50 protein-coding genes and 3 pseudogenes are annotated in these 57671 nt (G+C 67.3%); 30 read left to right on the top strand and 23 right to left on the bottom strand.

Translation table 11 applies throughout. From position 1 onward, the window contains the following. The first annotated feature begins 212 nt into the window (after positions 1-212). The 3 genes and pseudogenes from HF577_RS09715 to HF577_RS39650 all read left to right on the top strand — a co-directional run. Entirely contained in the window at positions 213-650 is a 438-nt protein-coding gene (locus HF577_RS09715) for an FAD-binding oxidoreductase (RefSeq protein WP_312859036.1), read from the top strand. A gap of 771 nt (positions 651-1421) precedes the next feature. After that, positions 1422-1916: a peptide-methionine (R)-S-oxide reductase MsrB gene (gene msrB / locus HF577_RS09710; protein WP_169395430.1), complete on the top strand. Its 495-nt coding sequence runs from the start codon at positions 1422-1424 to the stop codon at positions 1914-1916. A 55-nt stretch (positions 1917-1971) separates the two neighbouring features. After that, positions 1972-2378: pseudogene (locus tag HF577_RS39650) on the top strand (NADP-dependent oxidoreductase); the annotation flags it as partial. 817 nt (positions 2379-3195) lie between these two features. On the opposite strand, the gene ctaD reads toward HF577_RS39650, so the two are convergent. Then, positions 3196-4950, bottom strand: coding sequence for an aa3-type cytochrome oxidase subunit I (gene ctaD / locus HF577_RS09700; RefSeq protein ID WP_169395429.1), 1755 nt, complete (start codon positions 4948-4950; stop codon positions 3196-3198). 572 nt (positions 4951-5522) lie between these two features. Between ctaD and HF577_RS09695 the strand changes: the two genes are divergently transcribed. From HF577_RS09695 to HF577_RS09685, 3 genes are all read left to right on the top strand, one after another. Continuing rightward, positions 5523-6131, top strand: coding sequence for a sulfite oxidase-like oxidoreductase (locus HF577_RS09695; protein WP_211174022.1), 609 nt, complete (start codon positions 5523-5525; stop codon positions 6129-6131). Position 6132: 1 nt separating this feature from the next. Continuing rightward, the gene (locus HF577_RS09690; protein WP_169395428.1) at positions 6133-6582 is read left to right on the top strand and encodes a DUF5709 domain-containing protein; all 450 of its coding nucleotides are present in this window, start codon (positions 6133-6135) and stop codon (positions 6580-6582) included. Positions 6583-6829: 247 nt separating this feature from the next. Further along, the gene (locus HF577_RS09685) at positions 6830-7156 is read left to right on the top strand and encodes a hypothetical protein (protein WP_169395427.1); all 327 of its coding nucleotides are present in this window, start codon (positions 6830-6832) and stop codon (positions 7154-7156) included. Positions 7157-7539: 383 nt separating this feature from the next. Here HF577_RS09685 and HF577_RS09680 read toward each other — a convergent pair whose 3' ends face one another. The 4 genes from HF577_RS09680 to HF577_RS40135 form a co-directional block, all read right to left on the bottom strand. Next, the gene (locus HF577_RS09680; RefSeq protein ID WP_169395426.1) at positions 7540-8253 is read right to left on the bottom strand and encodes a flavodoxin family protein; all 714 of its coding nucleotides are present in this window, start codon (positions 8251-8253) and stop codon (positions 7540-7542) included. A 126-nt stretch (positions 8254-8379) separates the two neighbouring features. After that, positions 8380-9045, bottom strand: a complete 666-nt coding sequence (locus HF577_RS09675) for an RraA family protein (RefSeq protein ID WP_169395425.1) — start codon at positions 9043-9045, stop codon at positions 8380-8382. A 374-nt stretch (positions 9046-9419) separates the two neighbouring features. Then, the gene (locus HF577_RS09670) at positions 9420-9752 is read right to left on the bottom strand and encodes a hypothetical protein (RefSeq protein WP_169395388.1); all 333 of its coding nucleotides are present in this window, start codon (positions 9750-9752) and stop codon (positions 9420-9422) included. Then, positions 9659-10192 carry a GPR1/FUN34/YaaH family transporter gene (locus tag HF577_RS40135; protein ID WP_407692195.1) on the bottom strand — a complete coding sequence of 178 codons (534 nt, stop codon included), beginning with the start codon at positions 10190-10192 and terminating at the stop codon, positions 9659-9661. The genes HF577_RS09670 and HF577_RS40135 overlap by 94 nt, the downstream gene beginning before the upstream one ends. A gap of 653 nt (positions 10193-10845) precedes the next feature. Here HF577_RS40135 and HF577_RS09660 point away from each other — a divergent pair. Then, positions 10846-11250, top strand: coding sequence for a YybH family protein (locus tag HF577_RS09660; protein WP_169395423.1), 405 nt, complete (start codon positions 10846-10848; stop codon positions 11248-11250). Positions 11251-11906: 656 nt separating this feature from the next. Beyond that, positions 11907-13481, top strand: a complete 1575-nt coding sequence (locus tag HF577_RS09655) for a GMC family oxidoreductase (RefSeq protein WP_169395422.1) — start codon at positions 11907-11909, stop codon at positions 13479-13481. Positions 13482-13586: 105 nt separating this feature from the next. Here HF577_RS09655 and HF577_RS09650 read toward each other — a convergent pair whose 3' ends face one another. The 3 genes from HF577_RS09650 to HF577_RS09640 form a co-directional block, all read right to left on the bottom strand. Continuing rightward, complete coding sequence (locus HF577_RS09650) at positions 13587-14432, bottom strand: FAD-dependent oxidoreductase (protein WP_169395421.1); 846 nt, start codon at positions 14430-14432, stop codon at positions 13587-13589. A gap of 643 nt (positions 14433-15075) precedes the next feature. Next, positions 15076-15297: a hypothetical protein gene (locus HF577_RS09645; RefSeq protein ID WP_169395420.1), complete on the bottom strand. Its 222-nt coding sequence runs from the start codon at positions 15295-15297 to the stop codon at positions 15076-15078. A 95-nt stretch (positions 15298-15392) separates the two neighbouring features. Further along, entirely contained in the window at positions 15393-15539 is a 147-nt protein-coding gene (locus tag HF577_RS09640) for a hypothetical protein (RefSeq protein ID WP_169395419.1), read from the bottom strand. A 638-nt stretch (positions 15540-16177) separates the two neighbouring features. Between HF577_RS09640 and HF577_RS09635 the strand changes: the two genes are divergently transcribed. The 4 genes from HF577_RS09635 to HF577_RS09620 all read left to right on the top strand — a co-directional run bounded on the left by HF577_RS09635 (position 16178) and on the right by HF577_RS09620 (position 20070). Continuing rightward, positions 16178-16582, top strand: a complete 405-nt coding sequence (locus tag HF577_RS09635; RefSeq protein WP_169395418.1) for a YybH family protein — start codon at positions 16178-16180, stop codon at positions 16580-16582. Between the two features lie 324 nt (positions 16583-16906). After that, on the top strand, positions 16907-17338 hold the full coding sequence (locus HF577_RS09630) for a cupin domain-containing protein (protein WP_246266155.1): 432 nt from the start codon (positions 16907-16909) through the stop codon (positions 17336-17338). Positions 17339-17858: 520 nt separating this feature from the next. Next, on the top strand, positions 17859-18023 hold the full coding sequence (locus tag HF577_RS40325) for an SDR family oxidoreductase (RefSeq protein WP_211174028.1): 165 nt from the start codon (positions 17859-17861) through the stop codon (positions 18021-18023). A 379-nt stretch (positions 18024-18402) separates the two neighbouring features. Continuing rightward, positions 18403-20070 (top strand): AMP-binding protein, encoded by a 1668-nt coding sequence (locus HF577_RS09620; RefSeq protein ID WP_211174020.1) that lies wholly within the window; start codon positions 18403-18405, stop codon positions 20068-20070. Between the two features lie 383 nt (positions 20071-20453). Here HF577_RS09620 and HF577_RS09615 read toward each other — a convergent pair whose 3' ends face one another. From HF577_RS09615 to HF577_RS09600, 4 genes are all read right to left on the bottom strand, one after another. After that, complete coding sequence (locus HF577_RS09615; protein ID WP_169395416.1) at positions 20454-20732, bottom strand: hypothetical protein; 279 nt, start codon at positions 20730-20732, stop codon at positions 20454-20456. Between the two features lie 158 nt (positions 20733-20890). After that, positions 20891-21625 (bottom strand): SDR family oxidoreductase, encoded by a 735-nt coding sequence (locus HF577_RS09610; protein ID WP_169395415.1) that lies wholly within the window; start codon positions 21623-21625, stop codon positions 20891-20893. 393 nt (positions 21626-22018) lie between these two features. After that, complete coding sequence (locus HF577_RS09605) at positions 22019-22954, bottom strand: zinc-binding dehydrogenase (RefSeq protein ID WP_169395414.1); 936 nt, start codon at positions 22952-22954, stop codon at positions 22019-22021. A 273-nt stretch (positions 22955-23227) separates the two neighbouring features. Further along, a complete protein-coding gene (locus HF577_RS09600; protein WP_169395413.1) occupies positions 23228-24142 on the bottom strand; it encodes an NADP-dependent oxidoreductase in 915 nt (304 codons plus the stop codon). A 1098-nt stretch (positions 24143-25240) separates the two neighbouring features. Here HF577_RS09600 and HF577_RS09595 point away from each other — a divergent pair. From HF577_RS09595 to HF577_RS09580, 4 genes are all read left to right on the top strand, one after another. Further along, positions 25241-25690, top strand: a complete 450-nt coding sequence (locus HF577_RS09595) for an OsmC family protein (RefSeq protein WP_169395412.1) — start codon at positions 25241-25243, stop codon at positions 25688-25690. Positions 25691-25893: 203 nt separating this feature from the next. Continuing rightward, positions 25894-27189 carry an MFS transporter gene (locus tag HF577_RS09590; protein WP_169395411.1) on the top strand — a complete coding sequence of 432 codons (1296 nt, stop codon included), beginning with the start codon at positions 25894-25896 and terminating at the stop codon, positions 27187-27189. A 106-nt stretch (positions 27190-27295) separates the two neighbouring features. Next, positions 27296-28513: an MFS transporter gene (locus HF577_RS09585; protein ID WP_211174018.1), complete on the top strand. Its 1218-nt coding sequence runs from the start codon at positions 27296-27298 to the stop codon at positions 28511-28513. A gap of 182 nt (positions 28514-28695) precedes the next feature. Further along, on the top strand, positions 28696-29517 hold the full coding sequence (locus HF577_RS09580) for an isocitrate lyase/PEP mutase family protein (RefSeq protein WP_169395409.1): 822 nt from the start codon (positions 28696-28698) through the stop codon (positions 29515-29517). A gap of 216 nt (positions 29518-29733) precedes the next feature. Here HF577_RS09580 and HF577_RS09575 read toward each other — a convergent pair whose 3' ends face one another. After that, positions 29734-30636, bottom strand: coding sequence for an alpha/beta fold hydrolase (locus HF577_RS09575; RefSeq protein ID WP_211174017.1), 903 nt, complete (start codon positions 30634-30636; stop codon positions 29734-29736). Between the two features lie 728 nt (positions 30637-31364). Here HF577_RS09575 and HF577_RS09570 point away from each other — a divergent pair. The 6 genes from HF577_RS09570 (at position 31365) to HF577_RS09545 (ending at position 39869) form a co-directional block, all read left to right on the top strand. Beyond that, positions 31365-31820, top strand: coding sequence for a PHP domain-containing protein (locus HF577_RS09570; protein ID WP_169395438.1), 456 nt, complete (start codon positions 31365-31367; stop codon positions 31818-31820). Between the two features lie 271 nt (positions 31821-32091). Further along, a complete protein-coding gene (locus HF577_RS09565; protein ID WP_169395408.1) occupies positions 32092-32751 on the top strand; it encodes a response regulator in 660 nt (219 codons plus the stop codon). A 317-nt stretch (positions 32752-33068) separates the two neighbouring features. Beyond that, positions 33069-33506, top strand: coding sequence for a DUF6197 family protein (locus tag HF577_RS09560; protein ID WP_169395407.1), 438 nt, complete (start codon positions 33069-33071; stop codon positions 33504-33506). Further along, complete coding sequence (locus HF577_RS09555; RefSeq protein WP_169395406.1) at positions 33503-34015, top strand: hypothetical protein; 513 nt, start codon at positions 33503-33505, stop codon at positions 34013-34015. Before HF577_RS09560 ends, HF577_RS09555 begins: the two co-directional genes overlap by 4 nt. Continuing rightward, positions 34012-34260 carry a hypothetical protein gene (locus HF577_RS09550; RefSeq protein WP_169395405.1) on the top strand — a complete coding sequence of 83 codons (249 nt, stop codon included), beginning with the start codon at positions 34012-34014 and terminating at the stop codon, positions 34258-34260. Before HF577_RS09555 ends, HF577_RS09550 begins: the two co-directional genes overlap by 4 nt. Positions 34261-34988: 728 nt before the next feature. Then, positions 34989-39869, top strand: a complete 4881-nt coding sequence (locus HF577_RS09545) for an AAA family ATPase (protein ID WP_169395404.1) — start codon at positions 34989-34991, stop codon at positions 39867-39869. 12 nt (positions 39870-39881) lie between these two features. Here the strand turns inward: HF577_RS09545 and HF577_RS09540 are convergent, their stop codons facing one another. Then, positions 39882-40259: a response regulator gene (locus HF577_RS09540; protein ID WP_169395403.1), complete on the bottom strand. Its 378-nt coding sequence runs from the start codon at positions 40257-40259 to the stop codon at positions 39882-39884. Positions 40260-40646: 387 nt separating this feature from the next. Here HF577_RS09540 and HF577_RS09535 point away from each other — a divergent pair, with 387 nt between their 5' ends. Together HF577_RS09535 and HF577_RS09530 are read left to right on the top strand one after the other, a co-directional pair. After that, a complete protein-coding gene (locus HF577_RS09535; protein ID WP_169395402.1) occupies positions 40647-41498 on the top strand; it encodes a serine/threonine-protein kinase in 852 nt (283 codons plus the stop codon). 174 nt (positions 41499-41672) lie between these two features. Continuing rightward, complete coding sequence (locus HF577_RS09530; protein ID WP_169395401.1) at positions 41673-41846, top strand: hypothetical protein; 174 nt, start codon at positions 41673-41675, stop codon at positions 41844-41846. Positions 41847-42160: 314 nt separating this feature from the next. Here the strand turns inward: HF577_RS09530 and HF577_RS09525 are convergent, their stop codons facing one another. Continuing rightward, entirely contained in the window at positions 42161-43501 is a 1341-nt protein-coding gene (locus HF577_RS09525; protein WP_169395400.1) for an NAD(P)/FAD-dependent oxidoreductase, read from the bottom strand. 1341 nt (positions 43502-44842) lie between these two features. Between HF577_RS09525 and HF577_RS09515 the strand changes: the two genes are divergently transcribed. The 4 genes from HF577_RS09515 to HF577_RS09500 are packed head-to-tail and all read left to right on the top strand — an operon-like array spanning position 44843 to position 47400. After that, the gene (locus HF577_RS09515; protein WP_169395399.1) at positions 44843-45451 is read left to right on the top strand and encodes a sulfite oxidase-like oxidoreductase; all 609 of its coding nucleotides are present in this window, start codon (positions 44843-44845) and stop codon (positions 45449-45451) included. Continuing rightward, a complete protein-coding gene (locus HF577_RS09510) occupies positions 45421-46170 on the top strand; it encodes an FAD-binding oxidoreductase (protein ID WP_312859035.1) in 750 nt (249 codons plus the stop codon). Before HF577_RS09515 ends, HF577_RS09510 begins: the two co-directional genes overlap by 31 nt. Before the next feature lie 37 nt (positions 46171-46207). Further along, the gene (gene msrA / locus HF577_RS09505) at positions 46208-46747 is read left to right on the top strand and encodes a peptide-methionine (S)-S-oxide reductase MsrA (RefSeq protein WP_169395397.1); all 540 of its coding nucleotides are present in this window, start codon (positions 46208-46210) and stop codon (positions 46745-46747) included. A gap of 11 nt (positions 46748-46758) precedes the next feature. Continuing rightward, a complete protein-coding gene (locus tag HF577_RS09500; protein ID WP_169395396.1) occupies positions 46759-47400 on the top strand; it encodes a uracil-DNA glycosylase family protein in 642 nt (213 codons plus the stop codon). A 585-nt stretch (positions 47401-47985) separates the two neighbouring features. Here HF577_RS09500 and HF577_RS09495 read toward each other — a convergent pair. Next, positions 47986-48642 carry a TetR/AcrR family transcriptional regulator gene (locus tag HF577_RS09495; protein ID WP_169395395.1) on the bottom strand — a complete coding sequence of 219 codons (657 nt, stop codon included), beginning with the start codon at positions 48640-48642 and terminating at the stop codon, positions 47986-47988. Positions 48643-49376: 734 nt separating this feature from the next. Continuing rightward, a complete protein-coding gene (locus HF577_RS09490; RefSeq protein WP_169395394.1) occupies positions 49377-50219 on the bottom strand; it encodes an alpha/beta fold hydrolase in 843 nt (280 codons plus the stop codon). Here HF577_RS09490 and HF577_RS40130 point away from each other — a divergent pair. Both HF577_RS40130 and HF577_RS40125 read left to right on the top strand, forming a co-directional pair. Continuing rightward, positions 50213-50521: pseudogene (locus tag HF577_RS40130) on the top strand (hypothetical protein); the annotation flags it as partial. The gene HF577_RS09490 and the pseudogene HF577_RS40130 sit on opposite strands and share 7 nt — an antisense overlap. A 43-nt stretch (positions 50522-50564) precedes the next feature. Continuing rightward, positions 50565-50681 (top strand): annotated as a pseudogene (locus tag HF577_RS40125) (hypothetical protein); the annotation flags it as partial. A gap of 8 nt (positions 50682-50689) precedes the next feature. Here HF577_RS40125 and HF577_RS09480 read toward each other — a convergent pair. From HF577_RS09480 to HF577_RS38080, 6 genes are all read right to left on the bottom strand, one after another. Beyond that, complete coding sequence (locus tag HF577_RS09480; protein WP_169395393.1) at positions 50690-51598, bottom strand: aldo/keto reductase; 909 nt, start codon at positions 51596-51598, stop codon at positions 50690-50692. 1141 nt (positions 51599-52739) lie between these two features. Then, positions 52740-53657, bottom strand: coding sequence for an NADP-dependent oxidoreductase (locus HF577_RS09475; protein ID WP_169395392.1), 918 nt, complete (start codon positions 53655-53657; stop codon positions 52740-52742). 329 nt (positions 53658-53986) lie between these two features. Beyond that, positions 53987-54913 carry an NADP-dependent oxidoreductase gene (locus tag HF577_RS09470; RefSeq protein ID WP_169395391.1) on the bottom strand — a complete coding sequence of 309 codons (927 nt, stop codon included), beginning with the start codon at positions 54911-54913 and terminating at the stop codon, positions 53987-53989. Next, positions 54913-55383, bottom strand: coding sequence for a pyridoxamine 5'-phosphate oxidase family protein (locus tag HF577_RS09465; protein ID WP_169395390.1), 471 nt, complete (start codon positions 55381-55383; stop codon positions 54913-54915). Before HF577_RS09465 ends, HF577_RS09470 begins: the two co-directional genes overlap by 1 nt. A 1012-nt stretch (positions 55384-56395) precedes the next feature. Next, on the bottom strand, positions 56396-57529 hold the full coding sequence (locus HF577_RS09460) for an AMP-binding protein (protein WP_312859034.1): 1134 nt from the start codon (positions 57527-57529) through the stop codon (positions 56396-56398). Continuing rightward, the coding region (locus tag HF577_RS38080) for a transposase (protein ID WP_169396646.1) at positions 57520-57671 on the bottom strand (152 nt) is incomplete at its 5' end. The genes HF577_RS38080 and HF577_RS09460, both read right to left, overlap by 10 nt.

The following is a 57671-nucleotide window of genomic DNA, read 5'->3' as shown; positions in this document are numbered from 1 at the left end:
CGACTCACGACGGCCTCCCGCGCACGACGACGCGAGTACGGACATCTCGGTCCAACATGGCGAAGCGTTCACGCCAGCGAGGCACACCGACCAGACCCTCGAGATCGCACTTCAGGGTCCTTCCGGAGTGAAGGCCTGGGCCGCGTGTGACGTCAACGGCGCGCCCTCGAACGACATCCACGGCGGTCCCCCGCGCCGCCACCAGGGGGTTGGTGACCACCGCAGCCGTCGAGCCGCCCGGGCCGTGGCAGACGGCCACGGTCGTCCAGGTCCGTCAGGAGACCCCCACCGCCAAGACCTTCAATCTGAAGGTATTTGCATCCCGGGCCGGGCAGCACTTCATCGTCCGCCTGACCGCACCCGGCGGGTACCGGGCGCAGCGGACGTACTCGATTGCCACCGCGCCGTCGGGTTCGCCGGAGATCGAGATCACCGTCGAGATCCTCCCGGGCGGTGAGGTCTCGGGCTTCCTCCGCGAGGCTGTCGAAGTGGGAGACGTGCTCAAGGTGCGGGGGCCGATCGGCGGCCACTTCGCCTGGTACCGACAACCCGCCCTCGGGGTGGCCGCTGAATCCGGGATCGTGCCCGTGATGTCGATGCTGCGCCACGCCCGCGTGCTCGGGCAGCCCGACCTGTTTCACCTGCTGTAGATCGTGGCGGTGGTCATCAACATGAACATTTCATCCCGCCTGAAGCTCACCGAGGGGGCGATGCCCTCCATCAGCTGAGCCACGGCCACGGCACGGCGGAGCCTTTCAGCCGGTCAAACTCTCGGAACGGGTCGGTACGCATTAGCATCGCGATCACTCCTTTCACCGAACAATGGGAGTAGCGCGAGTTCCCGCCTGTCGAGCGATCAGGGGGCGTGGCAAACATCGGACCGTGCCGTCCGATACCGAGGGTCGGGCGACGCTCGGTGAAGGCGACGAGCTGAGTGATACGGCCTTGCTCGGCGCGCGTCGAAAGCCAGCCTCAACTCCTGCGGCCGGGGGGAGGCGGCTCGCACGTCCCGCTCGATGCCGAGCTGGGGCCTCGTCCAGACCCTTTGGGTCCTGCCAGCGGCCCGTTCGGGAACCCGGGCCTGGACACGGCGACGAGGCCACCGGCGCCAACATCGTCAAGGTGGCCCTCGAGACCCCCGCTCAAGCAGATCGCGGTCGACGCCGGCCTCGCGGGCGGCGTTGCGGCGGAGGAGGTCGGCGGGGTCACCGCGGGCGAGGGCCTCGACGCCCGCTACATGCCCGCTCTATAGTCAGACTAGACGGTCCAGTCGAGCTGGCCGGCCGCCTGCCACCTAGCAGGCAGCGGTTGCGATCAGGAGGGGGGTGAGGTCTATCTAACCTGTTTGGGCAGCCGATCTCTGGTTGGCCAGGTGCATCCATCATCGCGGTGCCAGCTATAGCGAAAACGGAGGAGATGACTTGGAGTCGAAGTACGGTAAATCGCCAGAGGCCATCGCGCGATTGACCTCTGAGCAGTTCCGTGTCACCCAAGAGGGCGCAACCGAACGCGCCTTCAGTAATGATTATTGGGACAACAAGGAGCCGGGCATCTACGTGGACATCGTGTCCGGGGAGCCGCTCTTTGCTTCTATCGACAAGTACGATAGCCATACGGGCTGGCCGAGCTTCACAAAGCCGATCGTCCAGCGCAATGTGGCGGAGCGCGACGACCGGAGCTACGGGATGAGCAGGGTCGAGGTTCGATCCGCTCATGGAGACAGTCATTTGGGACACGTCTTCGATGATGGTCCGCGCGACAGGGGTGGGCGCCGTTACTGCCTCAACTCCGCCGCACTGCGGTTCGTGCCCCTAGCTGACCTAGTGCGCGAAGGGTACGGTGAGTACCGCGAGCTATTCGGCGCCGATAAAGAGGTTGACACCGAGGACCCGCCGGCCAGCGTAAGTGAATCTTAGAGTCGCAGCGCTGCGACTCTAAGATTCACACAGAGCCGCAGCGCTGCGAGACCGCTATGGCACGACGGTGCTGTCGGTGGGTCAGCGGGTGTTCGGGCTCACGGATTGGACTCGCGACGGCACGCTGGCGGAGTATGTTGCCGTCGAGGCGCGTAACCTCGCGCCGCTGCCGGGCGACGTTGATTTCAGGGTGGGCGCGAGCCTGCCGATCTCGGGTCTGGCCGCGTGGCAGGGTTGTTCGTGCACGGCCGCGTCCAGGTGGGGCAGAGCGTTCTCGTGCACGGTGCGGCCGGTGGAGTCGGATCGATGGTGACGCAGCTCGCGCGTGAGGCGGGTGCCTACGTCATCGGTACCGGACGTGCTGCCGACCGGCGGACGGCGCTCGACTTCGGCGCGCAGGAGTTCGTCCACATTCAGAACGACTCGCTGGAGGACGTCGGCCGGGTCGATCTGGTTTTCGAGGGGAAGACGATCATCCGCGTTCGCCCGTAAGGACCGGCGACGCGATCGCCGGGCGGTAGATCGGCATAGCGAGCTTGGCGTCCCGTAATTAACTGGTGGAGGTCAAGCTCGTCGCCGAGATACAGCCGCTAGTCGAGTCACGCGGGCAGTGACGCGGCCGTTCGACAACGACATCGATGGGAACAGTCGGCGAGACCGAGATAGAACCTGATCACGTTGCCGTCGGTACCCGGCGCGACAGCTCCGTGATGGCAGGGAACCTTGCTCACGTCGCCGGCATCTCGATAGAAAGGTTCGGGCGGTCAACCGTGCGCATGTTGTGATCGAGCTCATTGGACGTTCGGTCGCTCCGATCGGACTTCAGGTCTTCTGCGGCGAGATGCCAACCTCTTACACCTTCTCGAGCAGCAGTCCTGACCGATCGCGCAGCCCCTGGCCGCGACGTCCTTCTCCCGTAGTCATCAGGGTGCTTCCACGTGAGAAGCATGTTCCATAGCTCCAAGAGGTGCGCGAGGTCGGCGCGTAGTCCGCAGCGGTGTCGTCGGTGGACAAGAAAGCTCCTCCACTCGCGGGGTGATGTCGCCGTGACGCGCAGGTGTTCGGCAACGGGACGGGGATGGAGTCAACGATAACGGGGGCTGCCGAACATGCCATCGATCGCGATGCAGTGTTTGGCACATCCGCCGGACCGAGTTAGGCAGCCGGATCCCCGCTGGCGCGCTCTGAGGATCAGACTTGCCGCTCCCTCCAGAAGCGTCGGGGCCGGATCGCACTACGCCGAGCCTCCAGTGATTCCGCGGCGCACACCGCGTTTCCGTCAGCGTGAACGCGGGTCCGAGTTGGGTTGCGTTTCCCGCGCCCTGGCCTGAGCCGCTACTTCGGAGGGCGAGGCCCGGCGGCCGGCGTGTGCCTCGCGGCGGTAGCGCTCCACCATGTGCGGGTAGTGCAGCTCGAACGCCGGCCGCTCCGAGCGGATGCGCGGGAGCTCGGTGAAGTTGTGCCGCGGCGGCGGGCAGCTCGTGGCCCACTCCAGCGAGTTGCCGAAGCCCCACGGGTCGTCAACGGTGACCACGCGGCCGTAGCGGTAGCTGCGGAAGAAGTTCCAGATGAAGGGCAGCGTGGATGCCCCGAGCACGAACGCCCCGATCGAGGAGATCGTGTTGAGCGTGGTGAACCCGTCGGTGGGCAGGTAGTCGACGTAGCGGCGGGGCATGCCCTCGGCGCCCAGCCAGTGGTGCACCAGGAAGGTCAGGTGGAAGCCGATGAAGGTGAGCCAGAAGTGGACCTTGCCGAGGGTGTCGTCCATCATCCGGCCGGTCATCTTCGGGAACCAGAAGTAGATGCCGGAGTAGGTGGCGAACACGATCGTGCCGAACAGCACGTAGTGGAAGTGCGCCACCACGAAGTAGGTGTCCGAGACGTGGAAGTCGAGCGGCGGCGAGGCCAGCAGAACTCCGGTGAGGCCACCGAGCAGGAACGTGACCAGGAAGCCCAGCGCGAACAGCATCGGGGGCTCGAAGGTCATGTTCCCCTTCCACAGCGTGCCGATCCAGTTGACGAACTTGACGCCCGTCGGCACCGCGATCAGGAACGTGGTGAAGGAGAAGAAGGCCAGCAGCACAGCTCCGGTGGCGTACAGATGGTGGGCCCATACCGCCACCGACAGCGCGGCGATCGCGATCGTGGCGTAGACCAGGCCCTTGTAGCCGAAGATCGGTTTGCGGGCGAACACCGGGAAAACCTCGGAGACGATGCCGAAGAACGGCAACGCGATGATGTAGACCTCGGGATGGCCGAAAAACCAGAACAGGTGCTGCCACAGGATCGCCCCGCCGTTGGCCGGGTCGAACACGTGGGCTCCGAGGTGGCGGTCGGCCAGCAGACCGAGCAACGCCGCTGTGAGCTCCGGGAACGCGATGAGGATCAGGATCGCGGTGATGAGGATGTTCCAGGTGAAGATCGGCATCCGGAACATCGTCATGCCCGGGGCGCGCATGCAGACGATGGTGGTGATGAAGTTGACGGCCCCGAGGATCGTGCCCAGTCCTCCGACGACCAAGCCGATAATCCACAGGTCTGACCCGCTGCCGGGTGAGTGGACCACGCCGGACAGGGGCGCGTAGGCGGTCCAGCCGAAATCGGCGGCCCCACCCGGCGTCAAGAAGCCGGAGAGCACGATCAACCCACCGAACAGGAACAGCCAGTACGAGAACGCGTTGAGCCGCGGGAACGCCACGTCCGGGGCGCCGATCTGCAGCGGCACGATGTAGTTGGCGAAACCGAACACGATCGGCGTCGCATACAGCAGCAGCATGATCGTGCCGTGCATGGTGAACAGCTGGTTGTACTGCTCGTTCGATAGAAACTGCAGACCGGGCCGGGCGAGCTCGGCGCGTATCAACAGCGCCATGGCCCCGCCGGCCAGGAAGAACACGAAGGCCGTCACCAGATACAGGACCGCGATGTCCTTGGCGTCCGTCGTCCGCAGCATCCTGACGAGTGCTGACCCCACGGCCGCACGGCGCACCGGTGCTGCACGAGCACGGACCGGTGCCGGAACAAGCTGTGTCATATCGCCTCCTGCGCTAACCAGCCCGCCAGATTCACACCGCTTCGCTCGACCGCTCGGCGAGCGCCTGCGCGGACGCGTAGACCGCTTCGCGTTGCGAAAGCCAGTAGCTACGCTGGGTCATCGTTGATCTTGAGGAGCACCTCGGACGGCGGAGAGCGAGGCTCGATGTCCTCCGATGGCCACACGTCGTCGACTCTCTGGACTATCGAGTCCGACTATCAGGTCTTGGCGTCGAACTGTCAAGTTCACTGAGACCCGACTCCAGCCGTCTTCGGATGGAACCGGCGCCCCGACCGTGGGGGCGCAACTTGCACCTTATGTCATATTCACCCAGCTAGATGGTCGCGAGCGCCCGCACCGAAGAGGATCTAACCCGCGCATGAACTGGACTTGACAGTACCGGATTTGACGGGTAACTAGATGTCGCACGGTATGCGAGCACCGTGCCAAGTCGCCCTGCGGTCGCTCGCGCTGGTCGGATGACCGGCAGATTCGAACACCGACAGTGACGTCGTGTCGATCCTGAGACCGGCCAGCCCAAATCGCACGGCCAAACGCAGACGAGAGGAAGCATGATGCCGGTCACCAGAGGATTCACGCGTCGCGCGGCCGAGCGCGATCCGCGCCTGCCGCCCGGTCAGTACGACGCCGGCGACGGGTGGCCTGTCCTGCACGCCGAAGCCACACCGTCCATCCGCACCGATGGCTGGACCTTCACCGTCGACGGCCTGGTCATGACGCCTACCACGTGGAGCTGGGAGGAGATCCAAGCCCTGCCGGGATCTCGTTACGAGGGCGCCATTCACTGCGTCACCACCTGGTCGAAGTTCGGCATGACGTTCGACGGGGTCTCGGTTGACACCCTTCTGAAGGCAGCGGGTCCGTTCGACGACGCGGCGTTCGTGCTCGCCCGTTCGCACACCGGCTACACCACCAACCTGCCGATCGAAGATGTGACCGACGGCAAGGCGTGGGTGGTCTGGAACGTGAACGGCACGCCGCTGGAAGCGATCCACGGAGGACCGGCCCGGCTGCTCGTGCCCCACCTGTACTTCTGGAAAAGCGCGAAGTGGGTGTCCGGGCTCAAGCTACTGCCCCAGGACCAGCCCGGCTTCTGGGAGCGCAACGGATACCACGACCGGGGAGACCCCTGGCTCGAGCAGCGCTACCAGGGAGACTGACATGTCCACAGACGACAGCGACGAGACCGACGGCGTCGACATCGACTCCGGGCTCCTTCAGCCTGAGGACAGCCTTGACAACCGCGGGGTCCTCGACGTACTGGACGAGGGCTACTCCCCTCCAGACCGTCCGTGGGAGCTCAACGACTACGGCCTCACCGCGAGGGAAGCGGCCGAACACGAAAGCCTCAACGGCCGCTTGGCACGCGAGCTGCCCGACATCATGATCCCCGACGGGGATGGGCTGGGAGACGCCTCGGACACCGACGGCGAGTTGTACGACAACGAAGCCGGCACGGCGCGCTCAGGGAGGTTGATCGACGTTGAAGCCACGGGCGAGATCGACGATTACACCTACCTCTACGCGGTGGACATCGGTCGCGATGGTGGAGCGGCCTCCGCCGAAGAGGCCGCGGTACACATCGTCGCCGATGAAGACGAACAAGAATAAGCCTGAGGCCACCAACGCGCCGGAAACGACGGTGTTGTTACCCGATTGATCAGTGTGTGAGACCGGTGGACCAGTGTGCACCCCCATCAGGCGGCCGCGGACGAGGGGTCGGAAGCGACACCCATCTGAGAGACACGGTTAGTCCTATCGAACGAGTTCTCGCCGACCAGCACGGCGCTCGCGCCGCCTCGCACATCGACGGTGCATTCCGTCCCACCAGGCTGAATACCCTCCGAAGGAGAAACTGATGGTCGACACGCTCAAGAACATCCATGCCGTGGATGGCGACTCTGTCATCGAGGGACACATCCCCACCGCGGTTACGGCGGAGGCCTTCGTCTACAACGACGGTTCCACCCAGGTCTTCGAATCCAGCGGCGCTACCACCTACGTCGAGCAGGGCCGGCCGACACAGGGCAAGTGGTACATCGATGACGGCCGCTTCTGCTCCTTCTGGCCTCCCAGCTATCGCGCCTGCTACGACTTGCATTGGATCGTGGAGGAAGGCCGGATCGTGGGCGTGCGGTTCACCGAGCTCGACCGGGGATCAAGCTTCGACGGCCGTTATCGGTGAGCCCGGCGTCCCCGGCTGCAAGGGAGGCGGCCGGTCAGGGCCCTGCATCCCTCCGCCGACCGATCCGCTCCCTCCGCCGACCGAGCCGAATCCGTTGGCGGCGACAACTCCGACCGCCATGGTCGACCAACCAATGGAAGCAATCGGCATCTACTCAGCACGGACGTGGTAGACGGTGGGCCTTGGTAAAGATCGGCGCAGACGGAAGCGGCACGGTGGTGTATCGATTGGGTAGCTCCGGCAGGGGATGTACACATGCATTATGGTCAGCGCGTAGCGGCTACAGGGTGGTGGGCGGGGTGGCAGCAAGGCTTGGACCGCTGACCTCCCGTACGCCGTCGACCTAGTTCGGCGGACAGCAGCAGGCGCTGGTCGGCGGCTTGTCATCGGTACTCGGGGTTGGGATTTTCGAAGTCGAATCGGCGACCTCGGTCCCACTCCGAACGCCCGTTGCCATGTGCAGGGATGCCCTCAGCGCTCTTGATCATCTGCGCGAGGTGCATGAGGTTCCACGTCATGAACGCGGTGTTGCGATTGGTGAAGTCGTTCTGCGGCCCACCCGACCCCGGATCGAGATAAGACGGGCCAGGGCCGATGGCCCCGATCCAGCCTGCATCGGCCTGCGGTGGGATTGTGTACCCTATGTGCTGCAGGCTGTAAAGCACGTTCATCGCACAGTGCTTGACGCCGTCCTCGTTGCCCGTAATGAGACAGCCGCCTACTCGACCGTAGTAGGCGTACTGTCCGGCGTCGTTCAGCAGGTGTGAGCACGCATAGAGCCGCTCGATGATCTTCTTCATTTCGGAAGAGTTGTCGCCAAGCCAGATCGGACCGCACAACACAAGAATCTCGGCAGCAAGGACCTTGTCGTAGAGGGCAGGCCACTCGTCGGTCGTCCAACCGTGTTCAGTCATGTCGGGATAGACCCCGACGGCGATGTCGTGGTCGATGGTCCGTATGACTTCCACCTCCACGCCCTCCCGCTTCATCAGGTCGGCGCTGAGCCGGATCAGGCCCTCTGTATTGCTCGATTCTGGAGACCGCTTGAGGGTTCCGTTGAAGAACAAGGCTCGGAGGCCATCGAAACGAAGATCCATCTGAATTCCTTCGAAGCGAGTGAGGCCGTTCGTTCGACCTCGCTGGACAGGTGCTTTATAGCGATCGCCGAGACGGTGAACACGCGGATGACCCAGTAAGGCGGTAGACGCCTGGCTCCAACGATCTCACCGCTCCGAGGCACTCCCGTCCCTCCCCCGGTCGCCTTCGAGCAATGCTTTGACTGTCGCAGCGTCGTCGGAGACCACGCTGACGGCCCCATGAAGCACCGTCCTCACTTGGGCATGCGGGATGACCGCGGCGCCTGACGCGTCCGCGAACACGTAGTCGCCAGGCCGAACGGCAACACCGTTCACCACTACGGGCCGATTCGCCTCGAACGGAGTGATGACGGCACCACCCCAGTGGATCGCCTCACCTCGGCAGTACGCAGCAAAACTGTACGTCGAGAGTTCCGCGAAGTCGCGTAGCCGCGCGTCGGTCAGCACGCCGGCCAAGTTGTGGCGGGCCAGCCGGCTCAGCTTGGTACCCCCCGCGATTGAGACATCGGGATGACCGTTGCTCGCCAACACCAGCACGCTGCCCATGCCACCATCGGACACCGCTTCGTCGAACAGCTTGCCGAAGTTGTAGCGATCAGATGGCAGCGCTACTTCGCAGGACGGAAAGTACGAGATCGTGACCGCCGGGCCGAAGAGCAATCTGCCCGGCGTCGGGCTCACCAGGTCAAGAAGGTGGCATCGGTGCCGGTGCAGCCGTCCCATGGCGTCCACGATGTCAGCGGTACTGACCTGTTGGGCCAAGACGCCCAACTCCGGATCTTCGGTCGTCATCGGACCTCCTGGCGCGCGAGAGCCCCACCTCGTCGCACGACCTGGGAAGCGGCCCGGGCTCAGGCGGTGCGCGGTCCGTTGCTCATATCGTCGACCTGAATCTCATCGGGATCGACGGGCTGGAGTCGCGTCGTCATGATCTAGGTGTGGGTTCGCCCTCGCGGCGAACGATCAACACTTCCCATTGGTGGCCGGCGGTGTTGCCGGTCGGCCTATCCCGATTGTAGATGGATCGCCAACCTGATCGCATACGTACTCATCCTAGCCCGGCACGCCACGTCGGATGAAGGCCTGAGGGGATCTCATTCGGTCCGTGCCGCGAAGAGGTCGCTACCACCGATGACCCTCAGCCGTGATGCTGGCCAGGTTGAGCTCTACGAGATGTCGGGTACTCGCGCCCGGGTCCGGATACCGGCCACGCGAGCCGAGTCCTGGTCGTCACCGGTCGAGCAGATGTGCTTGCCCCACGCGGTGCGCGGCGAGGTCATCGATGTCGGCCATGAGCGAGGTTGCTGGCCCGGCGGTACCAAGCTCGCCAGGGAAGGACGTGGCCCGAAGGCGGCTTGCGACACCATGGCGCTGGTCAGGTACCAGGCGAGCAGGCCGCTGGTGATCAGCTGGCAGGCGCCGATGACCAGGACAGTGGCGTGGGCGCCGAGCAATCCAATGGCCAGGAGTGTGCAGCCAGCGGCGAGCATCGTGAGCACGCCGGCGAGAGCGACGTTCTCGGTGGTCGCGGCGGCGGCCCCGATCTAGGTGATGGCGCCGGGCACGACGAACCAGAAGCCGTAGGCGGAGGCGGCGCTGTCTGCGGCGAGGATCGGGGGAAGAGGACACCGAGGCCGACGAGCAGAGTGTAAAGACCGTAGGCGATCCAGAAGAATCCCCAGAATCCGTGCATGGCGGTGGCGAAGGCGTCGCGGACGTTGTAGGCCCACATACCGGCCAGGAACTGCACAATGCCGCCAGCCGTCCGAGCGAAGGGGAATAGCACCAGAAGGTGGTCGACGCTGTCCTGCCAGCCAGCGAGGTCGATCGTGACCATGAAAGTGGCCGCGACAATACCGAAGAGTCCAATAACGGAGCTTGCGAAGGCAGAAGAGGCCAGCGTTGTCACGTTCTCCGTGCGGCCGCGGATCTCATGCATGCCGCAGGCGTCGCCGGCACCCACTATGGGCCAGGTGGTCGACGCGTCAAAGGCGACGTGCGCCCGGCTCGCGTCCATCTGCGACCCATATCGATCGCCGCCAGCGGTGGGCGGTAGCAGGCGGGATGGGTGTCTGGGCAGGCAGCGAGGCGGAGCGACGCGCTGCAGCGCCCTCCCAGCGGCTCCGATGGCGGGTCGGTTACCTACGCGCACTCCGGCGAACCCAGGCGCCAACCGCACCTCCGGCCGCTTCATTGGTGCTAGATGGTCCATCGTCGTATCGCTCTCCGACATGGATGGGAGAGCGCGGACAGCGCGGCGGACGATCGGATCGGAGCATCGCCGGTCCCATGGGTGCATGCGCGGTCCTCGCCGTTGCTGGGAGGCCGGGCGCTGGGTCCCCTGGTCGTGCAGGTGAGTGAGTTGGGTGCGCGGCCACCGGGATGTGTCACGCGCTGGCTGGAGGCCGCCTGGGCGATGTGGTGTGCGCCACTTGTCGCATCCTGTGGGCCGCCTGCCTGATGCCATAGTCTGGAACAAGCAGTCTAGTTTTTGTGCTCGCTGCTCTACGAGGGCCTCCGCCCTGGGCAGATCGACGGAGCGCTGAGTCGTCATCGCCGCACCACAGGTCAACCAATGAACAGGAGACCGCTATGTCCGATTCCTATTCACTGCCCACTGAACCCGAAGGCATGGCCGCGTCGCTGGTTGAGCGGTTCAACTCCGGCAAGGTCAGCGCAATGATGATCCACTACGAGCCGGGGGCCGTGTTCGTCGCGAGAGACGGGCGAACCGTCACTGATCCCACCGAGATCGCTGCCGAACTCGAGCGCGACCTCAGTCTCGGCCTGCCGCTGCAGGCCAAGGCGCGCCATGTGTCCGTTGCCGGCGATATCGCCCAGATCGTGCTGGACTGGTCAATTGATGGCACAGGTCCCGGCGGCGAGCACGTGCACCTCGAAGGCTCGGCAAGCGATGTCGTGCGCCGCGGCGCGGATGGACGCTGGCGCTACGTGATCGACAATGCTCTTGGGACGGCAGTGCGACAGCCCGCCTGACACGTGTGCGCCACGGCAGCTCTCGGCGATGGACCCTCTCTTCAGCGTGGCGTCGACGATCACCGCCACGTGGTGAAACTGCCGTATCACGACGATTAGCTTCCACGCTCAACCCTCACGTGAACGGCTGCCGGTTGGGTAATGCCACCGCGCTTTACGTGGTCGGGATTTAGACCTATTTGCTCGAATTCTCCGGGCGACGACGGAAGCCATGTGGTGCTGGCGGCTCCGGCGGTTCGCGCACGACGGCAGTACCAACATGGTGGCGTGCAGGGCGCCCACCCAATCCGCGGAGTATGAGATTCTCTGTTTTACAATGTAGTATTACGCGGCAACGATTCTCCGGCGTATCCGCGGGGAGTCATGAACAAGCGACCTCAACGATCAGGTCATCACCGAGCCTGAGCGAACGCCAGGGACGTTCAGCAGGCGATGGGCGGGCACTCAAGACCGTCGAACTGCCCCTTCTGCACGACGTCGGCCGGAAGAGTGAACCGGGCTTCGCCCATCCGTTGCTGTACCCATTCGCCACGCATGTGACGTTCTCGTTCCCATTCCGTTCAGGATGACGTTTTGGGATCACGCGACAAAAAATGAATCGGGCTCGCGAATCGACTCCTAGTGAAACCGACATTCACGCACCATTATAGTGCTCTATGATAAACGGCGCCGCCATCGCGCTTCGATCTTGTGAGGATGAGGCTGTGAGAACAGTAAAAGCGGGTTCCAGATATGATTTCGTTGTCGTGGGCGGCGGGAGCGCCGGTTGCGTGATCGGTTCTCGATTATCGGAGAACGACGACGTCCGCGTGCTTCTTGTCGAAGCCGGAGGACGTGATCAGCTGTCGGCCATGGCGAGCCCGGCTGGTTGGCTCGCCCTGCTGGGCAGCTCCGCCGACTGGTGCACCCCGTCCACCGAGCAGGCCTTCCTGGGCTCATCGATCGTCCTGCCGCGCGGACGCGCCCTGGGGGGTTCGTCGGCCATCAACGGGCTGAACTTCCTGCGCGGCCATCGCTCGAGCTACGACCGGTGGGCGGCGATGGGGGCAAAGGGGTGGGAGTTCGACGACCTCCTGCCCTACTTCCGGCGCAGCGAACGCGCGGTGGGGCGGGATCCCGCCGTTCGCGGCACGGACGGACCGATGGTCGTATCACCACCGCCCGAGCCGCATCCGCTGATCAGCGCGTGCCTCGACGCGGCCGTCGAAGTGGGGTGTCCAGCGGCGACGGATGTGAGCAGCGGCCTGGAGGAAGGTGTCGGGCGCTGCGACAACACGATCGTCGACGGGGTGCGGCAGAGCGTGGCCGATGCCTACCTGCGCCCCGTGCTGGACCGGCCGAACCTGGACGTGGTCACCGGCGCCGCGGTGCACCGGCTGCGGTTCGACGGTCGTCGTTGTACCGGGGTCGAGTACTCGCTGGACGGCACGGTGATCTTCGCGGAGTGCTCGCGGGAGGTGGTGCTCACCGCGGGGACGATCGGGTCGGCGCAGTTGTTGCTGCTCTCCGGTGTCGGGCCGGCGGATCACCTGCGCGGCGTCGGCGTAGAGGTCGTGCACGACCTTCCCGGGGTCGGGGCCAACTTCCACGACCATCCGGCGGCGATGGTGAGCTACAGCGCCTCCCGCCCGGTGCCGCTGATGCCGGGCAACCCCCCGGGCGAGGCCATGGGACTGGTGCGCAGCGACCCCGCTCTGGGCGACGCGGACCTGCAGATGCTCTTCCTCAGCCGGCCCTTCCATCCGGCCGTCCGCACCGACTTGGCTCAGGGGTACTCAATCATGTTCAGTGCGATGACTCCGCGCAGCCGAGGGTCGGTGCGGCTCGCAAGCGCCGATCCCGAGGCCGTCCCGCTCGTGGACCCGAACTATCTCGGTGACGACCGCGACGTCGAGACGATGACGGCGGGCCTGCGCCTCGCCAGGCAGATCGGGTCTGCCGAGGCGCTCGCCCCCTGGCGGGGCGAGGAGGCACCCGCGGTGTCGGACCCCGACGACCCGGTCGCCGTCCAGGCGTACCTACGAGGAAGCCTGATGCCCTACTTCCACTACGCGGGTAGCTGCCGGATCGGGATCGACGACATGGCCGTGGTCGACCCGGAGCTGCGAGTGCGCGGGCTCGACGGGCTCCGGGTCGCCGACGCGTCCGTGATGCCGTCGGTCGTCTCCGCGAACACCAACGCCACGGTCTGCGCAATCGCGGAACGGGCGGCGGCTCTCATCGCCGCGTGACGCTGCAGGCTCAGGTGAACGCCGCGACGAGCGCGCGGAGGCAGGCCTCCCCCGGGGTGACGAGCAGCTGACTGGGCACCTCCACGGGTGAGTCGAGCGGCCGGATCACCACACCGGCCGGGCTCCATCGCACCCCAGCCCCACGGTCGTGGTGCGCTGCCCCGGCTGATCTCCACCAGTGCGTCCTCGACGGACCCCGGAGGGCTGGCGACGCTGCAGCTCTCCTACCGACACACCGGTGCGCACCTCCACCCCAGCTCTGCCGAGCGCCTCAGCGACCAGCTCACCGGCGAAGAGTTCCATGCGGTGCAGCAACCGCCCCTCGGGCTCCAGAAGCGTGACCGATGCCCCCAACCCGTGCCACGCCGTCGCCATCTCAACACCCTGTGGGCCACCGCCGATGACCGCGAGCCGTTCGGGAACGGCGCTGCTCTCGGTGGCCTCACGGTTCGTCCACGCGTGCGCGGCCCCGATACCCGGGATGTCGGGGATCGCCGCCCGGCTGCCGGTGCAGACCACGACCGCGCGCCGCGCCTCGAGCACGACCACCTGGTCGTCCGGCGTAGCAACGGTGACCCGGCGGGCACCATCGAGCCGAGCATGCCCGCGGAACAGCTCCGCACCGATCTCCTTGACCCGGTGCGCCCGGCCGTCGTCGTCCCAGTTGGCCACGTAGCGGTCGCGACGCCCGAACACGCGGACTGCGTTGAGCGGACCGGAGACCGCATCCCGCGCGCCGTCGACACGGCAGGTATCCGCGAGGGCGACGACCGGCCACAGAATCGCCTTGCTGGGGATACAACCCCAGTACGCGCAGTCACCGCCCACCAATTCCTGCTCGACCACCGCAACCTTGAGCTCCGCAGCTCGGACCCGGCCGGCGACGGTCTGCCCCACCGGGCCGGCACCCATGATGACGACGTCGAAGACGTTGTCCGTTGTCCCGTTCATTCCCCGTCCTTCCCGCAACGATCGACGTGCTGGTTCTCGCTCGTACTGGTGGTGGCTGCGGCAGCCGTGCCGGACGCGTTCCGCGGTGAGAAAACCGCTCTCCGCCCGGGCTGAGGCGCGCGTCGAGCGCGCTGCTCCTGGTACGACGACGCCCTCCTTTCCGGCTGGTCATCAGCGCGGCGAAATGGCCACACCCGGCATTCGTCCGGCCCCCGTCCGCGGAAGCGGAGGACAAGTAGAGAGACGACCAGCAGCAGCGAGGGCGCCGTGCACCTCGGCCATGAACGGGGGCCGGGCCGCAGCCGGAGGCCGCTGCATCGGCCGACACTCCCAGCCTGTCGGGCGCCGGCGCAGTGAGCCGCCCCGCGGTCGCGCCCGTCGCGGCCAGCTCGTCCGCGGTGGCCTTGCTGTAAAAGATGCGGACGCCGACCGCGGGCAGGGCGTCCGGGGGTCGGCGGCCTCGCGCGCGAATGGGTGCTCCGCTGGGCCGCGAGCGCCGTGGACCCACCAGACCTCCCGCGCACGGTCCCGCGCGGCCAGGTGGTGGAGTCAGCCGTCCTCGACGCCGACCCGTCACCGTACGGCTCGTTCGCCCTCGTGGTTGCCCGGAGCAGGAGCCCTGATCATGAACCTTTTCCCGACTTCAGCTCGACATGGCCTGCAGGCGCCCGGTGAGCGCCACCCGGTCGACGGCCAGACCCAAGGTCGTCCGCACCGGCTGCTCGCTACACCCGGCGTGGGCCAGCACCAGCCCGCCCTGCAGTGCGGCCATGACCCCGGTGCCAAGTTCGGCGAGGTCGGCGGCGGCGTCAAGTTCGCCGCGCTCCGCATGCGGCGAAGTGCGGCGGCGAGGTAGGACTCCCACGTCCGGAATGCGTCCTCGAGCTTGGCCCGTGCAGCGCTGGACTGGTCGGCCAGCTGGCCGACCAGTGCACCGATCGGGCAACCCCCGACTTCGCCTCACGTGCGGTTCATAGCAACGAGGGCATCGGCCCACTCGCGCAGCCCACTGACGGAGTCCACCCGGGTGAGCAGCGACCGCTGGCGGGCGAGCACTGGGTTCACCTGGAAGTCGACCACTGCCTCGATCACCGCCTCCTTCTTCACGAAGTAGCGGTGGAACTGCGAGCGACTGGCGTTCGACGCTGTCAGGACCTGCTCGATGCTCGTCCCGCAACACCACGGCTGAAGACGATGCGGGCGGCAGCACGCACGATCAGCTCGCGCGTCACCGCGCCCCGGTGAGTCCGCAGCGGAGCCTCCTCCGCGGCATCATCTCTCGGCATCGATCGAATGCTAACCATCGCAGACTCTCCGGTCCACTTTCAGGCCCTGATCCGTGGCACTACTCCAGCAGAGCGGCCACGCTTTTCGGACAAACCTGAGATTCGGCTGGGGCGGACGATCGAATCGGAGCATCGCCGGCCCCCGGGGGTGCATGCGCGGGGCCTCGCCGTTGCTGGAGGCCGGACTCTGGGTCCCCTGGTGAGGCAGGCGAGCGGGGTGCGTGCGCGGCCACCGGGGATGCCTCACGCCCTGACTGGAGGACGCCTGGCGCGATGTGGTGTGCGCCACTTGTCGCCCTCCTGTGGGCCGCCTGTTCGATGCCATAGTCTGGAACAGTCAGTCTAGTTACAGTGGCTGTGACCGTTCGACGAGGTCCGCATCCCGCCCTGGGTAGACCGATGGTGCGCTGAGTCGTAATCGCCGCATCGCAGTTCAACCACCATGAACAGGAGACCGGAATGTCCGAGTCTTATTCACTCCCCACCGAACCCGAAGGCATGGCCGCGTCGCTGGTTGAGCGGTTCAACTCCGGCAAGGTCAGCGCAATGATGATCCACTACGAGCCGGGGGCCGCGTTCGTCGCGAGAGACGGGCGAACCATCACCGAACCCACCGAGATCGCTGCCGAACTCGAGCGCGACCTCAAGCACGGCCTGCCACTGAAGGCCACGACGCGCCATGTGTTCGTTGCCGGCGATATCGCCCAGATCGTGCTGGACTGGTCAATTGATGGCACAGGTCCCGACGGCGAGCACGTGCACCTCGAAGGCTCGGCAAGCGACATCGTGCGCCGCGGCGCGGATGGACGTTGGCGCTACGTGATCGACAATGCTCTTGGGACGGCGGTACGACAGCCCGCCTGACACGTATCCGCCACGGCAGCTCTCCGCGATGGACCCCCTCTTCAGCACGGCGTCGACGATCACCGCCACGTGGTAAAACTGCCCATGTCACGGAAGATCAGCTTTCCACGCTCAAGCCTCACATGAACAGGCCTTCGGTTGGGAAACACCACCGCACTTCATGTAATCGAGATTTCGGACCTGCGCACCCCTCCACGAGAGGCAGCACCACATCGAGCGCCTTTGGGCCGTCAGAGAAGCCTGTCACGGACGAGGCATGTCGTCTCGTCTCAAGGACGTGCCGATGATGCCAGGACATCACACGAACGAGTTGGGAGCAACTTCATGACCATGAAGCACTCGCATCACATCGAAGTCGCGAATTCGTCGACTCCCCCACCGGAGTTCGAGGTCGTCAGCTCGGTCCCGACCCCGCCGCTGCCCGATTCTTCCGAAGTGATGACCCTCCTCGTCAAACTGCCTCCGGGAAGCGCCGGCAACCCGCCCCATCGGCACACCGGCCCCGCCTTCGGTTACGTGGTCCAGGGTGAGATGGTCTTCGAGCTCGAGGGCGAGCCCGAGCGCGTTGTGCACACCGGCGAGACGTTTTGGGAGCCGGGCGGCGACGTGATCCACTACCAGGACGGCAACAATCTCACCGATGTCGAGACCCGATTCGTCGTCACCATGTTCTGCGTTCCCGGCCAGCCGATGCTGATCCCGGTGAGCCCCGACGAGCTCGAGCAACGCCGGTCGCGCCGCGCGCCTCGACCGTGATCCGCCCGCACCCGCTCGATAGAACCGAGGTGGCGTCCACAACCGGCAATTCGTGAGCCAGCGTGCTCGACGTCCGTTGTCGCAGCACCTGCACGAGCCGCTACGAACCGGAACCGGCGCCTCGAAAAGTGCGGCGATCATGTCAGGAGGGACAGGCCGATGACGATCCACTCGCGAGAATTCCGGCGATGTCTGGGGCACTTCACGACGAGGGTGACGGTGAACGCATTCACCGCGGTGTCCTCGGCCCGCCACTGATTCTGGTGTCGCTGGACCGGCGGTCGAAGGTCTGCCCGCCTGGGCGAGTCGCGACCGTTCACGGTCAACGTGCTCGAAGCAGCACAGAAGGACCTCGCCCTGCGCGGCCCGACAGTGCCGGGCGCGACATGGCCCGGCCGGTGTTGGTGTCGACGGCCAGTGCCTGATAGCGACAGGGGCTAGCTGGGACGACCTAGGGCACATGCGCTAGTTGTCGATCTATGCGTCAGCGGGAGGTGTCCGATAGGCGTGAGTTCATCGGCTGTGTTGCTCGGGCCCGTCGCGGTGCGCTGAACCTCATCCACTTGGCCGGATCGGCACCCCGGAAGACATCGCGAACATGGTGTCGTTTCTGCTCTCGGAAAAGGCAAGCTGGATGACCGGCGCCATCGTCGACGTTGACGGCGGGCGTCATCGCCGGACGTAACTAACTTGGCCAGCTGATCGGTTCCGTGGAGGTACACGCCGGCGCGACCTCGCCGGCCGCCGGGCCGCGATGGGATCGCTGTTCGGCTCGCCGGGATGCGCGCTGGTTCTACAAGCATGCGAACGATGCTTCCCTACGCCAGAGTTGGTATGCGTTTGGATGAGGAGGCCGACCTTGGGAAGTCCGGACGCCGAACGGAGATGGCGACGGATCGTGGGACGCGGCGATCCCTCGTTACAGCGAGCGCCGCAGGTGTCGGGGTAATTGGCCCGTATCCACAGGACCACGACAGGAGGCTCATGCAAGTGTGTCCTCACGTCCGTCGACCACATTTCAGTGCCGGATACGGACCCATGAGGGAACTTGTCGGAAGGCTTTGATGATGTCGAATTTCGCGATTCTGCCTTCTCGTGCAACCGCGGAGAAGTATCGCGCCGCGGGAGTGTGGCGCGGCTCCGGGCCCATTGGGGATCTGCGTCGGTGGCGTGAGGAGATCCCTGATGCCATCGCGATCAGGGCCTATCGGGCCGAGGCTGTGGGGGCCGAGCTGTGTTCGGTGGAGCTCAGCTACGCCGACTACGCCCACTACGTCGAGCGGTTCGCCGGAGCGCTGTACGAGTTGGGCGTGCGGCCGGGCCAGGTGGTTGCGTTCCAGTTGCCGAACTGGTGGCAAACCGGCGCGCTCTTGCTGGCGGCCATGCGGCTGCAGGCGGTGCTTGCACCGATCATGACCACGATCCGGCCGCGCGAGCTGGAGCGAATGTTGGCTCGGGTGGGTGCGAACGTCTGCGTCACGGTGGATGAGTGGGACGGGTTCCACCACGCCGCGGCGCTGCGCGAGATGGCTCCACGGCTGTCCGAGCTGCGACACCGGGTGGTGATCGGCAAGGCGAACGACGACGAGACCGAGTTCAGCTCGTTCTTCGAGCACACCGCGTGGGAGCAGCGCCACCCGGTCGGGCTGGACGATGCTTCAGAGGACCCGGACCAGGTGGCCATACTTTTCTTCACGTCGGGTACGTCGGGAGAGCCGAAAGGCGCGCTCCATAGCCACAATACCGTGCACGCCGGAATGGCCGGTCTGGGAGAGCCGGGAGTCGGGCAGCAGGACGTGATTTTCACGCCTCATGCGCTAATGCACACGCTTGCCTACCGCAGCACGCTGCTTTCCCTGTGGAACGGGGCGTGCAGGGTGATGCTCGACTCCTGGTCCGGGAAACGAGGTGCGGCAGTACTTGCCGAAACCGGCACCACGATCATGCTCGCCGCGCCCACATTCCTTCAGGACGTGATCGCGGCCGGGGCCGGCGAGCCGCAGCGCCTGCCCGCGCTTCGCGCGCTCATCTGCGCCGGCACCACCATCCCGCGGCCGCTGGTCTCGGAGGTCCCACGGGTGTTCGGGGTGCCGTTGCAGGCGGGGTGGGGAATGACCGAGACCGGGCTCATCACGCTGACCCGCGAGAACGACCCGCCGGGGTGGGCCACGCACAGCGACGGACGCCCGTGCAATGGCGTGGAGATCGACCTGCGGTCGGACTCCGAGATCACCCGCGACCAACCCGGCCGCGCCTTCGTCCGCGGCGGCGGCGTGTGCCTGGCAACCGTCGGCCGCGACACCGGCAAGGTCGTGGTCATAGCCGAGCAGGGCGACGGCTGGTACGACACCGGAGACCTCGCCGCGCCTGACGGACGCGGCGGGGTCAAGCTGATGGGCCGCGCCGCCGACCGGATCGGCGGGGTGTTCATGATCCCGGTCAACGACATCGAGTCCGTGCTGCTGGGTCATCCCGGCGTCGCGGACGTCGCCCTGGTCGGCTACCCGACCGACGACGGCGGCGAACTGGCCTGTGCGGTGATCGCCCCGACGACCTCGCCCCCGGTCACCCTGGTTGAGCTGTGCGAATACCTCGGCGACCAGGGCATGACTATGTCGTACCTGCCCTCCCGCCTGGAGTATGTCGAAACGCTGCCGCGCAACACCAACGGCAAGGTGCGCAAGGAGCTGCTCCGGCGCTGGCTGTTTGGCGAAGCCGCGCTCACGGAATGACCGACGGTGGGCCACGACATGTCAAATCGGCGAGCCACGGTTGTGACCAGAGTGTCGCCGACTGGCGAGCTCACGGGGGTTCACTCTCGCGTGCGCCGCTCATACACGATGCTGGCCACCTGGCTGCCTACCGCGGCGGCAGCCGGGTCGGGCTCGGCAGCGTCAGCTGCCGGGGATCGCCTTGGCCAGCAGGCCAGGCGTTCGTACTCATCGGGTGAGCGCCACGCAGCCAGCGTTGAAATGCGTTCGGTGTTGTACCACCCGTCGATCTAGGCGAACAGGTCGTTCTCCGCCTCGTCCCCATCGAGGCACTGGAGAAGCGCAGCGACCTGTGAATCGAACCCCTTTCCGGGTGGTACAACGTGCCCGCGGATCCCGCGGGATCAGACCGCGTACTCGAGCGCGCCGAGGATGAGGCCGATGTCGCGACGGTTCGAGCACTGGCACCCGACGATCCGGTTGGAGAACGCGTCGCGTGCCGCGGCCAGCCAGAACACGCCCTGTGCGCAGGGGGATCCGGGGCGCATCGGCCACCCAGATTGGGTTGGGTGCGGCGCCGTGAATTCGCTGTGACCAGGTCCCGCGCCGGTGTCACGGCCGGGTTCTTCCTGGTCGAGGAAGTTCTCTAGGTCGGCGCCGAGGAACGCGTCGGACGGCACCATGTACGGCCTGCTCACGGTCAACGCCTCCACGGCGGGGATCGACCACGTGCTGTGAATGGTGAACCCGGAGAAGAACACGGCGGTGTTCGTCCCGGCCTGACCGGGCGACCGTATGGCCGGCGGCCTGCACGACGGAGGTCGTGCGAGCCCCGCCTCAGTCATCGCGCGAGCCAGTCCCGATAGGTGGTCTTGGCGATGACGGCGTCGCCCTTGGCGATGAGAACGTCACTCGAGGCGGCGGCGTACTTGCCGGCGTTGTTGTCGGTGACGACGGCGCGCTGGTCCCCGTGGGCGGCCAGGGTGATCCGGCCCAGCTCGTCGAGCGTGAAGACCTCGGGGCCGGCGACGTTGCGGGTGCCTTGCAGCGGGGCGCTCACACAGACCTCGGCCACGGCCTGGGCGACGTCGGCCGAGGCCGTGGGCTGGATGCGCGTGGCGGGCAGGCGGACGGTCTTGTCGTCAGAGGTCCACGACAGCACCGTGTCGATGAACTCGAAGAACTGCGTGGCGCGGACGATCGAGTACGGCACGGGACCGGCCTTGAGGATGTCCTCCTGCAGCACCTTTGCGCGGTAGTACACCAGCTCCGGCACCAGTTCGGCGCCGACAATCGAGAGGACCACCGCATGGCCGACGCCGGCGGACCTGGCGGCCAGCAGCAGGTTGTCCATCGTCGTCTGGAAGAACCCGAGCGAGGCCTCATCGGAGGTCGGCGAGTCCGTCAAGTTGACGACGACATCTGGTCCCGCCAACGCCTCGGGCAGTCCCTTCCCGCTCAACAGGTCCAGCCCGGTGGACGGCGAGTGTGGCACCGCCTCGTGCCCGCAAGCGGTCAGGATCTTCACCACCTGCGATCCGATGAGCCCGGTCCCGCCGATGACAGCGATCTTCATGTCTTCGACCTTTCTCTCTTCTCAGGTGACTACGATCAGCTCATGCGCTGGCCCCGCCGGTCCTGCCGCTGGGCGAGCTCGTCCTCGTCCACAAACGTGCGCATTGAACGCGGTGACGGCATCGTCCGGGGATGCGACGTGGCCGATGTTGGTCGGTAGCCTTCCATCCAGTACCCGCGCGGCCAGTTCACCAAGTTGAGCGCAATCAGCCCGACCACGAAATCAATCGCTCGACTCTGGGCGCCCAACCTCAGGCGGCCCGGCGATCGTCACCAGCGTGCCCCCAGAACGAATCAGGGCCGCGGACCGCTTCCCGACGTCGCCGCCAATACATCGAACGCCAGATCGACACCACCGACATGCTCGCGGTGTCGTGAACCTCGGCGTGACCGGTCAGCTCACGTCGAGCACGGCCTTGCCCGGGATCCGGCGGGCAAAGAGCGTCTCCACTGCGCTCGCAACGTCCTTCCAGTCCCCGCGCAGGCCGATCTGCGGGTCGAGGCACCCTTCGGCGAGCATCCCGACGAGCACAGCGAGGTCCCCGGCCAGCCCTCCGCCCATCATGAACGACTGCAGGCTGCGCAACTCGCCGACGGTCGCGTACGGCTCGAACACGGTGGGCTCACCGGACGTGGCGCCGATGGATTGCACCGACCCGCCCACGGCGAGCAGGCCGAACACCTGGGCCAGCTGAGGGCCGCCGACGTTGTCGAGCACGCCGTGCAGCCCCGGCTCGACGCCCTCAAGGCCGACGACGACCTCGGCCGCTCCCAGCTCGGCGAGGTCCTCGCCGCGCGCCGCACTGCCGACCGAGGCGATCACGTGCGCCCCGGCTGCCGCTCCCAGCTGGACCGCAAACCGTCCGACCCCGCCGGACGCCCCAGTGACGAGCACCCGCTGCCCCGTCACGAAACCGAGTCTGCGAAGCGCGCGCAGCGCCGTGACCCCGGCGACCGGAAGAGCCGAGGCTGCTCCGAGGTCGACCCCGTCGGGCACCACCGCCAGCTCGGCGACCGGGACGGCCCGCAGCTGCGCCCACGCACCGGACGGTCCGAACGTGACGACCCGGCTGCCCGCGGGCGGCCCGGAACCGTCGGCCGCAGCGGTGCGCACCACACCCGCGGCGTCCCACCCCGGTACGTAACCCGCCGGTTGATCGGCGACGCCACGCAGCTCGCCGTAGTTGAAGATCGCGCCGCGCTGCTCGCCGTGGTTCAGCGAGATCGCGCGTACCTCGACGAGCACCTCGTCGGACGCGGGAACGGGTTCTGCGGTCTCGCCGAGCCGCAACTCGGCCGGGACATCGTGGTCCACCACTAGAGCGAGCACGGTCAACTCCTTTCGTGGCGGTCCTGCCACCGCCTCCTCGGCCGCCAACCACAGCGGCCCGGCTGGCGAAGGATCGGGCGCATGCCGTCCGCGTAGCGTTCGAGCAGCAAGTCGACGTCGGCCGTGTCGAACGCGGTCGAGGTGGTCACTGACTTCCCCTACCCGTTCAGCTTGCTATCCCGAATCCGCGGCGGACCAATCGGATCTCACCTCCTGGCCACGCGGCTGAGGCTGATCCACGAGGAGGGCAGGACCGCTCGCCGCCCTGAGTCGTCATGGACGAACGCGGATAATCGTCTTCCCCTTGATCCGCTCGGTCGGATTGTAGGCGGCGACAGCGTCGTCGAGGGCCGCGACGCCGATGTTCGTCAGCAGTCGTCCGTCCCGCACCCGCCGGACGATCTCACTCAGCTGGGCTCGATCGGCCTCGACGACGAAGTCGATCGCTCGGCCGTCTGCGGGTCGCGCCTCGGCGGGGCCGGCGATGGTCACCAGCGTTCCTCCGGGTCGGATCACGCCTGCGGACCGTTTCCCGATGTCGCCGCCGATGACATCGAACACCAGATCGACTCCGCCGACGTCTTCCAGGGCGTCATTCTCGAGGTCGACGAACTCCTGCGCGCCGAAATCGAGCGCGACCTGCCGGTCGGCGGCACGTCCGGTGCCGATGACATAGGCGCCCGCCTCGCGTGCGAGCTGCGTCACCATCGATCCGACTCCACCGGCCGCACCGTGCACGAGGACGCTCTGTCCCACCTGGACGCGGCCGTGCACGAATAATCCCTGCCATGCGGTCAGACCCGAGATCGGCAGGCTCGCACCCACCGTGAAGTCAACGTCGCCCGGCAGCGGCGCGAGGTTACGCGCCTCGACGGCCACATACTCCGCCAGCGTGCCGTCGCGAGTCCAATCCGTGAGCCCGAACACCCGCTGGCCCACCGACAGCCCCGTCGTGCCATAGCCGAGAGCGCTCACCACTCCGGCCAGCTCGTGCCCAGGGATCGACGGTGTCCGATCCCGGCCGAGGCGATCGGTCCAGGTCGAGGGCCACGTCAGCTCACCCGGGGTGAATCCCGACGCATGAACCTGAACAACGACGTCGTTTATCGCCGCGTTCGGCTCCGGCCGCTCCACCAGCGTCATCCCGGCCGTTCCCACGGCCTGATCCGTCACCACAACCGCCTTCATCCGGCGCCTCCCTGCATCCAGCCTTCGCCGCCACACGCTGATGCCATGCCGGCCTTTCTCGGACGCGCTAGTCCAGTCCGTCGAGATCGCCTGGTTGAGTCGCGCACGCCGCGACGACGGGCGGCGAACCCCCTCGTTGAGGGCATCTGAGCTCCTATTTTGAGATCGTTGCGGGCTTACGGCGCAGCCGACACGGCGTCCGCGGCGGCCTGCGACAGCCTACCCAGTCGACTATCGGCGAAGCTCTACTGGACTGTCAAGTCTGGCCGTGGCAGCGGGTGCGTGAACAGGCTTCAGCTCGCCACCCTTGATGCGAACCCGTTGAGGGACAGCCGGACCTCGACGCGGCCGATAGCCACTGCCATCAGCCGCTAGGTGCGCGCCGCCGGGGAGAGCAGGTAGTCGCCGGTAGGCGGCCATGATCGCGGTGGCGAGCCCCCGGAGGGTCGGTCCAGCGCGGGATCGGCCCGCCCTCGCGCTGGACGCGGCCCGGCAGCGAGGCAGGCGCAGCTGGTCACAGACGGCGTGGGCGGGCCCCAAGATGGCCACGCAAGCCAGGATCTTCGAGACCAGCGTCCACGCTCGGAAACCATTCGTGATCCCTTCCGCCAACATCGGTCCAGACGGTCCAGTTTCCTAAGAAGAAGAGGCGGTCGCCGCGCATCGACAGCAACGAGCGCTGGGCCACAGACCGTGCCAGCCCTCAGGCGGTAGAGCAGGGCATCGGCGCGGATCCCGCGTGACTTGGCTCGGGAGAAGGCTCACGACTCGAGCACTTCATCTTCATGGTGTCTCCACCAGATCACTTCAGGAGCGACCGGCTTCGACCCCCGGGCCACCCTCCAATGGACTTGACAGTCCAGCCATCTGGAGCGATAGTCCACCAATCAGCGACTGATCGGGGCCAGGCCGCGTACGCGACACAGCGCCCGCACGGGCGTGTGTGACATCACCCGTGCGGCATGCCCCGCCTCCGTTGAGTTAGGCATGGCCGGACCGGGCAGCCCCGGGCGATCCACACGCAAGTCCCCCATGACCTCGGCACGGCCAGCACCGTGCACCTGCGCTTCCGTCATAGAGCAATAAAAGGGATCCACCATGACCAGCAACAACGACGTAATCGTCGCGACCGCTCACGCCACGCTCCTGGCAACCAGTCGACTGGAGACCGAGATCAGGACTGGTAATTTCACCTATACGGCCGACGATCCCCGGACTGGATCGGTGGCCGCCGGTCCAACGCCGACCGAATTTCTTCTCATGGCGCTCGCGTCATGCACTGCCATAACCTTGCGGGAATATGCCGACCGCAAGTATGACTATGCTGGCGACATCACTGTCGACGTCACTTATCACGAACCGCAGATCGTTGGCGCTGAGCGGTACCTCCAGCGCACGATCAGACTCTCGGAAGAAGTTCCGGAGCTCGACTTTCAGTCGATGGTGAACATCGTCGAACGCTCGCCGGTCACCCTGTTGTTGCAGTTCGCATGGAGCGTTCGGACAGAGATCTTCAACGCGCAGACCCCTACAGGATTCGCGGTATAGGAAATCTCCGTGTTCGACCAGAACTGGCGGCACCTCGAGGGCGGGCCGGACGACTCGCGCCCCAAAGCATGCCGACGGCGAAGCCTCATGCGGCTAAATCTCAACGTGAGTTTTTGACTGCCCCGCGTGACTCGCGCGGATACATCCTGGGGTGTTTACAGAGCAGGCCCGGTCAGGAGCATGCGATGAGTGGACGAGAACACATGACCGAAACCGAAGAGGGGATGTCGACGCACCGTGCACCGCGGGTGCGCGTGGTCGCGGCATCGTCGTGCGCCGCGGCCGTCCCGACCCAGCCTGCGGCCGCCCGCGCTGCGTCTACCGTCGCGGAGCTCGACAGCAGGCGGGGCTGGGCGTCTGTGGGTGCCGTCGCGCTCGGCGCGTTCGTCGTCGTCATGACTGAGACGATGCCGGTGGGGCTGCTGCCGCAGATCGCCGACGGACTGCATGTCTCGCTCGGCCTCGCGGGTCTGATGGTGCTCGTACCGGGCTTCAGCGCCGCGGTGTCGGCGCCGCTGTTCTTCCTCGGATCCGGCCGCTTCAACCGGCGCTCGGTCATCCTCGTCCTGGGCCTGACGGTGCTGGTGTCGAACGCGGTCGTCGCGGTGGCGCCGAACTTCGCCCTGGTGCTGATCGCCCGTATGTTCTTCGGCGCCACACTCGGAGCCTTCTGGACCGTGGTCTCACCGGTCGGCCCCAAGCTGGTGGGCCCAGCCGGCGGCACTCGCGCCATCACCATCATCGCGGCGGGTATTTCGGGTGGGACTGTGGTGGGGCTGCCGGCGGGACAGTTCCTCGGCAACCTCATCGGATGGCGTCTGACTTTCGCCACCGCGGCAGCGGCGACACTGCTCGTCGTGGTTGCGCAAACGGTCCTGCTGCCGAGCATTCCGCCGGACGGCCGTACGCACCTGCGCGATCTCGTGGGAGTCCTGACGCGGCGGGCCGCCCGGTTCGGGATGGCGGCGGGCGCGCTGGTGTTCATCGGACAGTTCACCGCCTGGACGTACATCACCCCATTCCTCATGGACCACACGCATCTGTCCAGCGGCGTGGTCTCCCTGCTTTACGTCATCTACGGCTGCGGTGGCATCGTCGGCTCACTCGTCGCCGGATCGCTGTTCAAACGCGGAGTGATCGGCAGCTTCGCCGGGTCGGCGACAGTAGTGGCCGCATTGCTCATCGGGCTGGCGAGCTCGGGCAGCCTGCCCTGGCTGGATGGCCTCTTGCTCGTGCTGTGGGGCCTGTTCTGGGGAATCGTGAACCCGGGAACGCTGGTCTGGATACTCGACGCGGCCCCGGAAACCCCGGAGGCCGCGTCGGCCGTGAATGTGACGAACCTTCAGATAGCCCTGGCGGCAGGGTCTGGCCTCGGCGCGATCCTTGTTTCGTCGACAACCTTGCAGACGGTGTTCCTCACGGCGGGCTTCATCGTCCTTGCCTCCGCCGTGCTCGCCGCGGTGGCGGCGCGGTTCGTGACACTCTCCCGGAGGGAATGAGGAGACCGGAGCGAGGCAGGGGGCGCACTCGGGAAGGCTTCACGCACAAGCCCAGAAGTGGTCTTTGACATATGGAAGGCACAGGTCGATGCACAGCACGGCACCAGTGACCAACGTGGCCAGCCGGGGGAGAACGCTCCGGCTGGCCTTCATATCTGCGGTGGTCTCCCTGGTGGCCGCGTTTGCCGCGGTGGGCTCGACGATTCCGCTGTTCAACATCTATCGGGCCGAGGAGGGTTTCACCAACGCCGGCATCTCGATGACCGTCGTCGCCTACTCCGTCGCCACTCTCGCCACGCTGCTGGTGTTGGGGCGACTGTCCAATCATCTGGGCAGACGGCCCACCTCGATCGCCAGCCTCATCCTGCTCCTTGTGGGCTGTGTGCTGCTACTGAACGTGCACGAGATCGGTATCCTGATCGCTGGTCGGCTGCTGATGGGCCTGGGCGCCGGCCTGGCCAGCAGCAGCCTCACCTCCTACATCGTGGACGCCGCACCGGCTCGACCGGCCTGGCTGGCCTCCGTCGCGTCCAGCCAGACAGTCATGCTCGGCCTGGCCTTCGGCGCCATCGCCTCCGGCGCCCTGGTCCAGTTCGGCCCCTGGCCGCGCGACCTCATCTTCCTGGTCGTCATCGTCCTCCTCCTGGTGTCCGTGGCGCTGATCGTCGTCAGTCCGGAAACCGCGACCTGGATGCCGGGTGCGTGGCGATCGCTGCGCCCCCGGGTCTCCGTGCCGGCCCGGGTCAGGAGTCTGCTCCCGGTCGCGGCCGCGGTTTTCCTAGCGACCTGGGCGGCCGGCGCGTTCTATCAAGCGTTCGTGCCCGCGCTGGTCGAAGATCAGCTCCACACTCGCAGCCCGCTCGGCGTCGGACTGGTGTTCGCCGCCTACATGGGTCCGAGTGTTCTCGGCGCTCCCCTCGCCAGCCGCTTCACACCCGCGACCGCCCAGCGCGTCGGCATGATCGGCTTCCTGACCGGGATGATCGGTATCGTCACAGCGATCGCCACCGGCACACTGGTGTTGTTCATCGCCGCGACCATCGTCGCGGGCGCCTCTCAAGGCATCGCCATCAGCGCCGCCACCCGCACCCTGCTGCACGGCAGCACCCTGGCCGAGCGGGCACCGACCTTCAGCGTCATCTACCTCCTCAGTTACAGCGGCGCGACGATCCCCGCCCTCATCGCCGGCCAACTTTTGAGCACCTTCTCGCTACCGCAGATCGCTCTCGGATACGGCGGGCTCGGCCTCGTCGCCACCCTGTTCACTGTCATCGCTGCACGCAACCCGCACATCGACGCGACCGGGAACAGCCCGGCACGGTGAGTAGTCCTGACGAACCTCACCGTCATCCCATGCTCTTGATCTGCCCGCCGGCGAGGGCATTTGAGACACGGGTCGAGACACGAGCGTGAAGCTGAGATGATGACACCGCGGAGAAAGCCGAAGAGCTTCCGATCTGGGTCGTCGACCAAGACCTTCGCCATCTTAGAAGGGACAGCTCCGCCATGTCTGACATTTCAGCTCAAGCGCGCTACGAACAGTTCGTCGAACTCCACCGTGGCCCCGATACGTTCATCATGCCCAACGCCTGGGACGGCCCCTCGGCTCTGCTCTTCAAGGAGGCCGGGTTCACGTCCATCGCGACCTCTTCAGCGGCTTTCGCCGCGACACTGGGCCGGATCGATGGCGTCCACGCCGTCAGCCGTGACACGCACCTTGACCATGCCGCCCTACTCACGTCCGTGAGTGGTCTGCCGATCAACGGCGACTTTGAAGACGGCTACGGCGAGACTCCCGAAGATGTCCGGGTCACTGTCGACGCTGCTATTGCCCGAGGTCTCGCCGGCATCGGAGTCGAGGACACCACGGGTGCCCCCTCCAACCCGATTCGCGACTTCGATGACGCGGTCCGCCGCATCGAGGCCGCCGCCGCGGCAGCGCACGGACGGATCGTTCTGACCGGGCGTACGGACAATTTCTTGTGGGGGATTTCCGACATCGATGACACCATCCGCCGCCTCTCGGCCTTCGCGGAGGCAGGTGCTGACGTCCTCTACGCACCGAACCTGCCGGACATGGCCGCCATCAGCGCAGTCATCAGGGCTGTCGCTCCCAAGCCGGTCAACGTGCTCGTCAGCCCACAGGACACGGCTACCCTCGCGGAACTCCAGACGATCGGTGTCCGCCGGGTCAGCCTCGGGGTCGACCCCTACACCCACGCCCTCGGAGCTACACAGGCGGCTGCGGCGAAGCTTGCAAAGGGAGACCTGACGGCGCTCGCATCAAATCTCGACTTCGGCCACATCGTCGACCTCATCAAGGGCTGACACGGCCGCGCAACCGCGGTCAGACCTAGCGCTGCGCGTGTCGTCGGTACCATTGACTTCCGAAGCGATTCCATCTGACGGCGAAGAGCGGCAAATCCCTCCAACACCCCTACGCCGGCGGTGAACCACACCGTATTCATCCAGTCCTTCGACCGTTCCGCCGCTGGGTCGCGCTGGTGGCGATCCTAGTCACCACCAGTGCGACCCTACCGACAGCTACTTCTGTAGGAAGGACTGCAGCATGGCCGTCACTTCCTGTGGCCTCTCCTCGTTCACGAAGTGGCCTGAACCGTTCAGGACCCGTCCCTGGACGTTCACGGCGTACTCACGCCACTGGTCGGCGATCAGTGAACCGAAGGAGCGCTCGCCACCGATCGCGAGGATGGGCATCTGCAACTTGCCCTGAGCCAAGAACTCCTTGTTCTGCTGAATATCTGTGCGGAACGCACGGTACACACTCAACATGGCCGTCAGGCGGCCGGGCTCCTTGAGAAAGTGGGCGTAGAAGTCAAAGTCCGAGGCCGTGAACGGCGACTTGTCGCCCGCCACATACTCAAGCATCAAGTCCTCGACGAGGACACGTTCGTGACCGGCGATGAGCCTTTCAGCGAGGGGCAGCTGGAACAAGCCGAAGTGCCACGCCGCGGGCTGATTCGGGTCGGCGTTGAGCACGGGGAAGTGGTAAAAACTCTCATCCGGGATGGGAGCTTCCATCACGGCCATGCTCCGCACTTCCGACCGAAATTGCGCCGCGTAGGCGTAGGCGACCACCTCACCAATATCGTGGGCGACTACCTGGACACCGTTGTTGAGCCCCAACTGCGTCAGCAGCTGATGCACGTCCTTCGCCAACTGCGCTGCGTCGTAACCACCCTCAGTGACCTGGGACTCGCCATAACCACGCAGGTCGACGGCGATCACCGTGTGGGTCTCGGACAGCGGGCCCATCTGCTGCCGCCACTCGGACCATTCCTCGGGGAACCCGTGGATCATTACCACAGGCGAACCTTTGCCGCCCCGCACGTAGTGCATACGGAAGCCATTTACTTCGGCGTACTCGGACTTAAAACCAGCGGGCGGTTGAGATTGCGGATAAGGCGACGGTGACTGCGCCGCCACGGAACCATGCTCGTGGCTCTCGGCCCATGCTGGAAAGCTCAAAGTCGCGGAAGCCACCAGGAGGGCAACCACAGCAGCGATGAACGTGAAGAGCCTGTTGGTCTTTCCTATTCCGATGCGCATTATTCCCCTACCTAGAGTCGCCATCTCGTTACGCGTCACCAGACGCGTAAGTTCAGTGAAGCGACCCACTCGGTCATTTCACTTTCCATGCCCAGACTGGGCTTGATGGAAAACTATCGTCGGACCATGCTCCCATCCCCTGTTGGTCCACCTGAAGGCCGGAGTCCGCCGCCAGGCGATGTTCGACTTCAGCCAGATCTAGTGACGGGCTCAGTGGATCTCTCCGGAAGTGAGCGCCCGGGAAGACCAACTCTTACCTCTGCTCCTCGGGCAGCCGACCGCCCGCTGCCCGGCGAGCTCCGGCTCGGCTTCCACTCGCAGCCCAGGGCTTCAGTACGACCCTGAAGTGCGATGTCGATGGTGTAGCGCGGCGTACGCCCTCGCCTGCGTGAACGCCTCGCCAGGTTGGACCGATAGGTCCACATTCAGACGTTGTTCACGGGAGACGGTCGCGAGTCGCGCCGCCCCCACGACGGACGGCAAAGCCCCTCGTCGAGGGCATCTGATCTCCTATTTTGCGATCTTGACGGGCCGACAGCACAGTCGACGGCGACCCCGGGCGGAGGCCTGCGCCAGCCCGTCCAGCCAACTATCGGCGAAACCCTATTGGACTGTCAAGTCCAAGTTGTGACGGCCTCCGGAACCGCGAACAGCTTCAGTTCGCCATCGTTGGTGCGACCCCGCACTGCCACTCCAACTTCGGCTTCTTCGACGGCGCCAGCCGCCCTGAGGAACTGGCCGAGCAGGCGGCCCGGATGGGGCATCGACACCCTCGCGCTGACGACCACGACGGCCTCTACGACCTGGTGCGCTTCGCCGAAGCCGCCAAGCAGGTTGGCGTGCGCACCGCGTTCGGCGCTGAGCTGAGGCTGGACCTGCCTGGCAGGCAGAACTGCGTCCCGGACCCGACCGGCACCCACCTGCTGGTCCTGGACCGCGGCCTGGCCGGCTACCGGCGGATCCAGGAGCACGACGGACACTCGAACATCAGGCAGGTGTGTGTCGGTGAGCTGGATCGAGTGAGGGTCTCGTGGAGGGTTCAAGCAAACCGTCACCGCTGAAGACCTCGTCGGCAACGTACCCGCGGGTGCCCGTCACGGCCTCATCAACGCGCAGTGGCAGCTGTATGAGCCGCTCCTACCTGTGGTGAGCGCGCTGGGCCGGTCGCATGTGGCGTCGTCGCAAGTGCACGCCACGATTTTCACCCGCCCACGAGTGGACCGACTATCCATAGGGACGACTTCAGGGATGATCTGAGCGAACGCTGCCCGCCGTGTCCTCAGACCGCGATCGTCTGTGCACCCCGTGCGTGGGCCGGTCAATAATCGTGGAATGGCGGAGAGCGGCGCTCGCGTGGTGTTGGCCGAGGACGACGTGTTGCTGCGTGAAGGCCTGGCCAGCCTGCTCGCGGGGGCCGGGTTCGACATCGTCGGGCGTTACGGTACGCACACCGAGCTGATGGCCCACGTCTTGCGGCTGCGCCCGGACCTCGTGATCGTCGATATCCGGATGCCGCCCACGCACACCACCGAAGGCTTGGACGCGGCCCGCACGATCCGCCAGGAGCTGCCCGACACCGCGATCCTGGTCCTGTCGGGGCACGTCCAGGTCGAGCAGGCCACCGAGCTGCTCAGTGGCGGGCAGCGCATGGGATATCTGCTCAAGGACCGCGTCAGCGACGTCGAGGACTTCCTCTCCACGCTGGACCGGATCATCAAGGGCGCCTCCGTCGTGGATCCCGCGCTCGTGCAGGAGCTGCTCGCCGCCCACCGGGTCGGGGACCCCCTGCAGCCCCTCTCATCACGGGAGCGTGAAGTGCTCGGGCTCATGGCCGAGGGTCTGTCCAATGCCGGCATTGCCCACCGGCTGTGGCTGGCCGAGGGGACGATCGAGAAGCACGTCCGCGGCATCCTCACGAAGCTGGGCATCGCCGAGGCTGCTGAAAGCCACCGGCGTGTGCTGGCCGTCCTCACGTTCCTCGGCAACAACTGACCCCGCGCCCGTACCCCTCGCCGAAGTGCGGGCACGTCACGTTCTCGTCCGCACGTTGCCCTGAACGTCGGTTCATGGAGCAGCGCTGTGGAACATGCGCGTGCCTGCCAGCAGGTAATTGATGTTCCTGCTCGCGGGTACAGCGAATTGCCGCTCACCGGGCGGACGTACCGCGCTCCGGCGACGACACTCCCCCTCATCGCCGGCATCGGCCAGATCGGTCAACCGGCCCGCTGAACAGCAAAAAGGGCTCCGCCGCCTGCCCGCGATGCGAGCCAATCCGCGCCAACTGGACCGAGACCTGAGTGGAACCCGTAATGGCAACGATACCGCCCGACACACCGATCATCGAGGATCCGTCACCCGCACAGGTCGCTGATCTCATCGACCAGGCCGCCACACTCATCGAGACCGATGGCCTGGAGGTCGGCGACTACTGGACGAGGGCCCTGTTCCAGCCGTATGAGCCCGGGATGCCCTGCTGCACGGCGGGCGCGCTCGCTGCCGTGTCCGGCTACCGCGAGGGCATCGACGCTGAGAAGTCGTTCGTCGGGGTCAGCGACTACGACCCTGAGACCGGTGTCTCCGAGCCCGACCACCCGCATCTCGTGATGGCCGCCGCGATGAAGGCGCTCGGGTTCCGGGAGGCCGAGGACCTCTACGACTGGTCGGACAACGCCGGTGACCGGGCGGTTGTGGCGGGGCTCCGCTACGCCGCCGCGCAGATCCGCGCCCAGGCAGGCGGTGCGGCATGAGCTGGACGACCAGCGGCGGCGTCTTCGACGAGCAGGTCGACGCCGTCGCTACCGGGTCCAACGTGCAGGTGACGATCGGGAGCCTGCCCAACGAGGTTGGGCTGATCCTGCCCCGTGCCCTCGCGGAGGGGCTGCACCCGACGCTGGGCGAGGCACATGCGCAGGCGCCTCCGGTGCCTGAGCTGCGTGGATGCACGGTCATCCCCGTGCTGGTCGAGCGCGCGCCCCAGCTACTCGCCCGCATCGAGCGCGTCAACGTGTCCACCCTCGACGCCGCTGTCGTGGCGGCGGCCCGGGGCGACGAGCGGCTGTCCGGGATCGAGCGGGTCGGGGCCCGCGGATCGCTCGTCGTCCGCCCCGACAGGAACTCCGGCGAGGCCGTTGAGCCGCTCGTTCAGGTCGGCGTCATCACCTGGGACGGGCGCCCCCTTTGCTCAGGGCAGACGGCTGACGAGAGCGAGCTCCGCGGCTACAGGCCCCGCCCACGCGAACGGAGCGCCGCGGCATGACCCGCTACCAGCCTGCCCAGAGGGTCCAGGTGTTCGACCCCCAACTGCAGCGGTACATCGAGGGCGGCGTCCTCACCGCCACGACCAGCTGCGTCCGCGTGTCGCTCGACGACCGCATGGTGCCGATCAACGTCGACCCCGCCGACCACTTCCGCGTCCAACCCCTCGACATCCCGCCATGCACCGGCTGCACGTCGCCGCTGTGCCCCGACTGTGAACCCGGTACACGCGGACGCCGCGACTGATCACGATCGCCGGCCTGTTCTGCGGCGCCGAAGAGTCCGAACTCGGCGCCTCCGTAGTCCCTGACGGCCGCTGCCACGCTACAGAGCACCAGGCGCTGCCCTCGAAGCCGCGACCGACGGGGCGGCCGCGGCCGCGGCCAGTTCGGATGGCGCGACCGGCACCGTACTGCCGCCCTCGGGCGGCGCGGTCGAGTTCGACACGGTGATCGCCCCGGGTGGGCAGCTCACCGACCTTTCCGCCGTGCAGCGGATCCGACGGGGCACCCAATGCGGCCGACAACGTGCGCACGTCTGGCCTGACGAACACAGCGTGCACGTCCTGATCGCCCGTCGGACCTGTCCGCCGACGACCTGGGTCAGCTCCGGATGCGTGGAGCACTTCCGGCCGGACCGCCCCCAGCCTCACCCTCACCCGGCCGGAGCGGCGATCCTGCCGGGCGGCCGTGGGGGGCCGGCAGACCACCTACTGGCGCAGGTCGGCCCGCTACACCCCGCCGACAGCTCCGGCGGAGGGCGCGCGCCGGGCGCCGGAAACGGCTAGCGGGGTTGAGCCGCGTCGCGGTCGTACGAAGGGTCGCCTTCGCTCTCGAACAGGTGTAGGCACGGTGTGAGCGGGGCCCGACCGCGCGTGGAGGTGTCGGATGGAGGCAGGCGGGGTGCTGCCGGGCCGAGATCCGCAGGCCGAGGTACTGCACAAGTGCGAACGCACGCGCGTGAGTCGGCTGTACTTGACTGGTCGCACGGTCATCCGTAAGGAGCCGCTGGGGCCGGACGCCGAGTGCCGGCTGCGGCACGAGCGGGCGATGCTCGAGCGGCTGCGCGATGTCGCGGGGGTGGCGCAGCTGGAGGCGCCCCGATACCCGGGGTCCATCGTGCTGGCGGATGTTGGTGGCACCAGCCTGGCAGGGCTGGCCAAGCCGCTGCCGGCTGATGTCCTGATCGGGCTGGCGGTGGGGTTGGCCCAGGCGGTGGCGGGGATGCACCGGCGGGGTGTGATGCACCGCGACATCAGCCCGGCAAACATAGTGATCTCCGGCGACGGTGTCCCGTGCCTGGTCGATTTCGCGTTGGCGACCTCGCTCGCCGAGATCCGCCCGGAGTTCACCCACCACACGCAGATCGAGGGGACGCTGGCCTATCTGGCGCCGGAGCAGACCGGGCGCACCAGCCGCTCGGTGGACCAGCGGGCCGACCTCTACGCGTTGGGCGCGACGCTGTACGAGCTGGCCACGGGTGAGCCGCCGTTCGGTACGGAGGACCCGCTGCGCCTCGCCCACGATCACCTGGCGCGGGTGGCGGCACCGCCGGCGAAGGTGAACCCGGCGGTACCGGGGCCGCTGTCGGAGATCATCCTGCATCTGCTGGAGAAGGAACCGGACCACCGCTACCAGACCGCCGAGGGCGTGGTTCACGACCTGGAGCGGGTGCGGGAGGTTCAGGCGCGTCCGGCGGCGGCTTCGGTCCGCATCGGCGAGCACGACGTCCCGCTGCGGCTGCTGCCGCCGCGGCTGGTGAGCCGCGACGGCGAGTTGGCGGCCCTGCAGGAGGCGTTCGAGGACGCGCGTGAGGGTCGGTGCCGGGCGGTGCTGGTCGGCGGGACACCCGGGGTGGGCAAGACCGCGCTGGTCGACGAGCTGCGGCCGCTGGTGGCCGGCCGGGGCGGCTGGTTCGTGGCCGGCAAGTTCGACCAGTACCGGCGGGACCTGGAGTTCAACGCCGTCCAGCAGGCGTTTCGGGCGCTGGGCAGGCTGTTGCTGGCAGAGCCGGAGGCCGAGCTGACCGAGGTCCGGGCACGGATTCTGGCCGCGCTCGGCCCGAACGCCGGGCTACTGACCGCCGTGGTGCCGGAGTTCACCGCGCTGCTGGCGGTGCCGCCCGATCCCGGGGATCCGCTGACCGCGCAGAACCGGGCGCAGCGGGCAGGCGTGCAGGCGCTGCGGGCAGTCGCGTCGCGGAAACGCCCGGTGGTGCTGTTCCTCGACGACCTGCAGTGGGCCGGGCGCACCCCGCTCGGCCTTGTCGACATGCTGCTCGACGAGGAACCGGTTGAGGGCCTGCTGGTGGTGGGGGCCTACCGCGACGAGGACGTGGACGCGGCGGACCCGCTGGCGGCGCCGCTGTCCCGCTGGCGTGACCAGGCCCGAGCTCGGCACCTGCGACTGAACAACCTGCCCGTCCCGAGCCTCGTCACCATGGTCACCGAGATGCTGCACGCGGCCCCGGCAGCCACGGCGGGTTTGGCCGCGGTGATCGAGCCGCACACGTCCGGCAACCCGTACGAGACCGTAGAGCTGCTCAACGCGCTGCGCCGCGACGGCGTGCTCACCGCGACCGCCGCGGGGTGGCGGTGGGACACGGCGACGGTGCGCGACCATCTGCGCCGGTCAAAGGTCGGCGAGCTGCTGGCGGCACGCATCGGGACCGTACCGCCGCGGTCCCGGCAGCTGGTGGAGGCGATGGCCTGTCTGGGCGGGCGCGCCGAGCTGAGCCTGCTGCAGACTGCGACCGGCGCCCCGGCGACCGAGGTGCAACCGATGCTGGCGCCCGCCCTTGCCGAAGGCCTTCTCGTCATGGAGCCCGGCGCCCACGAGGCGGTGCGGTTCCGCCACGACCGGATCCGCGAGGCGATCCTGCGCGAGCTCGACCCGGGGAGGCGACGCACCCTGCAGCTGGCCACGGCCCGGCGGCTGGCCGGCGTGTCTGAGTTGTATGCGGTCGCCGCCGAGCAGTACCTGCCGGTCGTTGACGGGATCGACAATGCCGGCGAGCGGCGTCGGGTGGTGGGGCTGCTGCGGCGCGCCGCCGAACAGGCCAGGTTGATCGGGGACCACGCGCTGGTGAACGCGCTGCTGGCCGCCGCGCTGCGGCTGATCGACCCGGGTGAGACCGCCACGCTGGTCGCGGTGCACAGCGACCGCCACGCCGCCCTCTACGGCCTGGGGAGCCTGGATGAGGCGGACGAGGAGTACCGCACGATCGAAGGGCTGGGCCCCACCGCATTGGACCGCGCGGTCGCGACGGCGGTGCAGGTGAGCAGCCTGACCCACAGGAACCGATTCGCTGACGCGATCGGGCTCGGCATCGACTTGCTGCGTGAGCTCGGCATCACCGTGCCAGTGGCGGACCAGCTCGCCGCCGAGCTCGACCACCAGTTCGACCGTCTGTACCGGTGGCTGAATCGCACCGACGCTGCCGAGGACATGGCTCGGCCCGATCTCACAGAGCCGACACTGCTTGCCACGACCCGTCTGATCGACGCAGTCCAGCCGGCGGCCTACTTCGCCGGCGGCGACGGCACGGTCGCCTGGCTGAGCCTGGAAGCGCTGCGGATCTGGCTCGAGCACGGCCCTGGCCCGACCCTCATCGGACCTGCCAGCGCCGCCGCCGTCGCCGCGGTGGCGCGGCGCGGCGACTACGCCGCCGGATACCGGGCGGTGCGCCGGGTCCTGGCGCTGGGAGAGGTCCGCGCCTACGAGCCCGGCACCTCCGAAGCCCGACGCCGGTTCGCTCTGCTGAGCTGCTGGTTCGAGCCGATCGAGAACGGTGTCCAAGCCGCGGGGCGGGCCCGAGAGGGGCTGATCGCGGGAGGCGACCTGGCCAACGCCGGCTACACCTACCATCCGACCGCGCATTACCTGCTGGACTGCGCGCCGTCGCTGGACGTCGTCGCCGCCGAGATCGAGGCGGGGCTGGCCTTCGTGCGCCGGACCGGCAACGAGCAGACCGGGCAGTGGCTCGACAGCTACCAGTGGCTGGCCGATGTACTGCGTGGCGAAAACACCGCCACAATCGGTAAGACGGTCCTCACCGACAGATACGCCGGCAACCGGATGGCGCTCTTCCACGCGCGTCTCAGCCACGCGCTCGTCGCCGCGGTCTTCGGCGATCCCGTCGGCCTGATGCAGCACACCGCGGCGGCGATGCCGCTGCTGTCGGCTTTACCTGGCCTCTACCCCACCGCCCTGGCCCGTCTGCTGCGCGGGTTGGCCCTCGCCGAGCAAGCTCGCGCCAGCCACGGTGACGAACGCGGCCGTCTGCTGTCCGAACTGGACGAGGTGACGCAGTGGCTGGCCGCCCGCGCCGCGGACGCGCCGGACAACTTCCGGCACCTGCAGCGGTTGCTGGAGGCGGAGCGGGCCTGGGCGGTCGACGACTTCCGCACCGGCGCCCTCGCCTTCGACACCGCCCGGCGCGAGGCCGCCGGCCGGCAGCGCCCGTGGCACCGCGCCCTCATCACCGAACGCTCCGCCCGCTTTTACCTCGCACACGGGTTGGAGCAGGCCGGCCGCGACCTCATCGCCCTCGCGCGGCAGTACTACGCCGCATGGGGCGCGACGGCGAAGGTCGCCCATCTGGACTGGGCCTACCCGACCTCACGGCTGGGAGCACTCACGACCAGCGAACCCGGCGGCGACCGGCGTGCCGATGATCTCCGGCTGTCCTCGACGGTCACGACCGGCACGCTCGACCTGCTCGGCATCCTCGCCGCGACGCAGGCGCTCAGCTCGGAGACCAACATCGAACGCTTGCACACCCGCGTCGTCGAGGTGCTCAGTGCGATGACCGGCGCCACCAGCGTGCACCTGCTGTTGTGGGACGACGACCGCCACGACTGGCTGCTGCGCGCACCGAACCACATCACAGAAACCGCCACGACTGGCGGCCCGCATGAACGCGACCTGCCGATGTCGGCAGTGCGCTACATCCAGCGGACGGCTGAGGTGCTGATCGTCGTCGACGCCACCCGCGACGACCGCTTCGCCCGCGATCCGTACATCGCCGGCCTCGGCGCCTGTTCGTTGCTGGCCATGCCCATCCTCGGCCGCGGCGCGCTGCGGGCGGTGCTGTTGCTGGAGAACCGCCTCATGCGCGCCGCATTCACCACAGAACGGCTCGACGCCGTCAGGCTCATCGCCGCGCAGCTCGCCGTCTCCCTCGACAACGCCCAGCTCTACGCCGACCTCACCGCCTCGCGCGCGCGTATCGTCGCCGCCGCCGACCAGGCCCGTCGGCGGATCGAGCGGGACCTGCATGATGGCGCCCAGCAACGTCTGGTCACGCTCGCCATGCGCGCGCGGATCGCCCGAGCGGCCGTACCGCCCGAGTCCGGCGCGCTGACGGAACAGCTGGAGGCTCTCGCGACCGAAGCCGCCACGGCCATGAACGAGGTGCGCGAGCTCGCCCGCGGCATCCATCCCCCGGCCCTCGCCCAGGGCGGACTGCTCCCCGCCCTCAACGCGCTCGCCCGCCGATCGAGCGTCCCGGTGCGGATCAAGGCGCCCGCCGGCCGACGGTTGCCGGAGCCGGTCGAAGTCGCGGCCTACTACGTAGTCGCAGAGGCGCTGACGAACGCCACCAAACATGCCGAGCCCTCGATCGTGACCGTAGAGGTCGAGATCAACACCACGCCGGCCGGCGTCGTCCTGCGGGTCCAGGTCCACGACGACGGCCGCGGCGGCGCGCACTTCACCGGCGGGACCGGCCTGCTCGGACTCAAGGACCGCGTCGAGACGCTCGGCGGCCGCCTCGCCCTGCGCTCTGCACCCGGTGCCGGCACCGCCGTTCTGGCCGAGTTCCCCCTGGAGCGCGCGGGCGTGGGCCCGAGCTGAGCAGGAGTCATCTCAATCTCCGACGTCGCGGACCAGCGACTTGATCGCCGCGGCGGACAGCGTCGGCTTCCACACGAACCCGATGGCCGGGCTCGCATCGATCAGGTCGGTGAGGTCCTCCTCGGCGTTCACGGAAATCAGGATCAGGTGACCAGCGTCGAGATTCGGGTGGCCGGCCAGGTGCCGTGCCAGCTCGAAGCCGTCGGTCGTGCCGAGATCGACGTCGATAAGCGTCACGTCGGGACGCAGTTCGGCAGCGCGGACAAGCGCGTCGGCACCCGTCGAGGCGACGCCGACGATCCGTAGACCCTCCTGCTCGAGCAGTGTCCGTGCGGCGCACAGGAAATCCAGGCTGTCGTCGACAAGCAAGCACCGCAGGGTCACGATCATCAGGCTAGGGCCGCCACGCTGGCCCGACTACGCAGCTAGCCGCTATCCGAGCGGGCAGAACCTCATGGTCACCCCCTCCCCTACCCTGGGCGCCCCTGGACACGACCGGCCTCCCGGGTAGCAGGGTTTCCGGCGGGCGGATCTCCGGGCCGGCCATTGGCTGCTGACCGGGCAGACAGCGCCTCGTGAGCCCGCGATAGTGGGACTCGCAGCCCATCGCTCGGCGTGAGCCGTGGAGTCCGCACGACCTCCTCATCGACCCGGACGTCGGCGGCACTGGTCAAGAGGAGTCTCATGATTTTCCGTTGTCGCATCCGGCCTACTCGTCCGCCTTCCGGTGCACCGCACACTCGCGCCGCCGACAACGCCCCCGTTCCCCGGTGTGGTGTGCTGCTCGGCGGCCGCTACCGGCTCGCGAAACGAGTGGGCCGTGGGGCGACGGCGGACGTGTGGCGTGCCCACGACGAACTGCTGGACCGGGACGTCGCGATCAAGCTGTTCCGCCCACACAACTTGATCGGCGCCGAGGCTCGGCTCACCACTCGGGTACGGGATCCCAACGTCGTCGCCGTGCACGACCTGGTGCTGCACCGCGGTTCGGCCTCCCTGGTGATGGACTACCACCCCGGCGTGAGCCTCGCCGAGCTGCTGCGAGACCGGCACCGGCTGCCACCGTCCGTCGTCGCCGCACTCGGCCTGCAACTGTCCGCCGCACTGGAGGCGGTGCACGAGGCCGGCGTCGTGCACTGCGACGTGAAGCCGGCGAACCTGATGATCACGGACACCGGCAGGCTGGTCCTGATCGACTTCGGCATCGCCGAGCTCAGTGGCGGCGAGCCGGCCCACCCCGCCCGCCGCACCGGCGACGTCGTCGGCTCTCCGGCGTACACCGCCCCGGAGCTCGTTCTGGGCGACCCGCCGCGCCCCGCCTCCGACTTGTGGTCTCTCGGGACCGTGCTCTTCACCGCCGTCCAAGGCCGGCCTCCCTTCCTGCACGAAGGCCTCGTCCCGACGCTCACCGCGGTGCTCCACGATCCGCTGCCCCCGGCCTCGCGAGCCGGTCGCCTTCGGCCACTAGTGGAGCAGCTGCTGGTCAAGGACCCTGCGGCGCGGCCGTCCTCGGCAGCGATCCGGTCGATGCTCGTCGAGGCCTACCGCGCGTCGTTCTCGAGCACGGCGGATGTGCGTGCTGTGGCGCCGCGCAAGCCCGTGTACGCGCGCTCCCGGCGGGCGGCATGAGCACGTTGAGGTCCGTCTGGATCTGCCACCGGTGCGAGGTGCTCGGCGCCGACCCGGTCATGGAGCCCGAGTGCTGGATTTGCGGTGGCCCGGTCACCTTGACGCCAGGGCCATGCCCACCGGGGTGGACAACCAGATGTCCGGGGTCGTCGCTCGCGAGGGCAGCGCTATCTGATGGCCAACACCACCGGGCCCCGCGCGCCACGAGAGGTCAAGACCGAGCTGGTGGAGATGCACGGGAAGGTCTTCCGCAAGGTGTATGTCGGGCCGACCACAAGCCACGGCTTGGTCGAGGAGTACTGGATCTACATTGGAATGATCGAAGTCGACACCGACCACGCCGCATGACCCAGGGAAATCTGCGACGAGCGGGCGGGCGCTGATGACACGTGGCGATAATCGTGAGCGAATCGCCCGCGCTCTGCCCGAGTAACGACGATCCAATCGGTGACGCGTTGGCCCGAATTGTCGCGATCCCACTGCACACCCAGTGCACACGCGACGCCGGCGCACCGGCCCCGCCCGGTATTATCGGCCGCAGGCGGCTCGGAGTGGCCCCATGTCCCAACCGACTGTTGGTTCCCGTGCGCTGGGATTCCAACCTCGTCCTTGAGCACTCGCGCGAAGTGCAGCAGGTTCCATGGCAATGCAGTGGTGTTCGGTCATGAGGGGTCCTGTTCGGTCGGCACGGCGGGTTCGCCGCCATTGATGAAGGCGTCGCGCGGGTGTTGCACCGACGCCAGCGAGAGGATGTCGCGGCCGAACAACGCGGCGGTCAGCCAGATCACGAGCACGCGGACCTTGCGTTCCCAGCTGGGCACGGCCAGCACGTGGTAGCCGCGGTGCATCAGCCAAGCGAGCGGCCCTGTGATCACGAGTCGCCGGTACTGGAAGATGCCGTGACCGATGCCGAGCGCCGCAATAGCGCCGAGGCTGTGGTGCCGGTAGTTCTTCGGCTTTCCGCCGTGCAAGGTCGCGACGATGTTGCGGGCGAGCAGCTTGCCCTGGCGGACGGCGTGTTGGGCGTTGGGCACCGTGCGGGTGCCCGGGGTCGGGGAGGTGAGGTCCTCGATCCCCGCGTCGTCCCCGGCGGCCCAAGCGTCGGGTGCCGGTTCGGTGTCGGTGCCGACCCGCAGGTCGGGCCGGGTGACGAGGAAACCGCGCTCGTCCACCGGCAGGTCGGTGCGCATGCCCACGACCGGGTTCGCCGCGTTGCCCGCCGTCCACACGATGAGCTCCGAGTCGAACTCCTCGCCGGTGGAGAGCACCACGTGCCCACCGGTCGCCGACTTGACCTGCGTGTCCAGGTACACCTGCCCACCTCGCTGTTGCAGGAAGCGCACGACCCAGCGGCCAGACCGCTCGGTGACCTCGGGCAGGATCCGGCCTGACGCCTCGATGAGGTGGAACCGCAGCTCGTCGCGGTGCAGTTCGGGGTAGCGCTGCAGCAACGCGGTCGCCAGCGACAGCAGCTCGGCGAAACCCTCGACGCCGGCGAAGCCGCCGCCGACGAAAGTGACGGTGAGCAGCTTCTGCCGCTGCGGGCCCGGCGGTAGCGTGGCCGCCCGGTCGAAAGACGTCAGCAGCCGGTCGCGGATTGCGACCGCCTCCTCCACGTGCTTGAGACCGATCGCCTGCTCGGCGATACCGGGCACCGGGAACTTGCGGGTGACCGCGCCCGCGGTGACCACGATGAGGTCGTAGCCCAGTTCGAACGTGTCGCCGTCGGCGGGCCGGACCGTGACCACGCGGTGCTTGTGGTCGATCGCGCTGACCATCCCAGCGATGACGCGCGTGCGGTGCAGATGGCGACGCAGCGACACCGCGGCGTGCCGGGCCTCGATCGACCCGGCCATCACCTCGGGCAAGAACGGCTGGTAGGTCATGTATGGCCGCGGGTCGACCACCGTCACTTCAGCCTCGCCCCGACGCAGCTTCTTTTCGAGTTTCCACGCGGTGTAGAAGCCAGCGTAGCCACCGCCGACGATCAAGATCTTGCGCATGATGCTCTCCCTTTTCTTGGGCGCGGTGACCGGGGATACGGAACCGACAATGGCGGTATCGTCAAGGACGGCGTTCAGCAGGCCGGGCGATACATCGAGTACGACGCACGAGTGCGATCCTTCGACAGGCTGACCATTTATATGCCTTGCGCCAACTCGGCTCGACTCAGTTGAGCCGACCAGGTAGATATCAAGGATTCCCTATTCGTCCGGCGCCGGAACAGATGCTCAGTTGCCAGATTGCCGATAACGCGGACCCCAGTGCTCCCGTAAACCTAGGGTCGACCGTTCGTTCGTCTCCGCACGTTGATGGGGAGCGGCGGAGGCCGCCGCGGACGCAGCCCCGGACGGGGACGTTGGGGGCCTCGACGAATTCCCTCCGCAGAGCCTGGTCCGGTGGTGCCGTCCCATGCCGTTCGACCAGCCGGCGCAGGAACGATTCGACGCGCCCGTACGCCGCACCGGCCTCGGCCAGGGCCGTGTCCGAGTACTCGATCGCCGACCAGTCCGCCGAACGTGGCGAGGACCCGGTGAGCCGACGCTGGGTGTCCTTCCCGGCTCCGAGGTCGCGGTTGGTGCGCGAACCCGAGCAGATTGCGGTCGCCGAAATACCGGAACCCCTGCACCTCATCCGCCGCCGTGATCGCCCCGGCGAACCGGGTAAGGATCCGGGTGGTGAGCTCGAAGCACAGCATCGCGGCGGTGGCGGGCCCGAGGATCGCCTGTGGTTGCGCGCGCTGGAGACGGACCGCCATCTTGACAGCCGCCGTGCGCTCGTCGAGCACTGGTCATGGCGTGCATCTCACGTCGACGCGGAGCCCCGCCCTCGACTCATCACCTTCCGGGGATTGCCGCATCCGAGCCCGCACGGCCACTCCTACTCGACAGATTCTGGACTATCTGTTCCATGTTCCGTCGTCCCCGTTTCACGCTGCGCCGCAACGCGCCGTCCCGAGCTCGCACACCGGTCAGGGCCGCCCCGGATCCTGATCAAGGCCGCGTTCCGCTCGGGAGTCTCGACTCGGGCGGGCTCGCCGCTGGCCACATTGCCGCCCATCAGGGCGATTGCCTGCTCCCCCAGGCGGCGCGCAGCACGCCTCCCGATAGCGGTGGCGCTGGACCTCTCGCTCGACAGCATCGAGGCCCGGAGGGCGCGCAGCGATCGCGCGTCCCAGGCGGCGAGCTGACGCCACTCCGGGCCGGCCGCCACCACATAGTCGGACTTGACAGTCCAGTATCGCGACGGCCATATTGGGTCTGTCCAGGCCGCAGCCGGACTTCCGCCGGACGCCGAGGCCTGCCCTCCGAGCGCCGGCGACGGCGACCGAGAGGGATTACCAGATGGCATTGACGAGGGGATTTACCGGTCGCAGCCGCGGTGCGCGCGACTCGCGGCTGCCCCCCGGCCAGTACGACGCCGGCACGAACTGGCCGGTCTTACACGTCGAGCCGACTCCTAGCATCGACACTGCCACGTGGAGCTTCGAGATCGACGGTCTCGTCGATAAGCCGGTTCGTTGGAGCTGGGATGAGATCCATGCGTTGCCGGCCTCTCGGTACGAGGGCGCCATCCACTGTGTGACCACATGGTCGAAGTTCGGCATGCGGTTCGACGGCGTATCCGTCGACACTCTCCTCGACGTCGCGGGTGTCGGTGACGACGCAGCGTTCGCATTGGCAAGATCCCACACTGGTTACACCACGAACTTCCCGCTCGAGGACCTCACCGGCGGCAAGGCCTGGGTCGTGTGGGACATCGACGGCGCCCCGTTGGCCAGCATCCACGGCGGCCCGGCCCGCCTTCTCGTGCCCCACCTGTACTTCTGGAAGAGCGCGAAGTGGGTATCGGGCCTGACATTGTTCGCCGAGGACCAGCGGGGCTTCTGGGAGCAGCGCGGCTACCACTACAGGGGTGATCCGTGGCTCGAGCAGCGCTACCAGGGGGATTGATGACCACAGTCTCCGGAGGGCCGCCCCACCCGGGACCGTGGCAGCCCGCCAGGGTCACCGGCATCCGCCGAGAGACCCCCACGGCGAAGACCTTCACCCTCACGCTGCCCCAACCGCGCTCGTTCTGGGCCGGCCAGTACTTCGTCGTGCGCCTGACCGCACCTGACGGGTATCGGGCCCAGCGGTCCTACTCGATCGCCAGCGCACCGTCGGACTCGGCGGAGGTCGATCTCACCGTCGAGATTCTGCCGGGCGGCGAGGTGTCGGGCTTCCTCAACGAGGCCGTCGAGGTGGGAGACGTGCTCGACGTGCGGGGCCCGATCGGCGGCGACTTCGCCTGGGATCTCCGGCCCGCGCTCGGGTTGGCCGGCGGTTCCGGGATCGTGCCGCTGATGTCGATGCTGCGCCACGCACGCAAGCTCGGCCAGCCGGGCCTCTTCCGCCTTGTCGTCTCGGTACGTAGCCCCGAAGAGCTGTACTACGCCGCCGAGATTCAGGGACCGGACGCCTCGATCGTCTTCACGCGCGCCGTCCCCGACGGGCATGTTCGTCCACCGGGTCGTCTCATGGCCCGGGAACTCGCTGCAGCGCTTGACGGGGACCGTGATGTCTATGTCTGCGGCTCCACTGCCTTCTGTGATGCCGCCACCCAGTTGGCCGCGGCCGCTGGTGTGCCCGTTGAAAGGATCAGGGTCGAGCGGTTCGGATTCTCGGGATGACCGGCCCGGGGTCCCAGTACGAGACGAAAGGAATCGAATGATGATCGAGCAGCAGCGGGCAGTTCTCGCCGGAGGTTGCTTCTGGGGAATGCAGGACCTCATACGCTCCCGCCCCGGTGTGTTGGCCACCCGTGTGGGCTACACCGGCGGTGACACCCCCAACGCCACCTACCGCAATCACGGCTCACACGCCGAGGCCATCGAGATCGCCTACGACCCGGCCGCCACCACTTACCGCGACCTGCTGGAGTTCTTCTTCCAGATCCACGACCCCAGCACCCCGAACCGGCAGGGCAACGACGTCGGCATGTCCTACCGGTCGGCGATCTTCTACCTCGACGACGAACAGCGCCGGGTCGCCGAGGACACGATCGCTGATGTCGACGCCTCCGGGCTGTGGCCGGGCAAGGTCGTCACCGAGGTCACGCCGGCCGGCCCGTTCTGGGAGGCCGAGCCCGAACACCAGGACTACCTGCTGGCCTACCCCCACGGCTACACATGCCACTTCCCGCGGCCGGACTGGGTGCTGCCGCGACGCCGTGACGTCGCGTCACGGCCGTCGTCCCAGCTGACCTGACGATCGCAACCATGGACGGATCGGCGACGGGGACGAGTCCCACGCTGCTGCGGATCCGCGAGGAGATCATCGCCGACCCGGCCAACCGGGACGCGACCGCCGCGGGCCTGCAGCCGATCTACACCGCGCACCCGGCCGCCCGGATCGTCCTCATCGGGCAGGCCCCGGGAACACGCGCGCAGCGCAGCGGGATCCCCTGGAACGACCCGAGCGGCGTGACGCTGCGACGCTGGCTCGGGGTGACCGACGACCAGTTCTACGACCCGATGTTGTTCGCGATCTTGCCGATGGACTTCTACTACCCGGGCAAGGGAGCCCACGGCGACCTGCCGCCCCGCCCCGACATCGCACCACGCTGGCATCCACGGCTCCTCGCGGAGCTTCCGCACGTCCGGCTCACCGTCCTGATAGGCCGGCACGCCCAGAAGCACTACCTGCCCGAAGCCGCCGGAGCGAACCTCACCGACACAGTCCGGGCGTTCCGCGACTACCTGCCCGACCGCATGCCCCTCGTCCACCCGTCACCACTGAACTTCCGCTGGCAGACTCGCAACCCGTGGTTCGCCGAGAAGACCGTGGCGGCGCTGCGCGCCCGCGTGCACGCGGTCCTCCAGCCGGACGGCGATCCGGCCGGTCACGAGGCCAGAGTCTGAACGAACCACATCCCCATGGCCGTGCTCGGATATGGCTGAGCTGCGCGTCAGTAGCCGTTGAGTTGTTCTCGGTCCTGCCGCTCGGCGGCCAACACTTCCCCTGTGGCCACGTGTCCCACCGCTGGTCGATGCGCCCTCGAACAGTGCGTGCAGGCCGGGCGGGTTCAATGCTTCGAGTTCGACCTGGACGAGTCGGCCGTAAGTCGCGGTGAGCCGGCCCCCGTGAGATCAGCAGACTCCGGCGCCACATTGTTCCGTGGAGTTGTTTCGCTGCTACAGACCGGACCCAGCTCAAGACGACGGAAGGATCTGGGCTGGCGGCAAGGACGGCGTCGAGTTGGCGCTAGTTGGCTGGCTCGAGGTTGGCGGGGTCGCTCATGATCCAGCCCACGAAACGGCGTACCGAGGGCAGCTTCGACGGCGGCACGGGCAGACGCCGGTCAGGACTGCTCGCGTGGAACGCGCGTAGGTAAGCGCGCTGACGACCACCGGGCCGCGGTCGGTGATCTCCTCGAACAGCGTGGCGGCGTTGGTGCAGCCCTCCTGTTGTCCGCGTGTTGGTGGGGCTTCCCCGAGTGGGGCTGATCAGCTCGCTGCGTCGGATGCACGTTTCTGCGGTAGCGCGAGGGCTTCCACGTTGCGGATCGCGAAACCGAGCGCCAGTGCCATCGGCCGCCCACTTCGTCTGGCCTGTGAGAGGAGGTATCCGCCCTGGTAGGCCGCCACGATGCCGGTGGCGAGTTCGGCAGGGTCGGCCCGGGCATCGAGTTCGCCACGGTCCTGCATCCGGCGGATGCCCGCGGCGAGGTACGACTCCCAGTTCTGGAATGCAGCGTTGATCAGAATCCGCGCTGGTTCGGACTGATCCGCCAGCTCACTGGCCAGCGACCCGATCGCGCAGCCGTGCGCTCCGTGGCGCTCGTCGACGAAACGAACGACCGCATCGCGCCAACGCCGCAGACCCTGCAATGAGCTGAGTTGTTCCAGGTGGGGTTCGTGCCGCTCCATCACACGTGCGGTCTGCATTCTGATCACCGCGGTGACCAGAGCGTCCTTGTCGTCGAAGTAGTGGTAGAGCTGTGACTTGCTGGTACCGGAGGCCTCGACCACCTGGTCCATCGTCGTGCCGGCGACCCCGTTGGCGTGCATGAGCTCGGCCGCGGCTCGGACGATGCGGTCGCGCGTGAGGGCACCGCGGGCGGTCAGGCGCCGCGCGGGAGACTCGGCTCCGGCACTCGTCACGGAGGCGATCCTAGCCTGACGACGTGATGCCGAAAGTCTGAGCGCGACATTGCGGACAACCTTGAGAGGAGTCGGTACGGGGCGCGCTGCCAGCTGAGGGCGTGTCACGCAGGCCGGAGCGGCTGCTCGTCGCTCGACACCGACCGGCGATGCCACAACCAAAGTAGACCAGCCAGTACGGATTCAGCTAGCGTCTGCGCGTGTCCAGATGAACCCGAGGAGCGAGCACTCAGGCCGGGATGCGGTAACGCGCGACCGGATCGTGCGGGGCGCCCCCAAGGTCGTCTTCCGGGTCGGCGTCGCGGGGATGAGCATTGAGCGAGTCCGCGCCGCGTCGTCGACCAGCCGCTTGCAGGCCTATCGCTACTTCCCAGCCAACGCAACCTCGCTCGCGATCTACAAGACTGCCCGGTGGACAGCATGATCGTCACCCCACTCTGGATCCCTGCCAGCAGAGCGGCCGCCGCCTGGTCGATGTCCAGCGAGACCGGGATCTCGCCCACCTCCTGCATCGAGCGGATGCCGGCAGCGAGTGCGGCTGCCACGTGGCGAGTAGCGGCCCGGGCATCTACCAGCGAATGTTCCCGAAGGGTCGTGACACTGCCCCTTGCTGGTGGCCGTGCGCAGACGGGTGTCGTCGAGGTGGTGGTGGCCGCCCCTCAGTCCCTCCACACCTCGGCCGCGCCCTCGATGAAGCCCGCCCGCGTCGCCACTTCCGTGCGTGTCAGCGCTCGCTACACCGCATCTCCATCCGCCGTAGGGCCACCACCCACACTCGCGCTACCGGCGTGTGCGGTCTTCCACCAATCCTGGATCGCCGCGTTCACGTCCTCCGGGCGTTCGATCTGCACCCAGTGGCCACCTCCCGGCAGGACGACAGCACGAGAGGCAGGATGCCGGAAGGTCGTCTCCTCGTACGCCGCCCTGGCCGCGTTCCTATGGATGACCAGCACGGGAACGGTGCGCCGGGCGAGGTAGTGGTCCGTCTCCGGCCGGAACGCGATCGGAGCGTGGTCCCAGAGCGCTGCGAAGCCCGCCCGGATCATCTCGGGTGACACCGAGTCCACCCGGCGCAGCACCAAGGTACGCAGCCACTCGGGCGTCTGATCGCTGAAGCTGGCTTGGCTGAGGAACCACGACGTCACGACCTCCTCGGGGTGCTCGCCCGCCAGTTTTTCCCTCGTCCTCTCGACCCTGACGCGACCCGCCTCGTCCGCCGCGTAGGACGCGTCCAGGACGACCGCACCGAGCACGTGCTTCGGCCGCTCCACCGCCATCGAGGAGGCGATCGCCCCACCGAGCGAGTGGCCGACGACCAGAGCAGGCTCGCCGGCGACCCGCTCGATGACGGCCGTCAGATCATCGAGCTGCCGATCCATGCCATACCCGTCGGCCGGGGTCGAGTGCCCGTAGCCGCGCAGGTCGTAGGCGATGACGCGGAAGTTGTGCTGCAGCAACGGAATGAGCCACGAGTAGTCGATCGAATCAGCGGTCCAGCCGTGCACGAGCACAACCGGCGTTCCGGTTCCCGTAGCCGTGTAGAAGAGTGCAGAGTCACCGATCTCGAGATATGGCATGCCGATCTTTCCCTCTTCCGGATATGTACCTGACGTGTCTCCGCGACCGGGTGCCGAGCCTGACGGCGACCCAGGTTCGTGCACGGATTCGTGCTCAGAACGGACTAGCGCGTGAAACGGACCGAGATGTCGACGAGAATGGAACGGCAGAGACGGCCGAGAACCCTGAATCCTGCGGTTGGTCCGAGGTCGATCTGGCTGGAATCGGGGACACCACGGAGCTGGAGGTCAGCTCGACCCGAGGGGACGGAACCCTGCGCCCGTTCGTGACCATTTGGGGCGTGGGCGCCGGGGACGCGATCTACGTGCAGTCCGACCACAGCAGTGGCAACGGGCTGGTTCCGCATGGCCAAAGCCGGCGGGAGCGGCCGGCTCCGCGCCGCCGGCATCGAGTGGGACGTCACGTTCGCCGAGCCGGGCCCGGTTGTGAGCGCCGGGATCGACGCCGAGCACCACCACAAGTACGACCGCTACGGTGCCTCGATCGTCGTCGACCCGAAGGTCGCAGCGGCCACGCTCCGCCAGCCCTCCAGGGTGATCGCGTCCGGATCGGGGCCACCGCGCACGCCCGTGTCGAGGGCGTCGATCGCGGCAAGCTCGTCGTCGGTGAGGGCGAAGTCGAAGACGCCGAAGTTCTCGGCGATGCGGTGGGGCTTCGTCGACTTGGGGATCGCGGAGCGCCCCTCCTGCAGGTGCCAGCGCAGCATCACTTGGGCGGGCGTCTTGCCGTGCGCCTTCGCGATCTCGCCGATGGTCGGGTCGTCGAGCGTGCTGCCGTGCTGGCCGTCGCGGTAGAACGTGATGCCGCCGATCGGCGACCAGGCCTGCGTCAGGATGCCGTGCTCGGCGTCGGCGGCCCGGACGTCGGGTTCCGAGAAGTACGGGTGGACCTCGCTCTGGTTGACCGCAGGGACGACGCCGGTGTTCTTCAGCAGGTTGTCGAGGTGGCGGGGCATGAAGTTGGAGACGCCGATTGCCCGCACGCGGCCCTCCTCGAGCAGCTTCTCCAGTGCGCGGTAGGCGTCGATCGTCAGATCGAAACGGCTGGGCAGGGGCTGGTGGAGGATGAGCAGGTCGATCTGGTCGACCCCGAGCTTGCCGGCGCTCTTCTCGAAGGCGTGCAGGGTCGCGTCGTAGCCGTAGTCCTCGATCCAGATCTTCGTCTCGACGAAGACGTCCGACCGGGCGAGACCGGAGCGGCGGATGGCCTCGCCGACCTCCTGCTCGTTCCCGTACGCGGCTGCCGTGTCGATGTGTCGGTAGCCCGTGCCGAGAGCGGCCTTGACGGCGTCGATGGTCTCCTGAGGAGGCGTCTGGAAGACGCCGAAGCCGAGAGCGGGCATCTCGACGCCGTTGTTCAGGGTCAGATTCGATGTCATGGCTTCACGCAGGCATGAAATCGACGCCTTCGGGCTCAGGCGCGAGTGAATAGGACTCGGACATCGCGGTCTCCTGTTCGTGTTGGTTGAACTGCGATGCGGCGATCACGACTCAGCACTCCGTCGATCTACCCAGGCGAGATGAGGCCCTTGTAGAACAGCCAGCACCGGAACTGGACTATCTGTTCCAGGCTACGACATCGAGCAGCCAGCCCGCAGGAGGGGCAGCAAGTGGCGCGCACCACATCGCCCCTTCGTCCTCCACGCAACGCGCGATGCATCCCGATGGCCATGCAGTCAACCAGCGGACCTGCATAAACCAGGGAAACAGTGCCCGGGCCTCCCAGCGAACAGCAAGCAACCGGACATGCCCTCAAGCGGGTGGCGGTGCTCCGATCGAGCGTCCGCCCCACTGTCCGCGCTCGCCCATCCACACCGGAGTGCGCTGGAATACGGACCACTTAGCACCAACGAAGCAGCCGAGAGATGCGGTTTGCGCCGAGGTTCGCCGGAGTCCGCGTAGGTAGCCGACCCGCTGTCGAGACGCTGAGAGGGCGCCCGCAGCGCGTGGCCCCGTCCTGCTTGTCCTGCCCGGACCCCTATCCCGCCTGTTATCGGCCCACGCGCGAGGCGATCGGTATGGTCGCACATGGACGGGAGCCAGGCACACGTTGACTCTGACCGTTTAGTCCAACACGCAGGACTTGATCCGCGTCGCGACTCCGAGAGAGCGCAGGCAATCGTCCTGGTCTCGCGTCATCAGGTGCGAGATCGGCGGTAACCGCGGCGTGCACGCGCGCTCAGGTGTCGACGCTCACGGGTGGCTGTGGGAGATCATGCGCGTTGATCAGGTTGCCAGGTGGTGATCGAGATCAGCCGGGCAGCGTGGTCGACTGACCCTCTTCGTCTGCCCGGCGACACCCGGCACGCGCTCGAAACCGACGGCCGGGCATGGACCCTCGCATCAACCACTCGCATCCGCACACAGGTTGGAGAAGGCTCACTGACGGGATGAGGCGGATGGTCAGCCGTTCAGCTTGGATCCCAAATCCGCGGCGGACCAATCGGCCCCTCACCGCCCGGGCCACGCGGCTGACGCTGCTCCACGAGGAGGGCAGGACCGGTCGCTGTCCCCAAGTCCTCACGGACGAACTTGGATGATCGTCTGCCCGCTGATCCGCTCGGTCGGATTGAAGGCCGCGACGGCATCGTTGAGGGTTGCGATGTTGCCGATGTTTGTCCGCAGCCGTCCGTCACGCCCCCGCCGGACGATCTCACCCAACTGGGCACGATCGGCCTCGACGACGAAGTCGACCGCCAGGCCGTCCGCGGGCCGCGCCTCGGGCGGGCCGGCGATGGTCACCAGTGTTCCTCCGGCCCGGATCACGCTTACGGACCGCCTTTGGATATCGCCGCCGATGACGTCGAATACCAGGTCGACGCCGCCGACGTCTTCCAAAGTGTCGTTCTCAAGGTCGACGAACTCGATCGCGCCGAAATCGAGCGTCATCTGACGGTCGACGGCGCGTCCGGTGCCGATGACGTACGCGCCGAACTCACGTGCGAGCTGAGTCACCATCGACCCGACTGAGCCGGCCGCGCCGTGCACGAGCACGCTCTGCCCCGCCTCAAGGCGGCCATGCTCGAACAGTCCCTGCCACGCGGTCAGGCCCGGCATCGGCAGGCTCGCGCCCACCGTGAAGTCGACGTCGGCCGGCAGCGGTGCGAGGTTGCGTGCCTCGATCGCCACATACTCCGCCAGCCCTCCGCCGCGATACGAGTCCGTGAGGCCGAACACCCGCTGTCCCACTGACAGCCCCGTCGTGCCATAGCCGAGGGCAGTGACCACTCCGGCCAGCTCCTGCCCGGGAATCGACGGTGTTCGGTCACGGTCGACGCGATCGGTCCAGGTCGAGGGCCACGTCAGCTCACCCGAGGTGAATCCTGACGCATGAACCTGAACAACGACGTCGTTTATCGCCGGTTTCGGCTCGGGCCGCTCCACCAGCGTCATCCCGGCCGTTCCCGCGGCCTCATCCGTCACCACAATCGCCTTCATCAGGCACCTCCCTGTATCCAGTCCTCGCCGCCACACTCTGTGTCATGCCGTGGCGATATTGTCCATGACTATTTAGCGCAGAAAAACTCGGCCAGACGAGAATGGACCGCCACGACCATCAGGCGCGCTGCTGTGCCAAACCACTGATTGCCGGCGGAGGCTTCCCGATCGATGTCATACAGATGGCATGCAAATCACCAGCCCGAACCTGATCACGTTCCCACGCCAGTCCCGGGTAGGGACCGGAGTCCAACGCATTTGCGTCGTAGGTGATCCTCGCCCGACGCGTCGTTGCCGTCATAGGCCGGGTCCTTGCTCGGTACGCGCGGCTAGACGAGCAGCACTACCGGACCGCCGCTGGTCCCCGCGATGGCTCGCTCCAGCGCCCTCGCCGCCTCAAACAGCGGCAGCGCGGCGCCGACCGGCAGGCTCAGCCGAGCAGCCCCCAGCAGCGCACAGAGCTCCGCGAGCTGAGCGGGGTCCGGGCGCACATAGACGTCGGCGACGCTGATGCCGCGATCGTCCGTCGGCGGATCGCCGGTGATGGTCGCCATCCGACCGCCGTCCCGCACCGCCAGGACGGTGTCCGTGCTCCCATCACGGACGGTGTTGACGGCGGCGTCGACGCCCACGCCACCGGTGAGCTCGCGGACGCGCTCGGGCCACCCGCTGTCGTGGTAGTCGACCACCTCGGCCGCTCCGCCCTGTGCTGTCCGATCGGCGCTGGAAGGTCCGGCAGTGGCGATGACGCGTGCCCCACGCAGGGCGGCGAGCTGCACGATCAGCCCACCGGTCGTGCCGCCGGCGCCGTGCACGAGCAGCGTCTCGCCTTCGGTGAGCTTGAGTGAGTCGGCGAGGGCCTGTTCCGCGGTCAGGGCCGGCACCGGGAACGCCGCCGCGACCTCCCACGACACGCCCAGAGGCTTCCGCACGACCAGAGCGGCATCCACGACGACGCGCTCCGCCCAGCAACCCTGTTCACGCAGCTGCAGCGGGTGACCGAGAACCTCATCGCCCTGCCGAATACCCGTGACCCGCGAGCCGACCGCGATCACCCCGCCGGCGACCTCCACGCCGAGCGCCATCGGCGGTGTCAGCCCGACGTTCCACGCGCCGGTGCGCACGATGTCGTCCCAGTTGCCAACGCCGGACGCAGCAACCTCGATCACGACCTCGTCCGGACCGGGATCACGGGGGTCGGGAAGGTCGAGCAACTCGACCCGACCACCGAACTCACGCACTCCAGCAGCGCGCATCACACATTCTCCTCTCCACTATCAACGACCTGGTACTTGGCGGACCATTCGGCGATGAGCGCGGACTCCTCCGCGCCGCCGAAGGCGTAAGCGGGTGAATTGATCGGTTGGGCCTGATCGACGTGGACCAAGACAGCCTCGTGGGCGGGATAACCCGGTCCGTTCAGATCGAGCAGCCAGGCGTGCAACCACTGGTAAACCGCCGTCCCGGGAGGATGGATCGCCGCGGTTCCGGTGAACCGATAGCCTCTGCGCCGGAGGACGTCCACCGAGTTCATTTCGATGCGCGGCTCCGCGGTGAGGTTGGCTATCGTCCCCGGGGAGGCGATGTTCATGAATGCCAGGTGTTCGTCGTCGTACACCCGCACCGATCCCTTCGGCGAAAGGTTGGGCGAGCCGTCAGGGCGCACCGTGGCGACGAAGGTGAGTTTGGCGGCCGCCACGATCAGCCGCATATCGGCGTCGATCATGCTCTAGCTCCTCTCGTTTCCCGAAAGTCCGTGGCCGGCACCGAGCGGCTCGGCAAAGTGAAAAGCGCTGATGGACAGGCCGGCGCGGGCGTAGAAGCGATGCGCGTCGCTCCGCGTCACACCCGAGTCCAGCTCGAGTGCCCGACAGCGCTCGCACTCAGGTTCAGGATTTCCTCGGTCATATGCCCTTCCTTCCTATGGAGGCGGATCCTGCTCCGGTTACCCGCCAGGCGCGGCACTGCAGTGAACTGGCCACGGAGTCCTAGCGGGCTTCCGACGCCGATAGGGCGCACCGGTACCAGGCCCACTGCGATGTCGCTGGTGGCTCGCCTACGCCCATCCCCATTGGCGTGCGTCGGCCCAGTCCCACCGGCCTGCGGTCCGGCGTTACGCCGCAGTCCACGCCACGCTAACCAGGCCGGACTCCTTAGTCCAGGTAACCGCGGGGTTGAAGTCCGTACTCGCGAGACAAGTTTGTCTCCGTCATCCGGTTCGTCCGGCTTACTTGTCGCTGACGAGGCAGCATGGGTTGACGGTCTTGCGTAACTGGCTCCCAATGTGGAGCCAGCGCTACTCGGAGGCTGGACTCAAGAGCCCTAGTTTTGGGGGAACCGCAGCGTTAAGCTGGCCCGCACTGGGATCAGGTCCGGGACGGCCGGCGCCATGGATGCGTGTCGCGGTCGCGATGCTCGCTGTTGGATGTGGGGCGAACCAGTGCTCCTCGCTCCTGCCCGTCTACCGCAGCGCCTCACATCTGCCCGATGCGTTCGCCCCCTGGCCGTCGCGACCTACGCGCTCGGACTGACTCCGGCCCTGTTGGCCGACGCCGCCCTCGCCGACCGCGCGGATCGGCGCCGCCGCTGCGACTCGCCATAGTGCTCGTCGGGTCGGAACGCCGCGTAGGTCAGTTCTCCGCGCAGATCAGGCATTTCCGCCCAACCACGCCGAAGAAGACCGTGCCCGCTCAGCGAGCTGGCGGGGTGCGACGCGGGCCGATGCAGCAGCGGACCGATCAGGAGACGTGGCGTTCCCGGTTAGACCAGCGCCGGTCCCGCGGTTCTCGCTTGAGAATCTTTCCCGGCCCCGAGAGTGGCATGGAGTCGACGAACTCGACGCTGCGGGGAACCTTGTAGCCGGCAAGGCGCTCCCGCGCGTGGTCGCGCAGTTCGTCCTCGGTGGCACTGCCGCCCTTCGTGAGGACCACGACGGCGTGCACCCGCTCGCCCCACTGAGGGTCGGGCAGGCCGATCACCGCGCACATCGCCACCGCGGGATGCGTGCCGAGGACCTTCTCCACCTCGATCGAGTACACGTTCTCCCCGCCCGAGATGATCATGTCCTTCATACGGTCGACGACGAAGAGATAGCCGTTGTCGTCGAGATGTCCGATGTCGCCGGTGTGCATCCAGCCGCCGGCCAGTGCGTCGGCCGTCTCCTGCGGGCGGTTCCAGTAGCCGAGCATCTGACTGCCCCCGCGGGCGAGGATCTGACCGGAGACGCCGCGCGGGACCTCGTTGTCCTCCTCGTCGACGACGCGTAGCTCGACATGGGGTGCCGCCTGCCCGGCGGAGCTCTGCAGGAGCGGGTCGTGGTGCTCCTGCGGGGTGAGCAACGTCATGACCGGTGCCATCTCGGTCATCGCGTAGGCCTGGGTGAGGCCCGTGCCGGGAAGCAGGGCAGTGGTGCGTTCGGTCAGGGCAGGCGAGATCGGGGAGCCGCCGTACAGCATGCGGCGCAGGCTCGACATGTCCGCTCGTGCGGCCTCGGGGGAGTTGACGAGCATCTGGATCATCGTGGGCACCAGCACCACGTCGGTGACGCGGTGCTGCTCGATCGCCCGGGCCATTGCCGCTGGATCGAAGCGGGGCAGGAACACATGGGTGCCGCCCAGGAGGTTCGCGCTCACCCATCCCGACATGTCGGCGGCGTGGAACATCGGCGCGGCGTGCAGGTAGGTGGCTCCGGGCCGGACCCAGTTGCCGGAGGCCACCGATCCGAGGGCGGAAATGATCAGGTTGTCGTGGCTGAGCATCACTCCCTTCGGCTTCCCGGTCGTGCCGCCGGTGTAGTAGATGCCGGCCAACGCGTCACCACCGCTCCGGACGTCATCGACAGGATCGCTACTAGGAGCTGTCCTCAAAGCCACATTCGTAGGGTGGCGAGGTCGATCATGGCTTGGTAGGACAGGGCGGTCTTGTCGTAACGGGTGGCGATGGCCCGGTACTGCTTGAGCCGGTTGAAGCAGCGCTCGACGACGTTGCGCCGTTTGTAGGCGGTCTTGTCGAAGG

It is taken from the genome of Pseudonocardia xinjiangensis (assembly GCF_012911925.1).
GTDB lineage: Bacteria > Actinomycetota > Actinomycetes > Mycobacteriales > Pseudonocardiaceae > Pseudonocardia > Pseudonocardia xinjiangensis.
The sequence above is the reverse complement of the archived record's forward strand: the minus strand, read 5'-3'. Positions and strand labels throughout refer to the sequence as shown.

What these genes read in the sequence shown, in the direction of transcription:
- ctaD (WP_169395429.1), bottom strand. Translation starts at nt 4,950, where the DNA reads ATGACACAGCTTGTTCCGGCACCGGTCCGTGCTCGTGCAGCACCGGTG.
- HF577_RS09695 (WP_211174022.1), top strand. Translation starts at nt 5,523, where the DNA reads ATGATGCCGGTCACCAGAGGATTCACGCGTCGCGCGGCCGAGCGCGAT.
- HF577_RS09690 (WP_169395428.1), top strand. Translation starts at nt 6,133, where the DNA reads ATGTCCACAGACGACAGCGACGAGACCGACGGCGTCGACATCGACTCC.
- HF577_RS09685 (WP_169395427.1), top strand. Translation starts at nt 6,830, where the DNA reads ATGGTCGACACGCTCAAGAACATCCATGCCGTGGATGGCGACTCTGTC.
- HF577_RS09680 (WP_169395426.1), bottom strand. Translation starts at nt 8,253, where the DNA reads ATGGATCTTCGTTTCGATGGCCTCCGAGCCTTGTTCTTCAACGGAACC.
- HF577_RS09675 (WP_169395425.1), bottom strand. Translation starts at nt 9,045, where the DNA reads ATGACGACCGAAGATCCGGAGTTGGGCGTCTTGGCCCAACAGGTCAGT.
- HF577_RS40135 (WP_407692195.1), bottom strand. Translation starts at nt 10,192, where the DNA reads ATGCATGAGATCCGCGGCCGCACGGAGAACGTGACAACGCTGGCCTCT.
- HF577_RS09660 (WP_169395423.1), top strand. Translation starts at nt 10,846, where the DNA reads ATGTCCGATTCCTATTCACTGCCCACTGAACCCGAAGGCATGGCCGCG.
- HF577_RS09655 (WP_169395422.1), top strand. Translation starts at nt 11,907, where the DNA reads ATGATAAACGGCGCCGCCATCGCGCTTCGATCTTGTGAGGATGAGGCT.
- HF577_RS09650 (WP_169395421.1), bottom strand. Translation starts at nt 14,432, where the DNA reads ATGAACGGGACAACGGACAACGTCTTCGACGTCGTCATCATGGGTGCC.
- HF577_RS09635 (WP_169395418.1), top strand. Translation starts at nt 16,178, where the DNA reads ATGTCCGAGTCTTATTCACTCCCCACCGAACCCGAAGGCATGGCCGCG.
- HF577_RS09630 (WP_246266155.1), top strand. Translation starts at nt 16,907, where the DNA reads ATGACCATGAAGCACTCGCATCACATCGAAGTCGCGAATTCGTCGACT.
- HF577_RS09620 (WP_211174020.1), top strand. Translation starts at nt 18,403, where the DNA reads ATGATGTCGAATTTCGCGATTCTGCCTTCTCGTGCAACCGCGGAGAAG.
- HF577_RS09615 (WP_169395416.1), bottom strand. Translation starts at nt 20,732, where the DNA reads ATGGTGCCGTCCGACGCGTTCCTCGGCGCCGACCTAGAGAACTTCCTC.
- HF577_RS09610 (WP_169395415.1), bottom strand. Translation starts at nt 21,625, where the DNA reads ATGAAGATCGCTGTCATCGGCGGGACCGGGCTCATCGGATCGCAGGTG.
- HF577_RS09600 (WP_169395413.1), bottom strand. Translation starts at nt 24,142, where the DNA reads ATGAAGGCGGTTGTGGTGACGGATCAGGCCGTGGGAACGGCCGGGATG.
- HF577_RS09595 (WP_169395412.1), top strand. Translation starts at nt 25,241, where the DNA reads ATGACCAGCAACAACGACGTAATCGTCGCGACCGCTCACGCCACGCTC.
- HF577_RS09590 (WP_169395411.1), top strand. Translation starts at nt 25,894, where the DNA reads ATGACCGAAACCGAAGAGGGGATGTCGACGCACCGTGCACCGCGGGTG.
- HF577_RS09580 (WP_169395409.1), top strand. Translation starts at nt 28,696, where the DNA reads ATGTCTGACATTTCAGCTCAAGCGCGCTACGAACAGTTCGTCGAACTC.
- HF577_RS09565 (WP_169395408.1), top strand. Translation starts at nt 32,092, where the DNA reads ATGGCGGAGAGCGGCGCTCGCGTGGTGTTGGCCGAGGACGACGTGTTG.
- HF577_RS09560 (WP_169395407.1), top strand. Translation starts at nt 33,069, where the DNA reads ATGGCAACGATACCGCCCGACACACCGATCATCGAGGATCCGTCACCC.
- HF577_RS09555 (WP_169395406.1), top strand. Translation starts at nt 33,503, where the DNA reads ATGAGCTGGACGACCAGCGGCGGCGTCTTCGACGAGCAGGTCGACGCC.
- HF577_RS09550 (WP_169395405.1), top strand. Translation starts at nt 34,012, where the DNA reads ATGACCCGCTACCAGCCTGCCCAGAGGGTCCAGGTGTTCGACCCCCAA.
- HF577_RS09540 (WP_169395403.1), bottom strand. Translation starts at nt 40,259, where the DNA reads ATGATCGTGACCCTGCGGTGCTTGCTTGTCGACGACAGCCTGGATTTC.
- HF577_RS09530 (WP_169395401.1), top strand. Translation starts at nt 41,673, where the DNA reads ATGGCCAACACCACCGGGCCCCGCGCGCCACGAGAGGTCAAGACCGAG.
- HF577_RS09525 (WP_169395400.1), bottom strand. Translation starts at nt 43,501, where the DNA reads ATGCGCAAGATCTTGATCGTCGGCGGTGGCTACGCTGGCTTCTACACC.
- HF577_RS09515 (WP_169395399.1), top strand. Translation starts at nt 44,843, where the DNA reads ATGGCATTGACGAGGGGATTTACCGGTCGCAGCCGCGGTGCGCGCGAC.
- msrA (WP_169395397.1), top strand. Translation starts at nt 46,208, where the DNA reads ATGATGATCGAGCAGCAGCGGGCAGTTCTCGCCGGAGGTTGCTTCTGG.
- HF577_RS09500 (WP_169395396.1), top strand. Translation starts at nt 46,759, where the DNA reads ATGGACGGATCGGCGACGGGGACGAGTCCCACGCTGCTGCGGATCCGC.
- HF577_RS09490 (WP_169395394.1), bottom strand. Translation starts at nt 50,219, where the DNA reads ATGCCATATCTCGAGATCGGTGACTCTGCACTCTTCTACACGGCTACG.
- HF577_RS09480 (WP_169395393.1), bottom strand. Translation starts at nt 51,598, where the DNA reads ATGACATCGAATCTGACCCTGAACAACGGCGTCGAGATGCCCGCTCTC.
- HF577_RS09475 (WP_169395392.1), bottom strand. Translation starts at nt 53,657, where the DNA reads ATGAAGGCGATTGTGGTGACGGATGAGGCCGCGGGAACGGCCGGGATG.
- HF577_RS09470 (WP_169395391.1), bottom strand. Translation starts at nt 54,913, where the DNA reads ATGCGCGCTGCTGGAGTGCGTGAGTTCGGTGGTCGGGTCGAGTTGCTC.
- HF577_RS09465 (WP_169395390.1), bottom strand. Translation starts at nt 55,383, where the DNA reads ATGATCGACGCCGATATGCGGCTGATCGTGGCGGCCGCCAAACTCACC.